Below are 57671 nucleotides of genomic sequence, written 5' to 3' on the forward strand. Positions count from 1 at the left end.
CTCGACGCGGTGTGGAGTGTCCCGATTCGGTCGAAGTGGATGGTCCCAGCGTCCACGAGGAGGTCATAGAAGGACCAGGCCCGGCGGCGACGGGCCGCTTCCTCTTTGTCGGGGTTGTCCTGATGTTCGATGAACTGGGCGATGGAGGCAGCCGTCGTTCCAGATCCGAGCGCCAACTTTTCGAGGAGGTTACCTCTACCGCATTCCTGAGGTGGTAGGCGACGCTCGCGTCGACGATTCCTCCACCAACGATCACGACCGGTTCCCGGACGTTCCCAGGTGGTCCTCCGTGTGAGGACCCCACGTTTTCACTGGGTGAGTCACCAGTCATCTTAGCGCGTCACTCGGGAGGACCCACTCCATCCGGTCGCTGCTCCGACTGGACGGTGGTCGCGTCGTGCTGGCGCAGTGCCTGGCGTTCGGTCTCAGTGCTGTACTCGTCGACGGCCGTACGCTTGTCGCCGGGATAGAGGAGACACCGGACGGTGTGGCCCTCGTTTGTCTCCACGATATCTGGGTGGACCTTGTCGCAGGCATCGAAGCGTCGGTGACACCGTGGGTGGAACGGACACCCCTCGGGCGGGTTCGCAGGGTCCGGCGGTTCGCCGTGGAGATCGACTCGCGCCGGTTTCAGTTGCTCCTCCTCTCGTTCGACGACGGGAATCGCAGAGAGCAGCTGCTCCGTGTAGGGGTTGAGGGGGTTCTCGAACAGTTGCTCGCTCGATGCGACCTCCATGAACTGGCCGAGATACATCACGCCGATACGGTTGGCGATGTTCTTGACGAGGCTGAGGTCGTGGCTGATGAACAGGTAGGTGAGGTTCAGTTCGGCCTGCAGTTCCCGCAGCAGCGCGATGACCTTTGCCTGGACGCTCACGTCAAGCGCACTCGTCGGTTCGTCGAGGACGATGAACTTCGGGTTCAGTATCAGTGCTCGGGCGATGGAGACGCGCTGTTTCTGCCCGCCCGAGAGCGCGTTCGGGTAGCGGTTCCGGAACTCATGGGGGAGGTCGACACGGTCCATTACCTCCCGAACGCGTTTGTCGCGCTCGCGTTCGGTCCCAATACCATGTATCTTTAACGGGTCAGCGATGATGGCACCGACCCGACGGCGAGGGTTCAGCGACGACGAGGGGTCTTGGTGGACGACCTGAATGTCCCGGCGCAGTGGCTTGAGCGAGCGCCCACTCAAGTTGGCGATGTCTCGACCATCGAACCGTATCTTGCCGCCCGTTGGTTCAAGTAATCGCGCCACGGTCTTACCAAGCGTCGTTTTCCCGCAGCCACTCTCGCCGACAATGGCGAGGGTTTCTCCGGCCTCGACGTCGAAGGAAACACCGTCGACGGCGCGAACAGCACCTGTCTGGCGCCGCAATACCCCACCGTAGAGCGGGTAGTGCTTCTCCAGGTCGCGGACTTCGAGGAGAGAGCCGTCGGCGGTGTCGTGGCCGTTCGCCGCTTTAAGGAAGCCCGAGTCAGTCGCCACGGCCATCACCTCCGCCGTCAGGGCCCAGTTCCAGGTGTTTGGGCCGCTCGTAGGAGATTTTGGCCTCGGCTATCACTTTGGCATTGCTCGTGTTCGGCTCGTTCTCGTAGAGGTAGCAGGCTGTCTCGTGGCCCTCTCCGACGGAATACTGTTCGGGGTTCGCTTGCTCGCAAACACCCTCTATGTAGGCAGGACATCGCGGGTGGAACCGACAACCAGACGGCGGATCCGTGTAGTTCGGGATGCTGCCGTCGATGCCCTCGCTGTCGAATCCTGTGAGCTTCGGGATGCTGTCGAGCAGTCCTCGCGTGTAGGGGTGCAATGGAGCGTCGAACAGCGTCTCCGTTGGCCCGCTCTCGGCAATGCTGCCCGCATACATGACGTAAATCTTGTCTGCAATCTGGCGTGCAACGCCGAGGTTGTGGGTGATGTACAGCATGGTGAGGTTCTGGTTATCGATGCGCTCTTTAAGCAACTTGAGAATCTGATCCTGTACGGTGACGTCCAGCGCCGTCGTCGGTTCGTCGGCGATCAGGAACTCTGGCTGGTTGATGAGCGCCATGGCGATGAGTACGCGCTGGCGCATCCCGCCGGAGAGTTCGACCGGGTACCGATCGAGGATGCCCTCGGGGTCGGGGATCTGCAAGCGGCGCAGCAGTTCGACGCTCTGCTCGCGTATCTCCTCGTTCTCTTTGCCGTCGCGCCCAAGGAATCCCCCGATCAGTTCTCGCCAGGAGACGCGCTCCCTGTCGTGGTACTTTACGACGTCGCGCATCATCGACTCGATGGTGAACACCGGGCTCAGGTAGGTCATCGGGTCCTGGAAGATCATGCTCATCTGCTCGCGCTGGACGCGGTCGTGAACCGACTGATCGGCGAGCAGGTCGGTGCCGCGGTACCGCACCTCACCGGAAACGACCTCGCCTGGCGGACGCGGGAGCGTCCCCATGATAGTCTTTCCGGTGACACTCTTGCCGCACCCAGTCTCACCAACGAGGGCGACCGTCTCGCCCTCCTCGACGGTCAGGTCGACGCCATTGAGCACCTCGTGGCGACCCTCATAGGTGTTGAAGTGGACGTGGAGGTCGCGAACCTCAAGCAGTGGGTCGCTCATCTTACTCGACCTCCACGTCAAACATGTCTCGAAGGCCGTCGCCCAGGAAGTTGAATCCCAGTACGGCAAGGAATATTGCTAGGCCCGGGAAGGTCGAGTACCACCACTGGTCGGGGAGGTATACTCGGCCCTGGCTCACCATCGTTCCCCACTCCGGTGTGGGTGGCTGTGCGCCGAGGCCTAAAAAGCCCAAACTCGCGCCGACGATAATGGCGTAACCCATGTCCAAACTGAACTTCACTGTGATGGGCGCGAGCACGTTCGGAAGTATTTCCTTACGGAGGATACGCGGCGTACTCGATCCAAGTCCTCTGCTCGCCTCGACAAACTCCTCTTCTTTAACCGAGAGTACCTCGCCGTACACCAGTCGAGCGTACCAGGGCCACCAAACAACCGCGATAGCTATCATCGCGTTCCGGAGACTCGGTTCGAGCGCGACGCTCACTGTCAGCGCCAACACGAGGGCCGGGATGGAAAGGAAGACGTCGGTCACCCGCATCAGGACCGTGCTCGTGATGCCCTCAAGGTACCCAGCGACGAGTCCGACGGGGACGCCGATACCGATGGCGATAGTGAGTACGACGATGCCGATACCGAGCGAGAGGCGAGTCCCGAAGATGACCCGTGAGAGCAGGTCCCGACCCGCCTGGTCGGTCCCGAAGGGATGTTCGAGCGACGGCGACTCGAAGCGCTGGTCGAAGTGGACCTGAGGCTTGCCGCCGTATCCGGCGTCTTCTGGATAGGGCGCGAGCCATGGCGCGGCGAGCGCCACAAAGACGAGTGCTAGGATGAGGCCGAGTCCGAGTATCGATGTCGGGTTCTGGCGGAATCGGTAGGCAGTGTGGTCGAAGTCCTCACGGAATCGCTCAATCCGACCGGCGGTCTCGTCCGCGTACTCAATGTCTGAACTCACGACTCATCACCGAACCTGACACGTGGATCGAACACGCCGTAGAGAACATCCACTACGAAGTTGGCGAACAGGAACCCCACGCCGATGACCATCGTCACGCCAACGATGGCGTTGATGTCGGTCTGCAGTATCGCTTTTACCCCATAGGACGCCATTCCAGGCCACGAGAAGACAATTTCGACAAGGAACGCCGACCCTAACAGGAAACCGTAGTCCAGCCCGATGATGGTCAGTGTCGCTGCGAACGACTTTCGCAGGACGTACTTGTATGCGACGAGTTTCCCGGGGAGACCGTGGGTCCGAAGCCCCTCGACGTAGTCGTGATTGTACTCCTCAATGAAGCTCGACCGAGTCATTCGGGCGATGTCGGCGATGGGCGCCAGCGCCAGCGTCACTGCCGGGAGAACGAGGTGCTCCGCGGCGCTCGTGAACGCCACGAAGTTCAGCGCGAGGAGACTGTCGACCAACAACAGGCCGGTCACCTCCTGTGGGACGTAGGTAATGTCGCCCAGGCGGCCGGTTGCGGGAAGCAGGTCTAGCTGGAATGCGAATACAAGCTGGAGCAGGATCCCGGCCCAGAACGCCGGGAGTGATACCGCGAAAAAGGAGAACGCACGGCTGATGTTGTCCTCGGTCGCGTCCTTGTTCAGCCCCGCAATGACCCCGAGCGGGACGCCGACGAGGATGGCAATGAGCATGGCGACGGAGGTCAACTCCAGCGTCGCGGGAAAGAACTCCGCGATATCTGAGGCGACGTTATGGTTCGTCACCAGCGACTGTCCCATGTCCCCCCGAAGTATCCCACTCATGTAATCAACGTACTGTACCCAAATGGGGTCGTTGAGTCCCATCTGCTCTCTGAGCTGCTGGACGGCTTCCTCGCTCGCCCGGGGCCCGAGTGCCTGGCGCGCGGGAGCGCCGGGAATCACCCGTGCCATAATGAAGATGAGCACGGAAAGCCCGAACAGCATTGGGATAGTCGATAGGAGCCGTCTTGTGAGATAGTCGGAGTAGCTCATTGATCACGAAGGTCGGTGGAATCGGGTCAGGCGCTCTCGTGGAACCGGTGGTAAGTGTGAATGTAACCGGTTACGCCGTTGTCGACGAACCCCTGCACGCGCTTGTTGTGCGCCCAGCGAACCGCTTGATTCATTGCGAAGATGGCGGGGGCGTCGTCGTTGATGAGCTTCTGGGCCTCCTCGTATAGCGGCGTCCGCGCCTCCCGTCCCTGCTTCGTCCGTGCCTCGTCGAGCAGTTGGTCAACGCGATCGTTCTGGTACCAGGATCCGCTCTGCCAGGATCCGTGCTGGCTGCTGTGCCAGGCTGGATAGAGGAATACATCTGGGTCGACGTACGAGAAACTAAGCGACGTTGCGATCATCTGTGGCGACTGGTCCTTGTTGGTGTGCCGGGAGACGATCTTCGACCATGGCTGCTTCTGTATCTTCATGTTGATGCCCAGTTCATTGAGATTCGACTGGAGCATCAGCCCGATGTTCTCGCGGATAGTCAGGCCAGTAACATACGTGTAGGTGAAGTTGAGGTTACTTCCGCTGTACTTGGACTCGTCGAGGAATTCCTTCGCCTTGTCGAGGTCCGTCGTAGGGGTCGAGATGCTGTCGTTGTAGCCCCACATCGCCGACGGCAGCGGCCCGTTCAGATTCTCGGAATCGCCCGCCATGATGTCGTTTAGCAACTGCTCGTAGTCGAACGCATGAACCATCGCCTTCCGGACGTTGATGTCGTCGAACGGTGCGCGCTGGTTATGCATGAAGACGTACATCGGGCTGAACGTCGCCTTCGTGCTAACGTTGATGTCTTGGTTCCCGGCCAGGCGGGTATAGGATTCCAGCGGGAGCCACTGCTCCGCCATGTCGGCCTCGCCCTCCTCCATCATGCCGACCATTGTCGACGCCTCCTGAATCATGCGGAGGTCGACCTGCTCATAGGTGTTCCCGTCCGCGAAGTCGCCCCACCAGTTCTCGTTCTTCGCGAGCCTGATGTTCGTCTTACGCTCTCGGTTCTCAAGTTTATACGGCCCCGACCCGGCGGCGTTGTTTTCCAACCACGCGGTGCCGTAGTCACCGTGTTCGCCGTAGTCTCCGCTGGACTGTGTATTGGCCTCGACTTCCTTCTTGTCGACGACGAACATGTACGGCAGGGTCGCCTGGAACGGCGAGAAAGCGTTGTTCAGCGTCACCCCGACTGTGGAGTCATCTGGCGCGGTGACGTTTTGGGGACTGACGAGGTCCGCCCACATGTACGAGAACCCCTGTTGCATATTCATCATCCGCTGAAAAGAGTAGACGACGTCCTCGGCGGTCAATTCGTTACCGCTGTGGAAAGTGATGCTATCCCGGATGTTCAGGGTGTAGGTCTTGTTGTCGTCACTGACCGACCAGTCCTTAGCGACCCACGGGATGAGCTCTGGGGGCGACGACTGGTCGTAGTACGCGAGTGGGTCGTACACATTGTGGGTCAGGATGGCCTCAAACTCGTCGGAGGCCTTCATCGGGTCGATGGAACTCGGCGTCTGGGCGGTGACGTAGACGAAGTCGGTCCCGCCGTCTCCACCGTCCGTTGGGGACCCTTGCCGCTTACTCTCAGTGCAGCCTGCTAGGAATAGCCCTGATGTGGCCGCCCCGCCGTACTTAAGTATGGTCCGTCTGTTAATGCGCTTTCCACCTTCTTGGTCCATGATATCTATTGGCAAAGTGCTGATACGGTTTATACTTTTTCCTCCCAGAACAGCATTTGTATTCCTTTAGGATTCAAATCGGACAAGAATTAGGTAATGAGTATCCATACCGTTTACGTGAGTTGACGAACTGGCTACCCCAACCAGTAAGTTTTTATCCAGGTCGGCTGACCTACTTGAGGAGGGATACCACATGACACAGAGGTTGGCCGTCGACATCGGCGGGACATTCGTCGACGCCATTACGTTCGACCAGGCTGAGGGAACGATCGAACTTGAGAAAGCACCTACCACACAGGAGGACCCAACAAAAGGGGTACTCAACGGAATCGAGAAACTGGACCTGCAGCTAGACGAGATTGACACGTTCGTCCACGGAACCACGCTTGGAATCAACGCGTTCCTCGAACGTGAGGGGGCGAAGACCGGTATCATCACGAACGAAGGCTTTCGCGACATCTACGAAATCGGTCGCACCAATCTCGAGCGGGACGCAATGTACGACATAACCTACGAGAAGCCAGCGACGCTGGTCCGGCGTCGCAACCGCATTGGTGTCCCCAGCCGCCTGAAGGCGGACGGCTCCGAAAAGATTCCGCTGAAAGAGGACGCTGTCGCCGATGCAGCGTCAATACTGCTTAAAGACCAAGGCGTCGAATCGCTCGCGGTCTGTTTCCTCCACTCCTACGCGAACCCGGACCACGAGCGAGCAGCGGGGCAGGTCATCCAAGAGGAGTTCCCAGAAGCAACAGTATCGCTGTCCAGCGACATAACCAGCGAGTACCGCGAGTACGAACGCACAAGTACGACTGTCCTCGACGCCTACATCAAACCTATCTTCGAGTCCTACGTCGACCGCCTCGATGGGAAGCTAGACGAGGACGACTTCGACGGGGAGTTCTTCATCACGCGCTCGGGCGGCGGGGCGCTCGACGCCGAGAACGCGAAGACTGCGCCCGTCCACACCATCCTCTCGGGGCCGGCCGGCGGCCTCATCGGCGCCTCTGCGGTCGGTGATGCGACAGGGAGGGACAACCTCATCGCCGTCGACATGGGCGGAACGAGCCTCGACGCCTGCGTCGTTGAGGACGGGTCCCCCGCCGTCGAGTATGAGTCGAAACTTGGCCACCTCCCCGTGATGATTCCGGTCTACGATATCCGGACGATCGGGGCTGGAGGAGGCAGTATAGCGTGGCTGGACTCGGGCCTTCTCAAGGTCGGCCCAAAGAGCGCGGGCGCCGACCCCGGCCCCATCTGCTACGGCAACGGGGGCACCGAACCGACGCTCACCGACGCAGCGCTCGTCCTCGGCTACATCGACCCCGAGGCGTTCCTCGGCGGCGAGATGGAACTCGACGGGGCGGCTGCCCGCAAGGGCATCGAGGACGCGCTCGCCGCACCGCTCGACACTACCCCACAGGACATTTCTCGTGGCGTCTTCGACGTGACGCTCGCCAACACCGTCGGGGCCATCCGTGAGATAACCGTCGAGAAGGGCCTCGACCCGCGCGACTTCACGATGGTCGCCTACGGCGGGGCTGGACCGATGTTCGTCCCGCTGCTCGCCCGCGAGATGAACGTTGGGGAGGTCCTGGTCCCGCAGGCGCCTTCGGTGTTCTCCGCCTGGGGCATGCTCATGGCCGACGTCGTCTACGACTATTCTCAGACTCACATCGAGGTGCTGGACGAGGTGAGCTTCGAGGAAGACATCGAAGCCGAATTCGAGGCCCTCGAGGCGGAGGGTCGAGAGACGCTGGCCGAGGAAGGGTTCTTCGAGGACCGCCAGTCTTTCGAGCGCAGCGTCGAAATGCGGTACTTTGGTCAGGAGCACACCGTAGAGGTGCCGGCCGACGGACTTGACGGCATCCAAGAACTCAGCGAACGCTTCGACGAGGTCCACCAGTCGCGCTACGGACACACGATGGACGACCCGCCGCAAGTCGTCCACCTCCGGGTCCGTGCCGTCGGTGAGAACGACAAACCCGAACTGGCTCGGCAGGGCGAAAGCGATGGCGGCGATCCACACATGGAGATCCGCGACGCCTACTGTTTCGCCAAAGGCCAGGAAACTGAGTTCAACGTCTACCGACGCAGCGGCCTGACGGAAGGCGATGTCGTCGACGGCCCGTGCATCGTCGAGGAACCAACTACGACAATCACTATGCAGTCCGACCAGACCGCGACTGTCGACGAATTCGGCCACCTCGTCATCACCGGAGGTGACGGCGAATGAGCCAGCAGATGTCGGTCGACATCGACCCCGCCACCGTCGAGGTTGTGCGCAACTACTTGACCTCCGCCGCCACCGAGATGCAGCGGACGCTTATTCGGACGGCGTACAACACCATCGTTTACGAGATACTCGACTTTGGTATCTCCGTGTACGACGCCGACCTCAACCTCATCGCCGACTCCCCTGGGTTGGCGCTATTCCTTGGCGCGAACGACTACGGCCTGAAGAAGGGCGTCGAGCACGTCGGCGAGGAAAACTTAGACCCCGGCGACGTTGTCCTGCTCAACTACCCTTACTGGAGTGGCACCCACACACTGGACGTGCTGGTGTTCGCACCAGTGTTCGACGAGGCCGGCGAGGAACTGCTGGGGTATACAACCTGTCGGGCGCACTGGCTGGACCTCGGTGCCAAAGACTCGGGGTACGTCCTCGACTCGACTGACGTCCACCAGGAGGGCCTCATCTTCCCCGGCACCAAAGTCTACAAACAGGGTGAACCCGACGAAGAAATCCTCGAACTCATCCGCTACAACTCCCGCATCCCTGACAAGGTCATGGGTGACCTCAACGCCCAGATTGCCGCCATCAACACCGGAAAACAGCGCATCCGCGAACTCCACGAACGGTACGGCACGGAGACGGTCGACACGGCCGTCAAGGAGATACTGGACCACGGCGAGCGGACGGCCACTGAGGCCGTCTCGGAACTACCAGACGGTACGTGGTCCGCGGTCGACTACGCGGACGGAACACCGTCTAACGACCGTGACTCAGACGACCTCATTCGACTGGAGGCGGAGGTCACCATCGACGGTGAAGAGTTCTCCGTCGATTTCTCCGGATCGGCCGACGAGGTGAACGAGCCCCTCAACATCCCCTTTGGGATGACCGAAACCATCGCGAAGCTCTGTTTCAAGTCCATCACGACCCCGGACGAAGACTCCAACGAGGGACAGTACGAACCGCTCTCGGTCGTCGCCCCGGAGGGGAACATCTTCCACGCCACCTACCCGGCACCGACGTTCACCATCTGGACCGGCATCGTCGGCATCGACGTCGTCTACAAGGCGCTGGCGAAGGCCGTCCCGGACATGATTCCGGCAGCCTCTGGCGGCGACCTCTGTGACATCATGGTCTTTGGCGAGAATCCCGAGACGGGTCAGCAGTTCGTTGAGGCGCTCAATGAAGGAGTCGGCTGGGGGGCCGCTCCCAACCACGACGGTGCGAACGCGCTCATGCACATCAGCGAGACGATGGTCCAGAACGTCCCGATTGAGGTCTACGAGAACAAGGCACCGTTGGAGATATCTGAGCTGAAGCTCCGCCAGGACTCAGGCGGCGCGGGTAAGTACCGCGGCGGCCTCGGCATCCAGCGCGACTACGAGTTCACCCACTCCGTCGGTGCGCTCTCCATCGTCCAGAAGACGAAGACGGACAATTGGGGCCTGGACTGCGGGGAACCCGGGGCGCGCAACGCCGTCGTTCTCTACCCCGGAACCGAGAAGGAGGAGTGGACCGGGATGATGCGTGAGACGTTCGCTGCCGGCGAGGGGTTGTCGAACCGCTCAGGCGGCGGCGCGGGCCGGGGGAACCCATTCGAGCGCGACCCCGAGGCGGTTCGTGAGGACGTCATCGACGAATACGTCTCCCGTGAAGCCGCTCGTGAGGAGTACGGCGTCGCCATCACCGAGGACGGTGAGATTGACGAGTCGGAGACGGAGTCGTTGCGCTCATGAGCGACCAGTTGACGGGGCAGGCGTCGACCGACAGCGGGTCCGCGGAGGACGGCGCATTCGAGCGGCGCACCCGGGCGTGCCAGCGGTCGCTTGCAGATGCCGACGCGGACGCGGTGGTCCTGTTCCCGAGTTCGAATCTATACTACCTCTCGGGCTTCTCGGACGAACCGATGGAGCGTCACCTCCTGCTGTTCGTCGCCGAGGACAACGTCGCCTTCGTCGTCCCGGACCTCTACGCAGAGGAGGTGCGCGACGACTCGTGGGTCACCGACATCCGATCGTGGGCCGACGGCGAGGACCCCCTTGAACACGTCGCCGCTATCGCCAACGAATTCGAACTCCAAGACGGCCATCTGCTGGTCGATGATTCGATGTGGGCGCGGTTCACTCAGGACCTCCGGGCGGCCATCCCAGAGGCCACCTGGGGGCTCGGAAGCGAGGTGCTCGGGGCACTCCGGATGCGCAAGGACGAGGTAGAGGTGGCCGCTCTGAGGGAAGCTGGACGGCGCTCCGACGCGGTCTGTGAGACCATACGCGAACTCGGCGAGGACGCCATCGGACTGACCGAGCGTGAGCTCGCCCGCGATATTGAAGAGCGACTGATAGTCGAGGGCTGTTCCGGCACCTCTTTCGATGTCATCGTCGGGTCCGGACCGTATGGATCGAAGCCACACCACCGACACGGTGACCGTACCATCGAGCGTGGCGACCCCGTCGTGCTCGACTTCGGCGGCGTCTACGACCACTATCCGGGCGACCAGACGCGGACCGTCGTGTTCGCCGGCGACCCGCCTGCGGGCTTCGAGGAACGCTACCGGGCCGTCCGCGAAGCCAACGAAGCCAGTGTCCAGGCCGTTACCCCCGGGACCGAGGCCCAGGCAATCGACCGCGCCGCCCGGGCGGTCATCGAGGAGGCCGGCTATGGCGACGAGTTCGTCCACCGCACTGGCCACGGCGTCGGCCTCGATGTACACGAACCACCATACATCGTAGAGGGCAATGATCTAGAACTCGAACCCGGGATGGTGTTCAGCATCGAACCCGGCGTCTACCCCGAGGGTGAGTATGGGGTCCGCATCGAGGACCTGGTCGTCGTCACCGAAGACAGCTGCGAGCGCCTAAACGACTCTGCGCGGACGTGGAAGCCGCTTTGAGCGTGGACGCGACGGTCAGCCACGCACGACCGCGGGTTTCCCGCTCCAACACCTGCGAACGACACCGACGACAACAGACACGAAACCACACCCCAACCTACCCAGACTGATGTACACGACGCCCCGTACCAACCCGAAACGAATCGAAGGCGCAGACGTCACCGCGACGCAACCAGCGACCAAACGTGAACGACGGACGATACTTGAAGGCTGTGGATGACCGGCACGATCCGAATCGGCATTGACGTCGGGGGACGTTTACTGACAGCGTCGCGGTCCGCAACGAGACGGTCGTGGCAAAAGAGAAGTCGCCGACAACAGAGGACGTGACCAGCGGCATCGTCGGCGCGCTCGATGAACTGCTGGCGGCGGGTGTCGATCCCGAGTCCGTGGAGATGGTCTCGCTCACGACGACCCACACGACGAACGCAATCATCGAACGCCAGGGCCTCGACAGGGTCGGCGTCCTCCGTCTCGCGCGACCCACGGGCACTACCATCCCACCGATGACCGGGTGGCCATCCGACCTCAAGGAGACGCTGGGCGGCACCGACAACGTTGCCATGCTCCATGGCGGTTACGAGTTTGATGGGTCGACTATTTCCCCGCTCAACGAGACGCAGGTGCGCGAGGCACTCCGGTCGATGGCTGATAGTGTTGATGCCATCGCGGTCACAGGCGCTTTCTCGCCGGCCCGGGCCGACCAAGAGGAACGCGTTGCCGAAATTGTCACAGACGAACTTAGCGAGGAGGTGCCGGTGACACTATCCGCCGAAATCGCGTCCATCTCGCTGCTCGAACGAGAGAACTCGGCTATCCTCAACGCTGCCGTCTGTTCGGTGGTGCGCCGGGCCATCGGCGCGGTCCAGGAGGCACTCGCCGACCGTAAGATAGAGGCCCGCCTGTTCATCGTCCAGAACGACGGCAGCGTCATGGACGCCGATTACGCCGAGCGCTACCCCATCTTTACAGTGGCGAGCGGTCCGGCCGCTAGCATCCGGGGCGCGGTGTTCCTCTCCGGCATCGAGAATGGCGTCGTTCGTCGCCGTCGAGCGGGGTATTCAGTTCTATCTCCTCCACCGCGGTCATGCATCTGGAGAGGACCTACGGTATGAGCATACGGCAGTGTACCAACACGGTGCGGAAGTAAACCTCTTCAGCAAACCGTTTGCTGACCGCCTCACCCAGTTGTGGAAGCAGAACCGAGCCGAGGTGTACTATCGGGAGACGGTCGCGAGTGCCGAACAAGCCAACGCGATGCTATCGCTTGCCGAAACAGTCCACCACTACATTCTGCATTTCGCCTCACTGCGGCACGAATGCGTCTGTTCTCAATGATTGATCTTTTCTCGGCCGGCTGGCCGAGAAGGTTCGGCGGAGTCCGGTCGATGACACGACTCGTGTCGGTTCCGTCGAAAGGACGGGGCCGAACGCATACGTTCGGACGGTCGCCCCTGTTGCGGTCGGGCGACCGGACGTATACGGAGCCACAAGCGGGAGAGTCTGCACTAAGACGGACTGGCGTCGTCATGCGCCCACTGCCCGACGTGGTGCTCACGAACCCGGTACGCCCGTCGGGGAGGAAGTTGCCTTCGGGGGACTAGGGACCGGTTCGGCGTGGTTCGGAAGACCGAAGGTCTTCCGTCATCACGAAACGGCATCGCCGTTTCGAACGACCCCATGGGGGAATCCTCACGCTTTAGCGCGGGGAGGATATCAAGAGGGTACTAACCGCTAAGCGTGATTCGGAGGGTTGAGCGACCATGCTGGGACGAGCCGATGCGTCCAGCAACCCGTCTAGATCATCCACTTGGCCTTCACCCGTTTTCGAGTGAGGCAGCGAGGCTGCCTCCGTATGAGGCTAGTGAGGGGATACCGTCCTTCTTTAATTGCTTGCCATGACAGTCACAGCGATTAAAGTGTTGGGTACAAGAAAACGACTTGTCGGAGAGACTGCTCACGCAGATTCTTCACAGGGTGTGTCAGAGAATGCATCAGCGCGATCTCAACCAGAACGAAATCGTGGCCTACTGCGATCACTGTCGCTGCGACACCGTTCACGAGGTATCGCTCAGACTCGAGTCAACGACGGAGGAGACTGAGGTCACCTCTCAGAACCTCAAATTTGCCAAATCACCGGCTCGACAGACTATGTGTACCAACTGTGGTACAGACAATCACCACCCTCGGTGTGCATACCACTAAAACTAAGGATTAATGATAGGAGTATCAATACCCTGGTATGGCCATACTCCCCGATTTCCTCTTCACCTCCATATTTTCCGTCATGCATCTCATATTCTAGCTCCTGCTCGGGTACTGGGTTTTCACTGATGCGACCGTGCGAGGAAACGAGTCCGCAGGACTCTGGACTCTCGGCTGCCTTCTCTTTTCTCCGCTTGTGTTTGGCTACCTCCTCTACCGAAGCGAGATCGGGGGTCGCCCACAAAAAGCCAGTCTAAGTGAACGGAGAGCAGGCGTGTTTGTCAGTGCACACCTTGTCGCAGCTCAGCTCTGGTTCTGGTTGCGACGGAGTGGAACACTTCCAGACATTCAGTTGATCCACATACCCTCATCCAAGCGTTAGAATACGAATTTGCAGCAGGCATTTTTAGACAGCTTATGGACCTAAGACTCCAGCAGAAACAGGAGGAAAACTGAGCAATTCTTCAATAAATGGGCTGTTGGAATGACCGCTGCTCACCCTCGAAAGTGCCCGGCATATCGGAATAAGCCCTCTATGTACATTCTCTCCACACTGCTCGCTAACCCACGCCATCAAGACGAACTAGCCCGTGGGTTAGTTCAATGCCCACACCACCAGACACACTCCCGAAGTACCTCGCCGAGGGCCTCGGCAACCAATCACCAGACACCCTCAAAGACATTATCGAGTACGCACAGAAACTCCGCGACGACAAACAGCACCAAAAAGCCGTCAAAGACCAGCGCCGCCGAAACAAGAGCGACCAGTACACAGACCAACTCCAAGAACAAGATGTCTCGGCAAATCCTAGTGATTACGACGCAGTCCCCGCCAACGCGTACGTGACGATCAAACGAATTGACGATTGGCAGTACTACTATTGGCAGTGGCGCGAAGACGGTAGTACGTGGGCCTCGAAGTACATCGCTCCTGTGAACACCAGAGACTAACCCTAGGACAAGACACGAGGAGTTGTCCACAAGAACCCTAGGACAAGACACGAGGAGTTGTCCACAAGACAATCCCCGAGTGGGGATGAACAGCTGTCCTTTTCCCCACTCCCAAGCCACTGAGTGGAGCCCCAGTTATGACCGCAGGTCACTAGTCTGCCGTATGGCGACCGGGCGGTATCCACGAGTCGAGGTCCGCGACCGTGAGAACGATGCCGATCTCGCCCGGACGCTGATCCACGAGTACGCGCACGCCCTGCTCCACTTCGACATCGACGATGATACCGAGCGCTCGAAACGCGAAGTCGAGGCGGAAGCTGTAGCGTACGTGGTCGGACGGTACTGCGGGCTCGACACCAGCGGATCAGCATTCTACCTCGCGGCTTGGGAATCAGACGATCCCAAGATCGTTCGCGAGCGTCTCAGCCGAATTAGTCGAACGGCACAAGAGATCATCGAGGTTCTCGAAGACTGAGTTCTCGGTTGTTTACTAAATTGAGGCGCTAAGTCCCCTTCCTCAGCGACCGAGCGAAGCGAGGTCGCAGGGAGGGGATACAGCGCCGCACGGTTCACGTTCACTGTCTGCGGCATCTTTACTACCCGCGCGGTCGAAGCAGGTAGTAAGACGCTCGCCACGGTTCCACTGGTGTTCAAACGCGACAACAAGCGTGCATCGGTTGGTGTGGTCGGAGTGTCGAATCGGGAGGAGTGGGTCACTCCGACCCGCCCAGCGAGGGAAACGCCTGCGGAGTCTGGAACCGCTGTGGGGACGTTCCTTGCAAGTTCCGATGCAGAAACAGGAAGCTCCGACCGCAACGGAGGCGCGAAGCGCCGAAGTAGGTCGGGGTAGTTCACCCAACACTCGCTGGTCTTTTCAGGTTACAACGAGACAGCGACGTCGGGTACGTCCGACACTCACCACTATCGAACTCGTCGAGAGAGGCCCAGTTACATTTCTCCTGAAAAGGCCAACGATAGGCGATTCCGCTACTCGTTGGTTAAGTTTTTAGCGCCCGTGAATGGGTGGAGGCGCATTCCACCCTCCACTGAACCATGACTGATCAGTATCTAACGGCTGTTTTGGCAGAGGCGGAGCGTGTCGCTGAACATCACGACCAGGTCGCTCGATCCACGGATTCCCCTGCACACGGGTATCTCCGGTATGCTGTTCTCCGGCTATCGAAGGCGATTCGGAGGCAATACCCGAGCGATTCCCGCAGGTCGACGACGTGACGGTCGGGTATGGGCGGAACAAATTGATGTTCAACAGCTGGGGTTCAGACGTCGAGTGGTGGGAGACGGTGCCACCAAGAGAGGAGTGCACGCGGTTTCGGCTGTTCTACCCCGACGGAGCACTCAATGGTTCCCCGAGCCATCGTCGACGTGATGGGCGCTCTTGGTTTGTGGCGCGTCTAGGAGGGGGATGCTGCGGCCTGTGGGTCCTACGATCATCACCAGCGGCGTGAAGTCCATTATCTCTGGCCGGAGGGCATTCCAGTCGAAGAGCTTTTGCAGGAGCGTCTTCAGCACCGTGACGGCGCTGTCGCGCCAGACGGTGGACGGACTGGCGATATCCGCGACCGGATGGTCGTTGCCGAGCGGTCGACGCAGCAGGACGCTCTCGAGCCACGAACCAGACGCACCGTCGACGAATCGATGAACGTCTCGCTACTCGCGAAAGGCGGCCGGTACGAGGTAGCGTTCGCGTCCGGGAACCGCTACGACGTCGATATCATCGGCAAGTCGTGTACCTGCCCAGACTGGCAACAACGTACTCCAGAGGGAGGCTACAAACATATGCGGCGGGTCGACTACGAGATCAAACAGGGACGAGTTCCACGACCAGACGGCCGGCTCCCTGCCGGGCAGGACGTTCGTTTGTAACCAACGATTCCGTCGAGCCTCGCTGCTGTTGGATAGCTCGGTCGAGAATGTCGATTCCGCCCGTCGTCACGGGAGTTCCTCGGTCACTTCGACGAGATCCTCCTCTGTCCACCAACGGTACAACCGTCCCTCCTGGTCGAACAACTCAAAAACGCCGTCCTGCATCCAACCGAACGGGCGCTCCTCGTTCTCATATTCCCGCTTGAGGACGTGACTCTTCGAGAAGTATTCAGTCGTACCGACGAGCAATCCCTGTTCAACGAGGAAATCACTCGGGTCCTTCTCGGCGACTCCGACGAGGTACGTCACGATATCGGCGATCAGGCAGAACTTCTGGATGCTGTTGTCCCACTCACCTCGGATATCGACCATTCGGAAGGCGTATGCGTCGGTACGCCGGTTGAGGCGATCCACTACGAGGTTCAGCCGCCGGATCGGTTCCCGGTCGTAGTTTCCGAGAGCGAAGTACGACCGCTCGTTCTCGTAAACCGGCGTCATCTCACTTAGTGCGTGGAGGATTTCTTCGTTGTCTGCCAACGAAATCTCCTCCGTATCGAGTTGCTCCTTCGCACTTGTGAGGACCTCTTCAGGAACAGGCGACTCCTCGTCGGGCATACACAGTTCCTCTCTCGGGCAAAAGATAGGGTTTATGGAGTAATCTACCTGTTCAAGTATTCGCTTTTTACCTCAGAGTAATTTACTCGAGGGTAAACTACTTGCCGCTAGGGCGTGTATCGTGACACATGAGCACCGATCTGGGGACTGTTGAAGGGAGGGAAACACGTGAACTCATCCATTTCGTGACCCAGCAGACGCGGTTTGCGCTCGTCAACAACATCCTCCAGCATCCCGAGCAGCTCCCCTCGATGTACGAACTCGAAGAACTCAACCCCAGCGTGAGCGATGCCACCGTCTACAAGCACATTCAGAAGCTGATCGACGCCGGCATCGTCAAGGAGGTTGCCCTGGACGACGCCCAGCGCCGACAAGGCTATCCCTGGAAGTTCTACGGCCTCACGGAAGAGGGGCGAGACTTCCTCGAGGAGCACAATCTGCTCGCCGCGGAGGAGACCCTCCAACAGATCTACGAGACCATCTCCGACAAGCCCGAGAAGATGGTCAAATACGAGAACGCCCCCCGTCCTGACGACCACTAGTCTTCGAATGACTGCGAGTAGGAGATCGCGTTGTGTGGCTACCCAATTGACATCCTCCACACGACTACAGTCGTGGGCTTCCGCTCATTACGTGTCACTGTCCGGGCAATTCCGCCGGCAAGCGATTCACGGTTGTAGATCGCCAACAGTGGGGTAATGAGCCACTCAGTGCGGCAGCGCCAATTAGCAGGCCAGAACCGAAGGCAATTCCCATCACAATTACCCCTCTCGCGACGGTCGACCAGTACTCACGCCAGTTGATTATCGCACCTTCCATCTTCGGTGTCGTGAGGAACTCGGCTTTTTCAATTCCTGGCCAAAAATTTTCTAACGCCACCGTCGGTAGCCTCCGTTTGCCTATGTCTGATCAACCCCGCACCAGTCGACGTACCACACTCAAACTGGCCGGTAGTGCCCTCACAGCAACCGCCCTGGCTGGCTGTACTGGCAGTGTACCAGGCATTGGTGGGAGCAACCAAGAGAGCGGGTCAAAGGACAAACAGAAAGGCAAAGAAATCCGCTTGGGTGCGAGCCAAAGCGGTTGGCAGGGCCGCGCTCCTACGTCCATCGAGGGAACGAAAAACCCCACACTTACACTCCAACCTGGACAGAAGTACACGCTCATCTGGGAGAACCTCGACGGCAAAGAACACGAACTGTATATCGTAAATAAGGATGATAAACCGGTGGTGAAAAGCGAGGATGCCGAAGAGAAAGGCAAAACCGTGAGTACGACCTTCACCGCCTCGAAGAAAATGACCCAATATTACTGTGAATATCATCCGCAATCGATGCGAGGCGAGATTAAACTTCAGCAAAATTGACCTCCTCGTGCGCCTGAAGACGCGGGAATCCGACCATCGGATTCGGGCAGTCGATGCCCTTCGGTTCCAACCCGCACTCGGAGGGAACCGGCGACACACCGGGTCCGCCCGGCCGACGAAGGCTTCCAAACCGTTTCCTCAAAGGCGTCGCCGAGGCCGTCGAAAGACAGCAGACAAAACGCGAACCCATCCCGAGTGTGCCTGTCCACCGTGGTCGTTCGAAAGACGCGTACGCGTCTTTCGAGGCCTCGGCGGAGTGCCGCTCCGCCGGTGGCCCTCCCCTCAACGAGCGAACCCCGTATGGTGAGCGAAGTAGGGTAGGGTAGTTCACCGATGGTCTTTCCGCTTGGGATGTATACCGAAAGTAGCCTTCGGCTGGGGACCGTCACCGATCTCACTGTTCTCACCGCTATTCCGGAACTGTTCGTCTATGTCGCGCTCGTCGCGTGGGTCGGCGTTAGCGTCGGTCTCGTCCGTCGACTGGTTGACGCCATGTGACAACAGATCGCCACAATTATTATGTTTTGTGGTACCGATACACACATAAGGATGAGACATGTCATTTGGATCCGTTTTCAAACCCAGCTCTCCACCCGACGAGACGACACCGTCCACTGAGTCGAACAGCATCTTCGAAACAGGAATACAAAAAGCACGTACTGTCTCAAATCGGATCAAATACAGGGCAACAGACGGAATCACGGCTGTCGAGAACGGAACTGACCAGTTCAAACAGACAGTCGCCGACGAAACAGAAAGGAAAGCCCTCGAATGCATCGAGCGACAGCTCGAACAAGCGGTCGCTGACTACCCGAGCATCGACGAACGGGCAGACCGTCGGCTGGATGCATTCCTGTTACAGTACGCCCTCGATAGAGAACAGCTAGCCGACAAGACGATCGACCGACTCCGCCATCAGTTCCGGCAGGAGGAGCCCACACTGGCTGAGAAGCTTCTGAAATCCCTCCCCACGGATGGATCGACTGAGACGGTCGACGCAAACGAGGTCGGCGAACAGATCACCGAGACCTTCGAGCAGTTCTGCAAGGACGCAGCGGTTGATTCCGACCAATCAATCTGTGAGATCGTCGACGAACTCGTCCAACGGGACGTGATCACACTAGGGACGGCCATCGAGTCGCTCGTCGACTCGCTGGATACCGAGACTTTCGGGACGCATCCCAGTACGGCCAAACCGGACAGAGAGACAGAGCGCGTTTCCCCTGACGGTCAGGTACGACCACCCAGAGCCGATACCGCAACCCCAGACGGTCTCAGTCCGGTAGCGATCATCGCCGTACTGTCGACCATTTCCCTCGCCAGCGATAGTGCCGGAGATGGAGGCGGTTCGGTACTCTCAGATCTCGGTACAGCAGTTCCGGGTCTCGATACGGAGATCACGACTGTACTATCGGTCCTAGAGCGATTGAGTAGCTTCGATAATGGGGGTATGGATCTCCGACCGAGCGGTTCGAAGGCACTGGTCGGACTCTTCGTCGCCAATCTGGTTGCGATGTCGGTCGGTGCCTGGCTCTCTCGGTCCCACGCACCACCGATTCCCGAGGAGATTCAGGGGCCTGATGGCGACCTACTGGTCACCGCCACCGAGATCAAACAGGGCAAGAAAACGTTCCAGGCCAACGGGCTGATGAACCACGGCTCGGTGCTGGGGAACGGCTCGTATTTCGGCTCCGATCTGACCGCGGACGCACTCAGCGCGAAGGTCGACCATATGCGTGAGTACTACGCCGACGAGCGAGGGGCAAATTCCTTCAACGACCTCGACACGGACGAGCAGGCGATCGTTGCCCAGCGCGTCGAGGACGAACTCAACTCGGAGATCGAGTCCGAAGCGGTCGTCACATACTCTGCTGTCGAAGCGTACGCCCACCGACAGCTACGGGCGGAATACGTCGACCGATACTACCACGGTCGACCGGAGCACGGTATTCCGGACGGGACCGTCGAGAGCCCCGAGCAGGCCGAACGCCTCGCGGATTTCGCAGCCTGGACGGCCTGGTTCGCACACACGAACCGCCCCGGTTCGGAGCACTCCTTTACAAATGACTGGCCCTACACTCCCGGAAGCGGGAACCGACCAACTGGGCAAGTACTCGGCTGGAGTACAATCAGCCTCATGTTGCTGATTGCCGGTGGCGGACTCGGTGTCTGGGCTTATCACTCCCTGGATTTCGCCGAGTCAGTAACCGAAGCCGTCGACGTTCCACATCCGGACTCAGTTGCGACGACGCCGACACAGCACGTCGCCGCGTGGTACGTGCCGGTCGCCGGGATGCTGTTTCTCGCACAGGTGTTCGCCGGTGCGATGCTTGCCCACTACTACGTCGAGCGGGACGACATCTATGGCATCGGCGAGCGCTTCGACATCGACGTGCTCTCGGTGCTCCCGTTCTCTGTCGTGCGCACGTATCACGTGAATCTCGGTGTCCTCTGGATCACGCTACTGTGGCTCGCGGGCGGACTCTTTCTTCCGGGGCTGTTCAGCGACAGTGATCCAGCAGGTCAATCGACCGGTGCGGCCGTGTTGCTCGTCGCGCTCGTCGTCACGACAGTGGGTGCGTTCACCGGAGCCTGGCTCGGCATCCAGGGCAAACTCGGCTCACCCGAAGACGGAGACCGCTGGTGGCTACTCGGTGCGGAAGGCCTCGAATATCTCGAAACCGGTCGCATCTGGAAGATGCTGTTGCTCGCTGGATTGATCGGTTGGAGTGGGTTAGTGTTACGCGGGGCCAGACGGGTCGACGAAAGCCCCGTCGGCCTTGGTCACTTCATGACATACGCCGGTGGTTCTATCGCGCTGCTGTTCGGCGCGAGCATGCTCTACACCCCGGAGACGAACCTCGCCGTTACGGAGTTCTGGCGCTGGTGGGTCGTCCACATGTGGGTCGAAGGCGTCTTCGAGTTCTTCGTCACCGCCGTCACGGCTATCGCGCTCGTCTCGATGGATCTCCTGGACAAAACCTCTGCAGAACAGGCTATCATGTTTGAGGTGTTTGCGATCATGGGTGCCGGTATCGTTGGCGTTTCACACCACTATTGGTGGGTTGGCCTGCCGGACTTCTGGGTGCCGCTGGGGACGACGTTTTCAACTCTAGAATTCGTGCCGCTGATGTTCATCCTCCACCAGAGCCTCGAAGAGTACCAGACCCTACAGGCACAGACAGAGGCGTTCCCGTACACGCTGCCGCTGCTGTTCATTCTCGGCAGCAGTCTCTGGAACTTCGTTGGTGGTGGGGTGCTCGGCTTCTTCATCAACATCCCCGTCATCAACTACTTCGAGCACGGCACGTACCTAACAGTGGCCCACGCACACACGGCGACGTTCGGTGCGTTCGGACTCCTCGCATTGGGACTCGGCACGTACATCCTCCGTGTCGTCACCCCGGAAGCCGCCTGGGAGCCCGGTTGGTTCCGGGCCACGTTCTGGCTGACGAATATCGGTCTCATCGTCATGACAGTTGCATCACTGCTGCCGCTGGGGTTCAGCCAACTCCGCGCGGTGTATGCTGAGGGGTACGACGCAGCCCGGAGTCCAGAGTTCTACGAGCGGCCACGGAACAAACGGTTGCTCTGGGCCCGGAGTCTCGGTGATACACCGATGATCCTCGGGGCGACGGCGTTCACCCTCGGTGCTGTCAAACACCTCCTTGCGGCACGAAATGAAGTCGAAAAGCATCCAGAAAACGCGCTACCAATTCACATGATTGCAGGGCGAGGAAGCCCACGACTGTAGTCGTGGGAGGAATCGCCCGTCTTTGGTCGCAAACGCCGGAATCGGAAGGCTTAGGCCCCCTACCGGTGTATCTCTGGCACTCCTCGGTGGCCAAAACGGACTCCGAGGAGGGGCCTCCGTAGGCAGGCCCTGAACTCGGGGACTGTGACCGCGAACGGGTTCGACTCCCGTCCCCATCTTGGGGTAGAGCGTGAGAACACCGGGAATTAAAGCCGGGTGTGTCGGCTTCGGACGTAGACCACGGGACGGAAACCCATGCAGGAATCGCCTCCATGTGCCCGTCCTGCCGCCGTGAACCGCGCCCATGAGTGACCGAGTCGTGCGCCGAAACCGTCGGGGGAAAGCCCACGACTTGAGTCGTGGGTAGCTTACCCTCCTCTATGCAGAGAGGGCGTCTCGCTCGCTCGCCCAATCGTATTCGTTGAGTGCTGCTCGCACGACTGGAAGCCGTGCTTCGAGGTGTTCCCACTCGCTGGCAATCTCATGACGGCGTTCTATCTCATCTTGGTCAGTGAGGGCAGCAATACTCGCGCGGAGCCCACCGGGACGCTCAACGTCGTATGTTTCTTGCCAATCCATAATCTTGGTACGCATCGATGTGAGTGCTGTCGTGAGCTCTTCACGCGTATGTTCCCGCTGGAGGGACGCGATCTCTCGGTATGTCGCCATCAACTGGTCGATACAGTAGAGTGTCTGGTCACCCTGCTCAATTTTTCGAAGGACATTATCTTCGACGAGTTGGTCGAGATACTTCTGCGCGGTTTTCACAGACGCCTCTGTTTCGGTGGCAACCCATGATGCGGTCCGTGGGGTTCGAAGAGTTCGTGCAGCTGCTCGGATGCGCTCACCACGCGTCTGTGACGGGCGTGTGAAAGCCTCCGGGGGATTCGTATCGGAAGTGGAATCGTCGGTCATGGTCGCTTCTACGGACGAGTGGAATATATATCCACCGGGCTGTAGAATAATTCGCACCGTTTACTTCTATCGAACACTCAGTGAGCTGTGGGATAATCAAGCTGAAGCGCGAAACCCGAAGCTCTGCTCCTCAATTCAGCTAAATCCGGAGTAGGATAAATTCAGTTTCTCATGGCGGGTTTGGTTGCTGGAGCCGGTCGAGCTCGCCGGATTCGACGGCATCCCGCCAGAGCTGGAGGACCGCCAGCGTGACCAGGGGAACCATCTCGACCTCGATACACGACGGGACGGCGTCGTGATCCGCATCCGGTGGTTCATGAAAGTGCTTTTCGGGGACGTCTGCCCGGGGGTGGCGGTCGTAGCGATAATTGAACCTCTTGCCTTCGGTGTAGTGGTACTTGTAGTACCCTTTCCCCGTCCAGGTCACGTCAAACCGACCGGTTTCGGCCCGGATGCCAGCGTCCATGGAAAGCTGGAGCGTCTGAGGGTCGACTGAAGAATCGAACGTCGTTTCGCTGATAAGCGGTTCGTACTCTTCGGCAACGGTCCGTGCCGTCTGGAGTCGTTTCAGGTCGGGCGATCCAGTCTCAACCCGCTCCCAGTCGTCGACCATCGGCTATGCCTCGGCGAGCCGATGGGCTTCGTCGACCTGGAGGGCGGCCTGGGCGATAGCGAGGTTCTGCCGCGTGGCACGCCAGCGCCCGACGTCTGCCCAGCCGTCGGCGCCAGCGTCGAGTTCGATGGCGAGTTCTTCTGGTCCTTCTACCTCGTAGATGTTGCGGTATTCCTGTAGCTGTGATTTCATTTCTCGAATGCCGTCGATGAGCTCTTCCCGCGAGATCGTTGCCCGGAGTTCGTCGATGCGCTCGTCAATCTGCCGGCCGTCGTTGCGCTTATAGCGCGTAGTCCGGCCGTCCTGGGTCGTGACCCCGACGCCGTCCGCCACGAGTTCCTTGAGGTACTTCCGCGTCGTTGGCTCGCTAGTGAGCGCCCGGTCGGCGATCTCCGCGGCTGTCGCGTATTCGGTGGTCTCTTCCAGCACCGTCCGGATTCGCTCACGGCTCGTCGTCTTCTCGATCCACACCTCCTTCGCCCGCTCGTTGATATCGACCATACAGCGGATTTGTCCCCTAAGGCAAAATAGGTTTCCCAGGGTCGTATTTATTATCTATGCCTGAGCGCATCGTGTCAGTTCTCGTCGTCACAGAGCGTACGCAGTTCGTCTTAAAACCGTGCAGCGGTGACGAGACGGAAAGCCTTTGCGTCTCGTTCGCGCACAAGAGCGAAGCTCTTGTGCACGCTATATCCCCCTCCCTGCTCGCGCCTCCGGCACCCTATACAATACGAAGTCCGCCGTGAACCAGACTTTGACGAGTCCTTTCTAGAACCCCTTACCGGAAAGTGGTAGCGCCCACGTAAGTATCAGAAGAATCCACGTGACGCGATGACGTGGTATTCTTCGATCTCACGCACATTGTACGAGTACACAAGCGCGTTCACTTCGAATGAATCGGACTCTCCGGCGGGAAGTGAGTCCACGTAATCCGTACTGGAGGCAATAACCACCCCGTCTGCATCGTAGAACCAGGCGATAATCGTCATACTCTCGGATGGGCTGTCACCCGTGTTTTTGACGGTCCCGTACACTTTCGCGTCCCAGTCATCAACGGTCAGCTCGGACTCAACGATCTCTAACGCGGCCGAATCGAATGCAGGCGCAGATCGCTCAGCATCAACACGGGCATCGACGCTATCGATCTCAGCGGCGTCGGCGTCTCCCCAGTACATAGTCACAGCTCGCCACGATTCGCCTGGCTGGAGGCTGTGGAGATACGACTCCTCTTCGGACAGGAGCTCCCCAGCAGCGTCGTAAAAACGCGTCTTTAGGGACACTCTGCCCGACACTCCATCGCCTCCGTTCTCTACCGTGACGATGCCGTATGCGTCGATGCCAAAGTTATCCTCCAATGCAAGCTCAGCCGACGTGACCGACACGCTAGCTCTCCCTTGCGTTTGTGAATCCTCCTCGTCTTCTTCGACGGGAGTGTCCGCAGGAGTTTCCGTCTCTTCATCGCTAGTCCCCTTACGATGCTTCTCACCATCTTGGGAGGCATTCGGGGTGGGATCTTCCGCTTCTACCGTTGAGTCCGTGCAACCTGCAAGTCCAATAAGAAGGGCTGATCCTGCGAGACCAAGGTATCCTCGGCGAAAAAAGCCAGTCTTTGAGGTGGAGTCGTCGTCGGTCGAATCGGCCAGATGGATAGTCGTGTTGACCATATCATCATATACACCTATTTTGAGTTAAATGTTTCTATTAGAAAGTTCGATTAGCGAGTGAGATTAGAACTTTCTATGAGAACTGTTATACTCTCACACCGCGAAAGATGAGCATGACCCTTCAAGAAGACCAGTTGAACGACCTAGACCGTGCGATCCTTGATTACTTGCGGGCGAATGAGCGTGCGACCCCAACGCTCCTCATGCTTGAGCTGCAAGACAACGGCGTTGAGACGGGCGTCAGGCAGTACGTTAATTCACGCCTTTCCCGACTTGCCGAGCACGGACACATCCGAAACGTGCGCGATACGGGGGTCTATGAATTTGCATCCGATCCACGGCAATCAGACTAAATTCCTGGTTTTCACTCAAAGAGATGTCGATTAGTCATCTCAAAAACGATAATTTTCCATTTTTTCGTCGAACTAGCATCTTTTCGCTTATATAAAAACTACTATATTTTATTTTTACCTATTTCTACCCATATTTCGAATGCTACCATTCCGTTTAGTACGTCTGACTGGTACAGTCAAATTAAATAAGTATAGTGGGAATGTATTTAAATCAGCGATATAAACCACGCACCGCCAGTAGAGAAAATGGCATGCTATGTCATACACAGACTACGCCGAAACCGGAACCAAGTGCGTACTGTGCGGGAAGAAAATGTTTCAGGACGGAATTAGCGTGGACGGGGGAACCGTCTGCTCGGAGTGGTGCAAGGAGGAGTATGAACGCCGCAACTGAGCTAGCGACGACAGGGGGTACCAGCTGATGTACCGCGTTGGCATAGACACCGGCGGGACGTTCACCGACTTCGTGTCCATCGACGAGGACAGCGGAGAGATCAGCATCACCAAGACGTCATCAACACCGGAGAATCCGATTGACGGCGTCGTAAACAGCATCCAGGAGTCGGGTATCGGCGACGAGTTGACGGACATCGACCAGTCGATTCACGGGACGACGGTCACGACCAACGCGCTCATCGAACGCACGGGCGCGGAGGTCGGGTACATCACGACGAAGGGGTTCACGGACGTGCCCTTCATCCAGCGCATTAACCGCAAGGGCCACTACGACCTCCAGTGGGATAAGCCGAAACCGCTCGTCGAACGGAAGCACTGTCGGGGCGTCACCGAACGAACGAACTACCGGGGTGAGGAGGTCACGCCCCTCAACGAGGAGGAATTGCGCGAGACGGTTCGCGCGTTCGCCGACGAGGGCATCGACACGTTCGCCGTCATGTTCCTCTTCTCGTACGTCGATCCGACGCATGAGGAGCAGGCCGAAGAGATCATCCTCGACGAACTCCCCGACGCGCACGTATCGCTCTCCCACCAGGTCTACTCGAAGTGGCGCGAGTATGAACGCGCGAGCACGACGCTCGCCGACGCGTACCTCAAGCCTGACATGCGCTCGTACGTAGACGAGTTCGACCGCCGGATGAACGACTTAGACATCACCAACACGGCCATCATGAAGTCCAACGGCGGCATCATGCTTCCAGAGGCCGCCAGCGATAACCCGGTCCACACTATTACGTCCGGACCGGCTGGCGGCGCGATCAGCGCCCGCTACTTCGGGTCGCAGTTTGGCTTCGACGACATTGTCAGCCTCGATATGGGCGGAACCAGCTGCGACATCTCCGTACTGACCGAGGGAACACAGAACTACACGACGAACTTCGAACTCGAGTTCGGCTTGCCCATCAACGTCCCGATGATCGACATCGCGACCATCGGCGCCGGCGGTGGCTCCATCGCGTGGGTGGACGAGGGCGGCCTGCTCAATGTCGGTCCGCGGAGTTCAGGCGCGACGCCCGGCCCGGCCTGCTACGGTCGAGGCGGCACGTCGCCGACGGTGACCGACGCACACCTCGTGCTCGGTCGGCTCAACCCCGACTTCTTCCTCGGCGGCAAGCTTGACCTCGACAAGAAAGCCGCCTACGAGGTCATGAGCGATCTCGGTGACGAGATCGGCATGTCCGCCGAAGAGGCCGCCGCGAGTGTCCTGCAGATCACGAACAACAACATGCAGAGCGCGCTCTCGGCGGAACTCGTCGAGCGCGGCCACGACCCCCAGCAGTTCGCGATGGTTAGCTTCGGCGGCGCGGGGCCGCTCCACGCGGCCGAACTCGCCGACAAGGCGGGGATCTCGAACGTCGTCGTCCCCATCCACCCCGGCGTTGCCAGCGCGACGGGTCTCGTGATGGCCGACGGGCGCGTCGACTACGAACAGACAATGGCCATGCGCTCGGACGGCTACGACCGCGATCAGATCGAGTCGATGTTCGACTCGCTGATCGAGCGGGCCGTCACCGACCTCGAGACAGAGGGCTTCGAGGGCGAGATCGACGTCTCGATGGCGATGGGGATGCGCTACCTCGGCGAGAACTACGAGATCGAAGTCCCCGTCGGCTTCACCGGCGTGACGGACGAGAACATGGCGACGCTGTTCGAACGCTTCCACGACCGCCACGAGGAACTGTACGGCTTCGCCAACACGGACGAGGTCATCGAGGTCATCTCGTTCAAGGTCACGGCACTCCAGACGAGCGCCTCGCCGTCACTGGCTGAGCTCCCGGAAATCGAAGCCGAAGCAAAGGAGTCCCGCGACGTATACTTCGAGGAAACGGGCGTCATTGAGACGGGAATCTACCACCGCGACAATCTCGGGGGCAACGCGATCGCGAACGGTCCCGCCATCGTCGAGGACACCGACGCGACGACGGTCGTCCCGCCGAGCGCGACGCTAGAGACCGACACCTACGGAAACATCCTCATCAGGCTGGAGTAGACTATGACGACAGACAACCCAGACACGACCAGCACCAACGACATCACCACCGACCAGGTGACGCTCAACACGGTATCGAAGAACCTCGTGTCCATCTGTCGTGAGATGGGCATCAACCTGAAGAATACGGCATACTCACCCATCTTCAACGAGGGGCTCGACTTCTCGTGTGCGGTGTTCGACGCGAACGCCGAGATGATCGGGCAAGCGGAGTTCTGTCCCGCCCAAATCGGCGCGATGCCGTTCATCGTCGAGTGGTGCGTCGAGGAGATGGGAAAGGACGCCTTCGAACCCGGCGACGTGGTCCTCCACAACGACCCGTACCGGGGCGGCTGTCACATCCCAGAACATTTCGTGATGAAGCCGGCATTCCACGACGGCGAACTCGTCGGGTTCGCGGCCAGCATCGGTCATATGGCCGAGATCGGGGGCAAAATTCCCGGCGGCTTCGCGGCCGACGCGACAGAGGTGTTCCAGGAGGGCTACCGCCTCCCGCCCGTCAAGATTGTCGAGGGTGGCGAGGACGTCGAGAGCATCTGGAAGATCATCCTGAACAACGTCCGGACGCCGCGTGTGACGTACGGCGACCTCCGGGCACTGGTCAGCAGTGTCGACCTCGGGCAGGAACGCCTCGAAGACCTCGTCAGCCGCTACGGAATCGAGGAGTTCGGCGGCGTCCTCGACGACGTCCAGACGTACTCCGAGCGCCGGATGCGCTCGTTCATCGAGTCCATCCCGAACGGCACCTACGAGGGGTCGGACTACATGGACGACGACGGCATCAATGACGGCCCGTTCAAGCTCCACGTGAGTATGGAGGTCCGCGACGACGAAATCGTCGCCGACTGGAGCGGCACCGACGATCAGACCGACGGTCCCATCAACGCGACATTCGGCGTGACGAGCTCCGCAACGTGGAACTCACTCCTGCAACTCTACACGGGAGAGGGCGACATGCCCGTCAACGCCGGGTCGTACCGACCGGTTCACGTCATCGCGCCGCCGGGAACCATCGCCAACGTCGACTATCCCAAGCCGGAGGTAGGTGGCAACACCGAGACGCACCCGCGCATGGTGAACACGGTGTACCGCGCGATGGCGGACGCGCTCCCGGACAACGTCACCGCCGCCGACGGCTCGACGTGCATGAACTTCCTCTTCGGCGGAGTCCACCCGGACACGGAGGAACCGTATGTCAACTACCACCTTGAGGGCATGGGGTGGGGCGGCCGGCCGTTCGGCGACGGCAACGACTCCGTCATCGTCGTCAACGGCAACTGCCGGAACACGCCCGTCGAGGTATTTGAGACGCGCTACCCGTGGCTCACGGACAGTTACTCCCTGCGGCAGGACTCCGGCGGTCCCGGCGAATACCGCGGCGGTCTCGGCATCGAGCGCGTCATCGAATCGTGGGCGCCGCAGATCACCGTCTCCGCACTCTTCGACCGGATGAAGAACGCGCCGTGGGGCCTGCAGGGCGGCGAGGAGGGCGCCAAGAGCTCGATGGAGGTCATGAAGGCTGACAGCGACGAGTGGAAGACGTTCGTCGAGGCGTTCGGTACCGACTCGCCAAGCAAGTTCGCTGACGTGAAGATCTCGAAGGGCGACAAGGTCCGCATCCGGAGCCCCGGCGGCGGCGGGTACGGCGACCCCGCCGACCGCGACGGGGACCTCGTCCGCGAGGACGTCGAAGAGGGATTCGTGTCCGTCGAAGCGGCCGAACAGGACTACGGTATGACCATCGAAAAGAGCGACGCACCCTCCGTCGCCGTCGGGGAGAGCAATGACTGACTCCCCGGCGATAGAGGACATTCAGTTCGCCACCGAACCGGACGTCGGGGAGATCCCGGGTCCGAAGAGCCGGAAGCTCCTCGAAGAGCAGCGCACCTACGACAGTTCGGCCGTCGCGTATCCAACGACATCCCGCTCGCGATGGACGAGGGGTTCGGGGCGACGCTGAAGGACGTTGACGGGAATGTCTTCCTTGACTTCTTCGCCGGTATCGGCGTACTCAACGTCGGGCACTCGAACCCGTATGTCCTCGAAGCCGTCCACGAACAGACGGCCAAACTCGTCCACAGCATCGACTTCCCTACCGAGGCACGACTCGATTTGATAAAGAAACTCGATGACATCGCGCCCGGCGACCTCTCGGGATACAACCGGGTTGTCTTCGGTTGGCCGAGCGGCAGTGACGCCATCGAGGGGTTCATTAAACTCGCAAAGTACGTCACCGGCGGCGACGGGCTCATCGCGTTCCGCGGCGGCTACCACGGGTCTACGTCCGGCGCAATGTCTCTTACCTCGAAGGTGGCGTTCAAGGACGACTACACGCCCCTACTCGCCGACACTGTCCACCTCCGCTGACCCTCGGCGCTCCACCAGAACGCGAGCGACAAGGAGGCTCCTGAACGAGGAGCTCTATGGCTCACTTGACCGCTTCGACTGAAGCGTGCGCCGAGAAGAAGCCGGCTAATCCCTTTTAAGCGTCTAATCGCACATGCTATCAATAGGCAACGATTACGGGGTTCTGGTGTCCGTGAACTGATCGAGGAAGGTCTTCTCGAGTTTGACCCCGACCGTCGCGAACCCCGGGTGAACGAACTGATAGAGCCGAACCGTGATCGCAGGGTTGAGACTCATCTGCACGTATGCCTCGCGATTACCCAACCCGTAGTCGGTTACCAGTTCAGTCATCATGGCCTCGAAACAGCCGTTGACCGCATCCTCGAGGCTGCCCGCGTTGACGGCCGAGTCGACGTGGATGATCGAGTCGTCGTCCTCGATTCGAAAGACCCCCGGTACCGGCGTGTCGACGATATCGACGCTGAGGACGATTTCAGCGATGGACTCGACGGCAATCCCGGTGTACTCGGAGTCGCTCTGTGAGGCGTGAACGTCGCCGACGAAGAGGAGCCCTCCCTCGTTGAACGAGTTCAGATATACCGTGCTGCCCTGATCGAGGTCTCGCACGTCCATGTTCCCGCCCCACGGCCCCTGTGAGGTGACCGAATCCTGAACCGTTCGACCGGGCGCTGTGGCGATCGTTCCGATGTGGGGGTTGAGATCCCACGTCCACTCGTGCTCGCCAAGCTCCATTCGCGCAACCCCATCGGCTGTCGTCCCGCTCGGTCCCGGTTCGAGTTCGACCTCGTGTGCGAGGTTGACCTGACACTCTTCCCAGCCGCTTCGACCGACGAGACAGCCGAATTCCTCGAGAGTCGTCGTCATCCCGCGCTCTGGGAGGATTTCTTCGACGGTTACCGCGAGGGTGTCACCTCGCTCTGCTCCTTCGACGTAAACTGGTCCGGCAAGCGGATTTCCATCGAACGCCGGCGGCGGGGCCTGCAGTCCCGGGACGTCGTCCGCCGTGAACTCGCCGAGTCCGTGATCGAACAGCGTCCCCTCGAACGCATCCCACGTCTCTACCCGGAACGATTCGCCGGGCTTGACCGCCAACAGCGGCTCCATGTCCCGCCCGAACTCGTACTTCGTTGCCGCTTCCCTGTCGATCGTCTGCATACAACGTAGCACTCGGAGTAACCGGGGATAAACCCGCTAGGTGCGTATCGTTGTGAACTACCCCGCCCTACGCGCTTCGCGCGTTGAGGACGGGGCTTCCTGCTTCCACGACGCACTTTGCAGGAACCGCAACGGTTCCCGTAGGGAGCGCAGTCTCCACAGGCGTTGATTCGGAGCGTCCCGCTCCTAACAGCTTGATACCACGCCGAAGAATGTTCCATGCCGCGTTCCAATCTCGGTTAGCGGTGAACCCGCACGCCGGACAGGAGTGTTCGCGGACCCACAACGGCTTGTCCGTTTTCACGCCGCACGCGGCGCACTCTTTCGTGGTGTTCCGTGGATCGACCCGGACGAAATGCGTTCCTTCTCGCTTACACTTGTATTCGAGCATCCGCAGAAAAGTGCTCCACGCGGCAGATGCTCGGTTGCGTGAATTCGAGTACCGACGTTCCCCGGTTTCGAATCTCGGTCTTCAACCGCTTGACGGCTTCGCCGTCTCACTCGACCGGGTAAGAAAGTCGAATCCCACTCCACCACGTCCGGGCCTACGGGTCGTCTGACGCTGATGGTGGTACCCAAGAGGCTGAATACCCTCTCGCGGAGGGACGGACCGGTATTCCGTCCCGGTGAAACGCCCGGCGCGTCCGGGTGGGGAGGCCCCTTTGGCAGGGCTACACGCGCACTGTAAAGCACGTCCTTGGTAACAATTGGACGCGACCGTCGAGGGGGGACGCGAAAGCGTACTTCGCCCCCGAGGACACGTGCAACCGTGAACTCTCCTTCGGGGAATCCCACGACTGTAGTCGTGTGGAGGATGTCAACTCAATCGTTCTGGAACGAGGCTTCGAGGGAGTTGTCAGTGGTGATATGACATTACGACTACCAGTTGGCATCAACTGAGTCGACAGCACTAGTTAGAGCCGACGTTGTGCCACGTAGTAAGCTCTTATTGGACGGCCCAGACTCGATCAACTGATATTGTACCGTGGGTCGCTAGCTGCTCCTCTGTCATCGGTCAGAATCGGAGAAGGAGTTGTACCTGGAGTCACTCGCACTGTAGACGACTACAGACAAATCTGTAGTTTGTAGTATCATACTTCATTCTACATAGTCGAGGCGGTCTGTCCTTGTACCGGGCGAGTTAGCAGGAATGCTGCTCCACCGAGAGTAGCGGCTCCTGCACCCGCACCGAGCGCTCGAATGTAGTTGCGACGGTTCATAAGGGCTTCAACGTATTTTTCGATAATCTCGTGGGCACTGTCTCCAATGATGGCAAGGTAGCTGGAGCGTCCTGGAACACTGACTATCGGTTCCAACAAAATTATTGACAGAGTGATTGATTATAACTGTCAGCTAATAACAACCGCTAGTTGAGAATAGAGTACGGAATTATCCCCAACGAATGCCTGGCTACAGTACCGTACCTCCTTTTCTTCGGGTGTGCCCGTCGCTCCTGTGTGTAGTAGCCTGCTTTACGGGCCACCCAATTGTTCCCACAACGCGGACAGTACATGAGACCCTGGCCTGCCTCCTCAAGAAATCCAGACGCCAGAATACTCGCTGGCAGCGCAAACAACCCAATTCCCACAAAGACAATCACCGCACTCAACACCTTCCCGAGCACCGTTACCGGATAGACATCCCCGTACCCAACCGTCGTAAGCGTCACGACCCCCCTCCACAACGTTGCTGGAATGCTCGAACACACTTTTGGCTGTGCGGCGTTCTCGACGAAGTACATTAGACTCAACGCCTCCACCACCAGGATCGCCGTCACCGAGACAGCCACCACGAGGTCGGCGTTTTTCGTTCGCAAAATTTTCTCGATTGTTCGCTGCGACGTTGAGTACCGAGCGAGCTTTAGCAATCGGAAAAATCGGAGGGGATCGAAACATTCAGTAGTTGATACAAACAGCCTGCTGAATACAGAGGGCGTATGCAGCACGCACCACCGCTCAATCCGAACGGAGAAAATCGGTTTGTAGAGGTGACCAAGGTACTATGATGGTCAGAAAAGTGTTTATCAGAAATCCGCAATGAATACGGTGCACACGAAGCTATAATTTAAAAATATGACAAGTTTGCCGAAGAATAGTATATCCCCTCACGGAGCGCCATTATAAACGGTGAAGAATATGGCTACAGAACAACCAACAATACCTTCCCGCGAAGCACAGATCGAAACCGATTCCCGATTACGAACGGGCTCACTCCTGATGGCCCTTGCCGGGGTGGCGTTCATCGGCTACGGCCTTGTCTTCTTGGCCCTCGCGCTCATTGGTAGCGGATTCGAACTTGGAGTCAGTATGCTTGACGGACTCACCCGAAGCGAATTAGCCGGAACGAACCCGGAAGTGGTGTACTATATCACTCACATTCACGTCGCTCTCGCTGGATTCATCATTGCCACCGGCATTGCAGTCGCGGCGTTAGCGTGGTACGGCGTCCGCACGGGACAGTTGTGGGCATGGGCAACTGCCACCACAGTTGCAGTAGTTGCGCTGGCGATTGCCCTGCCGATGCACTACACCGGCAGATTCACACACGACTGGATGGCACACCTCGCCCCCATCTACCTCGCGACGATCGTGTTTGTAGTTGGTGCTGCACTGGCCTTCCTCAGCATACGTGCGCTGTCACCTGAAGCAGCGTGAAGCGACTCCCTTTTTGATTGTCCTTGTGTGGAAAACTCAGCCTCTCCGATCTACACCAGCACAAATTAATATATAGAATTATGATGACTGTGATGCTCAGCTCGCACTCCTACTGAGCGGCTGGTTTAATGTAGACCGGGAAAAATAACCGAAGTTGGCGTGTTGGACTTATCCTCTGTATCTCGCAGTGCCACAACGAACTATCGGAGATCTGTCAGTAGGGACGGGCAAGATAGAGGATGTAATCTGCAGAGATGGTTCCGTGTTTTCACTTATTTTGGGAACAGTCGGGGGGATTTCATACTCCAACAACCGGCTGACCTGGTTGACACAGGTACGATACACAGTAGTGGGTTCAGTGCCACGACAGGACGAAACTTCTATTCTCGATCGCCCGGGGAGAGAAGATTTTCAGTGAGGAACCGAGATTGAGTGGCTGACGCCTGGTCGAACGTATCGCTGGGGTAATACAGCAGTCCGAAATGACCACCTGGAATATCGACCAACTCTTTTGGTCCGGCGAGTCTCTCGAAGGCGTCGCGTGCCACGACAGGGTTGGCCCGAGCCATCTCGTCCTTGGGCGACACCATGAACAACGCTGGACAGGAAACGTCCGGCGCGCACAGTCCGGGCGACCATTCGGGGTCCTTGGGACGAACAATCGTAACCTCATTCTGCCAGTTCGTTCCCGGACGCGTCCCGTACCCAGTGAACCACCGAAATGCCGTCTCGGGTTTGAGTGCCGACGGCCGTCGATCTTGGTCGTCCCACACGACCGGCATCGGACCCGCGATCTCGCTCGCCGCGGGGTCGATAGTCCCCGAGCGTACCATCCGTTTCATCGATTCACGAAGGGAGCCATCGGAATCGTTCGGCGGCACATCCCTTCCGAGCGCTGGGCACTGAACGACCAGCGCCGCAACTCGTTCGTCGAGAGCGGCAACGACCAGCGCAGCACCGCTACTGTAACTATCGCCCCAGACAGCGATACGAGTCGGATCGATGTCGTCGAACGTGGTCCCAAAGGTGATCGCATCACGATACTCTCGTGACTGGATCCAGGGGTTGATCTGCTGACGTGGCTTCCCACCGCTCGCACCAAAGCCTCGGTGATCGTACAGTAACACTGCAAGGCCTGCCGCCTCAAAGACCTCCGCATACCTATCGAGCACCATCTGTTTGGTTGCGGAGGTTCCATGAGTCAGGATAACCAGCGGCCACGGCGGCGGCGTGTCCGGCGAATAGAACCATCCGCTCAGTTCCGCGCCTTCCGATTCGAACGCCACGTCTTGCCTCATACGGTTTAATACGCTGCGTGTGGAGAAATACTCGGTTGGCCTCTATCTGTCAGAACCGACCTGCGAGATTCAGAGGATGGAGGTAGCGTTGCCCTCTAAATCAAAATTCAATCCACAGTATACTGATGATGATACCGCTGTCAGCGAGTGCACGTGGGTGACTTATGGGTCCTTCTGTTCTTCTGCTCTGTAGGATAGGCGGCCTCCGGTGAGAACAATGAGGAGTACTGCGATCGTGGAGAACACGATGACGTTCAACGCACCACCATCGATGATGGTAGCAGCCCATCCACCGTAGGGTAAGTCCGCGAAAACACCTGTGAGAAGACCACTTGCTGCGTTCCCAGCAGCGTGGAGGAGAATAACGATAAGAAGGTTACCACCACTTCCGTTGAAGACCCATGTGTAGATGAACGTAGCCGCGATAGCAGTCAGCTGGAACATGACGAATTCTGAAATCGTGATCGGCCCAAGAAACGGTGTGAAAAACGCAGGCGTATGATACAGACCGACGAGCGTTCCAAGAATGAGCGATCCCCAGACTGGGCCGTATCGCTCTTGTAACCGTGGGAGTGCGAAGCCGCGCCAGCCAGGTTCTTCACCGATCGACGGTATGAAAATCCCCAGCACTACGAGAGGGAGGAAGACAGTGAAGAAGAGGGGCCAATTGTCAAAAAGTGCTGTGAGCGGATCAGCCCCAAGAACAGCGACATAGCCTGCGATATACGCAAACAGAAATCCAAACAGAGCGATCACGTACCAGCGAAGGCCCACTCGCCACCGTTTGATCCGCCCAAGTAATCGACGAACGCCCGAGCGGCCCTCTATGACTGCAGTCACGGTGATCGCTGCAAGTGCGGGTCCCAGCGGCGCTAACACAAACATTACGATACCATAGACATCCGGAAGCGTGTACGGTAACCACCCCAAGCCAGCGGAACTCTCGCTTAGTGACCATGGGAGAATAAGCATCCACGAAAGAACGTACGTTAATACAAAGAAGACCCCAACTGGCGAGCGGTGAATAAGGGAGCCTCTCATAAGTTTATCTTCACATTTTGGGTAGATGTGTATAGTCCCTCTACGTAGTAGCTACAGAGACATTATAACTCCGATCTATTCTGATCCTGGGTTCCGACGGTGCTGCATACGCGCCTTCTATTCAGCACGACCGTCAGAAGCTATCATTGATAACGGATTACACCTCATCCTAAAACTAACAGAGCAGGTGATGTAGGTTTACGAAGCTCTCCTGCCTAAGATGCATCCATCACTTAACTAACCCACACCCCTCTCCTCCAACTCAATGTGGGTTAGGAGAGAGACTCCCCTTTTCATCCCCTCACTCGGTGCGACAACAGTTTCCCGACATTTCAGCCAACCAACAGAGACTCAAGCTTGATAATCAGATTCAGATGGAACTTGGGCAATCAACATTTGAACAGGGCCTACGCGACGACGTCGTCTCTGCACTGGCGTTTTATCTTCGCGTTAGTGAGGTCCTGGATACCTCAACAGAAGAGCTGGTCGAGGATGTCCTCGTTCGGACGTACGAGCAAGAGTACCCAGACAGGGTAGTTGGACAATCAACAATAGATGTCGCTACCGACGACCGGACGAAGGCTGTCAAACAAGGTTCGAAGAAACTCACTGAGGGTGACACTCGACTGTCCAGCACGGAACTCAGAGCGATCTCCGAGACCAAACCAAGCCTGTTGAGCAACATGCAACGACAGTGTGAGCTCACAGCGAGGGAATTTCGAGAAGCGGTTCTTGAGGACCCGGGTCAGTTAGAAGAAGGCTTGGAGATTGTGGACGCAGAACCGGATGCGCCGGGAGAGACAGTCGTTCCGGATCCTGTGGCAAAAGATACGGACGGGAATCTCGACTTGATCGAACTCGAGCGTTTGGCGAGCATCGAGCCGCGTCCCGAACCGACGATAAATCACGTCCGAGAACTCATCGGACAGTACGGAGGCGAGGATCGAATTCGGGCCTTTATTGTGATTCCCGATTTCGAACTCGAAGAGAGGGACGAGGAGACGTCACTGCACAGCGTCCTGATCCGTCTGAAGGTGAATCTGTGCCTGCGGACTCGTCACGCCGACCCCATACTACTCCGTGGCCACCTCCCGCCGCTCGTGAATCGGACCCGCTCGTCGACTGAGATGCTGGGGCGTCCGGTCATTCGAAACGGCGAGTAACTCCGCGACGATGCTGAACGCGATCTGGTAGGGCGTGTCCCCGCCGAGACTCAATCCGATGGGCGTGAAGATGCGATCGCGGTCGTCCTCAGAAATAGTGATCCCTTCTTCGTCGAAATCCTCCAGCATCTCGTCGAACCGCTTGCCCGGCCCCATCAACCCGATGTATGGAACGGCGGTTTCGAGTAGTTCAAGCAGCGTGAGTTGGTCGTCGACGAAGTTGTGGGTCATCACAACGGCATAGTTGTCATTGCTCCACTTTCGGATGGCACCGACGTCCCGGGGTGATGCGGAGACGACGTCGTCGGCCCGCGGAAACCGGTCGCTGTTAGCCTGTCCACCACGGAACGCGACCACGGTCACCCGGAAGTCGACGAGCTTCGCCAATTCGACGACCGATTGAACGTCGTGACCGGAGCCGAACACAACGAGTTCCGGGGACGCGCGGACACCGTCGATGAACACCTCGACAGTCTCGTCCGCGTGCTTGACGTGAAGGGTATCGCTCGTCCCATGTTCTACGAACCGCTCGACGGTCTCGGTAAGTTCACTACGGAACCACGCTGGGAACGCATCGTCGTCAAACCCCGAACCGGGGCGGTACACCGCGCGGGTCCCGACGGGGAGATCACCGTCGAGGGTAGTGACGACGCCTATGTTCTCACCGCGTTCACGGGCAGCCGCGACCGGGCGGAAGCTCTCGTCGAGCGGTTCAAGAAGGACGGTGATGACGCCGTTACAGCCGACGCCCATCCCCCAGACATCATTGTCGCCGGTAAGGTCCCACGTCTCGATACGCGGTTCGCCCGCTTCAAGCACATCATTCGCGAGCTTTCGAACCTCATCTTCGAGACAGCCGGCGGTGATGCTGCCCGCCCCACCACCGTCGGGCTCAAGGAGCATCTTCGCTCCCGGCCGTCGGTAGGCACTCCCCTCGACGTCAACGACGGTCGCGAGAACCGCCTCGGACGCCGCGTCGAGGGTCTCTCGTATCTGTGTGAACAGTTCAGTCTCCGGAACGCTCCACTCGTTAGATCTCGTACTCATTGGTAGCTAGTCCCCCGTCTGGGATCGTACTCGAAGCCGATGCGTCCGTTCGGGCTGTATCGTCGCAGCTGGCGGCCCAGTTCTTCGAGGTCGGCCGGACCGCTGAACGCGAACAAGCCGTCGACGAACGGGATTGCCGCGGCCATCCCCGCGGCCGTCGGCTCGAAGGCGGGTGACGACGCCAGCGGATTGAGCCACAGGACGCTCGCCGCGTGTCGGGACAGCCACGCCATCTCGCGTTCGAGTTGGTTGACGTCACCCATCTCAAGCCCGTCGCTAACGAGGAACACGACCGTCCGACCGTCGACCGCGTCGGGATCGCGCTCCCGAAGGTTGGCGAGCGACGCGCCGATTCGTGTCCCGCCACCCCACTCTATCTCGGCAGCGGCGAGTGAGTCGAGCGCCGCGGCCGCCGTCAATTCGTCGAACGTTGTCGATACCTCGCAGCAGTCTTCGTCGAAGAAGACCACCCTGCTATCGCGCCACTCGACGCGGGCGTATCGCAGGACGCCGAGCAGGAAAGACCGGTCGACGGTGTCGAGCACTGACCGACTCACGTCGATCAGCCACAGCGCACGATACTCAGTCGTGGGGCGTGTTCGCCACGGCATCGAGACGACGGTACCGCCGGTTCCGAAGCTCGACCGAAGTGCTCTGCGGGCGTCCGCCCGCTCACTGCCCCCGGACTGCCAGCGCCAGCCTTTCAGAGTTGCGAGGGCGTCGCCAAAGGTGTCGAACGTCTCCGAGAGCGACGGCTCACCAGCCGACGCAGATTCCACGGTCATCGCACTACCTGTCGGGCTGTACCACGCCGCCTCGGTTACCCCCCGCTCCTCGCCGTCGTCCGTCGGCATAACGGCCCCCTCGAGTGTCATCGTCGTTACATAGGGGTGCTCTTCGCTTCTAGTTTCACCTTCGTCTTCCGGCTCCGGTGAGAGGTCCTCGGCTGACTCATCGGCCTGCGGAGCAAGCATTCCCTCCGGTGTGTCGTCGCGCTGTGGAGCCGGCTCGCCGTTGAGCCCGGCTCTGAGACGTCGCCAGAACTCCGGGAACTGGCGGTCGAAGGTGGCGATGTCGTCGGCGTCGGTCACTACGGCTGCGCGGAGGGCAGCGCGCGCGGTCGTCTCGTTGTCGAAGCCGACCTCGATGAGCGCTCGTGCTGCGGTCGTGCCGGCGTTCGCCGGTACCGAGACTCTCGCTCGTCGCAGCGTACGCAGGAATCGGACTAGCTCCTCCCGGACGTGGTCGCAAGCCGCGACAAAGTCGGGAACGTCGGTCACGGCTCCACCCCCTCGCGGGCGTTCTCGGCGGCGTCAAGCAGCACCTGGAGGAGCTCCTCGTCGACCCGCTCGACGTCCTCGACCTCCTTCAACAGACAGCCGAGTGTCGTCCGGAGTTCCGTCGTTGACAGCGGTTCGTCGTCGTTCCCGTCGTCGTTACGGAGGGCCGCGACGGCCCGTGCCCAGTCGATAGTCTCGGCTGCGCCGGAGGGCTTGCGAAGTGGTTCCTCACGCAGCCGCTGGGTGATGTAGCAGAGTTCGGCGGCGACCGCACCGTCGAGTTCCGGCACCCGCCGTTCGAGGATCGCCTGCTCCTTCTCGAAGGAGGGTGGGCTAACGTGGAGGTAGAGACAGCGCCGTTTCAGCGCGTCGCTGAGCGCCCGCGTCCGGTTCGATGTAATGACCACCACGGGCGGCGTCTCGGCGCGAACGCTGCCGAGTTCCGGAATCGTTACCTGGAACTCGCTGAGGATTTCCAACAGGAGTGCGTCGAACTCCTCGTCAGCACGGTCGACCTCATCAACGAGGAGTACCTTCGACGGGCCGTCACCACGGAGTGCCCGCAACAGCGGGCGTTCGAGGAGGTACGGCTCGGAGAACACCGATTCGTCGTTGTCACCGGACTGCACCGCCAGCAGTTGTTTCGTGTAGTTCCACTCGTACAATGCGTTCTCAGCAGTCAGTCCCTCGTAACACTGGAGCCGGACGAGTTCCGTGTCGAACCCTGCCGCCAGCACCTTCGCCAGTTCAGTCTTTCCGGCACCGGGTTCGCCCTCGACGAGCAGCGGCTTGCCGAGCCGGAAGGCCAGTAGCACGGTCGTCACGATGTCGTTGTCCGCGACGTAGTCCTGTGCGTTGAACACATCGCGCAGTTGCTCGGCGGACACGTCGGCGAACGTCGTCGTCTGTCTCTCTGTCATTGGATGTCGTCTGATCGATTACGTGAGGACGGCCCCTGATCCGTGGTTGATGTCCAGCTGGTGCGGTCCGATGTCTGCCCCCTCAGTCGACTGCGGCGGGCGTCCCGACACGCTCGCTCGTCTCGTGTAGCGCACATTTCGTGTACATCTCTAGCAGCCGCTCGCGGAATTCGGCAGACGCCTGGAGGTTAGGCATTACCAACTCGGTGTCCATGCCCTTTCTCGTTCGTGCCGCGGCCGCCTCGATGGTGTCGGATGTCCCGCTGAATTCCATGAGCTCGTATCCCTCTTGCTTGTGTATTTCGCACTCTGTGCTACCAACTGCCTATGTCACCAAAAATGTTTGTAAAATATGAATAATTAGCGATAATATGACCACTATCAGTTACTCAAACTGGCGAAAATAATGAATCTCGAATCGTAGCGGGCGAAGACATTTAACCTTCCTTCGGCGTGTAAGCGTATGAACCCCGCCGATACCGTAACTTCCGGTGGCACGAGCGTCGGCGCGGGCGATCATATGGGGCGAGTGCTGGCTGACCACAAGCTGTTGTTCTCGGGCGTCGCACCCCACCCTGGGTGGCCCCTGACCACCGCAATGGTCGACGAAACGCTCGTCTGTGCGTCCTCCGAGCAACCGCTCGCCGCGCAGACCGCCGCGACGCTGGTGGTCCGTCCGGCGTTCACTAGCGACGTGAACGCGTCGCTCCCGACGGTCCGGGTCGACCCGACCCACTGGGTCGAGCTCCCCGACCCGCCGTTCGAGTACGCGATTCCAGCGTCGATCGAGGACAGGCAAGCGTCACGACTTGGACACGTCGACTCCAGTGTTCCCGTCTACGAGGAACGGTTCGCTTCCGAGCGTGTCGCATCGAGCACGCGGTTGACGCTAGCTGACGGTGTCGTCGTGACTACCGAGCCGTTCGTTCGCGGCGATCCCGTCGAAATCGTCCCGCATGAGGTGGTCGAATGACCGAACGGTCGCTCCCGGTGGTCGAGCCGTTGCTCCCAGTAGACGACGTGGACCTCTCGGGAGTCGTCGGCGTGGTGCTCGCTGCTGGAACGAGTTCTCGGTTCGGGGAGACGAACAAACTCCTCACGACAGTCGACGGAACGACGCTCGTTCGCCGTGCCACGAAGACCCTGCTCGATGCAGGCCTGGAGGTACTCGTCATCGTCGGACACGAAGCGCCCACCGTTAGCGACGCCATTGACGACCTAGACGTGACTATCGTCGAGAATCCGACCTACGAGCAGGGCCAATCGACGTCCGTTCGATGGAGTCTGGGTGCAGCGACTGCTCGCGGGGCGACAGCGGTTGTCTTTCTCCCGGGGGATATGCCGTTCGTCGAACCCAGTTCGGTCGAGCGGCTTATCGCTGCCTATCTCGATGGCGAGGGAGAGGCGCTGGCTGTCGCCTACGAGGGGAATCGTGGCAATCCAGTCTTGTTCGGCAGTGCGTGTTTCGATGCTCTACGGGCAGTCGAGGGCGATATCGGGGGGCGGTCGGTGCTCCTCGATCGCGACGACTCGGCGCTCGTTGCGGTCGATGACCCCGGAGTCAGGACGGACATCGACACTCAGGACGCCCTCGACGCCCACCGTTGATACGGGCGGCCGAGGAACCGAATTCGAGAGGTGTCACGCGGGAATCCCCATCCGCACACTCGGGACCGGGCCGGCCATCGCACCTCGCAACATGGTGCGTGGGACTCCGGTCCGTCCGACGGGGCAACTTCCCGGCCGAAGCCGGTCTCGGTTCGTGCGCAGTACGTGAGCCGCTTGCGCGGTGTGGCGTATTCAGCGTCCGACCGGACGCAGTATCTCCTTGCACCGTGCGTGCGTCATGTGGCTACCCACGAAGGGAATCCAGAGACGCACACCCCCGACCGACGCATTTCTCGTCGGTCGGGCACGGGCCGTGCCATTGGCCTGCCTGCCCTTCATGTGGTTCGAGAGACCTTCGGTCTCTCGTCATCCCGGAAACGCTTCGCGTCTTTCGAATGACCACGGTGGACAGGCACAATCGGGATGGGTTCGCGTTTTGTCTGCTGTCTTTCAACAGCCTCGGCGACGCCTTTGGGGGAACGGTCTGGGAGCCTTCGTCGGCCGGGCGGGCCCCGAACCAACCGCCAACTTTTTCCCGTTGTGCGTATCGTCTAAAACAACCCCAGAGAGCCTAATTCTTGCGGTCAGAAGGTTTTCGTGTCCGCTCGACCCCCGCCTGAAGATGAGGACATGCGCTCGATTATGTGTCACCTACCCAGGCGTAAACGCCGGGGCTTGCGTGGCAGGCGGAGGAGGCTTGCGTGTCCGGTCCGCCCTTTTGTATCGCTGAGGTCGGACGATAGAGCAATTTAAGTATGGGTGTTCTCTGGCCGGTGACTGTCGGATCGAGATTACGATTTCTACCGGATCATCCGATAACGCATCTGTCCCATCAGAACTGATACGAATCTTTTTACTGGCAACTGTCCTTGTCAAGGAGGAGCATTAGCCATGATAATACAGAACATAGCTGTGTTCGATGATCCGCCTGTCACGGGAGGGTCGATCAATGATGAAAAGTGAGATTTCACTAACCGTGAACGGGACCGAGCACGAATTGGCCGTCGAACCTCGGATGTTGCTCGTCACAGCACTTCGAGAGGAGCTGGGGTACACTGGCACGAATATCGGGTGTGACACCGCCAGATGTGGAGCATGCACCGTTCGAGTTGACGGAAAAGCGATTAAATCCTGTATGCGCTTTGCGGTCCAAGCCGACGGTTCGGAGATCGAAACCGTCGAAGGCCTTTCCGAAGACGGCGGTCTCTCGCCCCTTCAGGAGAACTTTAAGGAGCACCACGGTCTTCAGTGCGGCTACTGCACGCCAGGGATGCTAATGACCGCGGATACGTTCCTCGAAGACGCCAACGACCCATCGCGTGAGGAGATCCGCGAGGCGATCGAGGGGAATCTCTGTCGATGTACTGGATATCACAACATCATCGATGCGATCGAGGATACAGCTAACCAAGTGGGGGATGGTCGATGAGTAACCCGGAGTCGGAACACGAGAACGGAGATACTGACGAGGTGTTCGGTAGCGCCGTCAAACGAGACGAGGATCGTCCGCTGCTAAAAGGAGAGGGAACCTATACGGACGACGTCTCGCTTCCTGGGATGACGTATCTCGCGATCAAACGCTCTGATCACGTTCACGCTAGAATCGTCGACGTGGACACGAGCGAGGCCGAATCGATGGAAGACGTGGTGGCGGTTTACACCGGAAAGGATGTCGAAGCAAGCGGCGTTCCGAACACGATTCCGACGGCCTGGGATCTCCCAGGTCTCGTACAGCCGCAATACCGCATGCTCGCCGTCGACAAGGTTCGTCACGAGGGAGACGGCGTCGCGGCCGTTATCGCCGAAACCCCGCAGGCAGCCCGAGACGCTCTCGCGGGAGTCCACGTCGAGTACGAGGAACTCGAAGCCGTTACCGATCCAGTCGCGGCCGTTGAGCGTGATGTCCCGCCGGTTCATGACGAGGCGGAAGACAACGTCGCCTTCGATTTTGAACTCGGAGATGCAGATGTCGTCGATGATGCGTTCTCCAACGCCGATCGCGTTGCGACGGTGGATCTTCGACAACCACGTTTGATACCGAACGCGATGGAACCTCGAGCGGCTGTCGCTGACTGGAACGACACGACCGAGAAACTGCGTCTCTGGATGACGAGCCAGAACCCACACCTTCACCGGATGCTGCTATCGGCGGGAACCCTCGGTATCCCTGAGAACAAGATTCAGGTAATCGCACCTGAAGTCGGCGGGGGATTCGGCAGTAAGATCTATCACTACCCGGATGAGGCCATCACCTCCTGGTGTTCGATGCAACTCGAACGACCGGTGAAGTGGCGAGCCAGTCGATCCGAGGGATATCTAACCGACTGTCACGGTCGCGACCATATGACGAACGCTGAAATCGCTCTCGACGACGACGGGACGATACGGGGCGTCCGTGTCGAGACTCACGCCGGTCTCGGCGCACAACTTTCACAGTTCGGCACCGCGACGCCGTCGTATCTGTACGCGACCGTCCTCTCGGGACAATACACGATTCCAGCGATATACTGTCACGTCGTCGGTGCGTTTACCACCACGACGCCCGTCGATGCCTATCGCGGAGCCGGCCGTGCAGAAGGTATCTACGTCATCGAGCGCCTCATGGATGTGGCAGCGCGTGAACTCGATATGGACCCCGTCGAGTTGCGACGGAAGAATCTCGTCCCACCCGATGAGTTCCCTTATGAAAGTGCTGCTGCCCTCGTCTACGACAGTGGCGAGTACGAACGGGCGATGGAAAAGGCGCTCTCACGCGTCGGCTACGAGGACCTCCGCGAGCGCCAGCAGAACCTTCGTAACGAAGGACGGTATCTTGGTATCGGTGTTGCCAACTTCATCGAATCCGCGGGGTTGTCCCCGTCGGGGCTCGCTGGTGATCTCGGTGCACAGGCCGGTGGCTGGGAGAGTTCCATCGTCCGTTTCGATTCGACAGGGAGCGTAACCGCACTCGTCGGGACAGCCGATCAGGGCCAGGGACACCGGACAACATACGCCCAGATTGTCGCCCAGGAACTCGGACTCTCCGTGGACGATATCAATGTAGTCGAGGGTGACACCGACCGAATTCCTCAGGGCATGGGGACCTACGGGAGTCGAAGCGCATCGGTTGGCGGCGGTTCCCTCGCCCGTGGCGCCCGCGACGTGCGCGAGAAAGCCCGCCGAATTGCCGCCCATCAGCTTGAGGCGAACGTCGACGACGTCGAGTTCGACAACGGCGAGTTTCACGTGGCTGGCGCACCTGATCGGGCCCTCCACATACAGGGGATCGCCCACGAGGCGTATCTCGGTCACGACCTGCCGGATGGAATGGATCCCGGACTCGAAGCCGCTAATTTCTACGATCCGGAGAATTTCACCTATCCGTTCGGCACTCATATCGCCGTCGTTGAGATCGAACCCGAGACGGGCGAAATCGAGATCGAACGATATGTCGCCGTCGACGACTGTGGTGAGATCATCAATCCGATGATCGTCGAAGGACAGGTCCACGGCGGCATTGCGCAGGGAATCGGAGCAGCACTGTACGAGGGTGCCGTTTACGACGAGGATGGCCACCTTCTGACTCGACGGATGGATGAGTACGCCGTCCCGCATTCGACGTACCTGCCGGATTTCGAAACGGATAGTACGGTTACTCCGAGTCCGCACAACCCAATCGGAGTCAAAGGCGTCGGCGAGTCGGCGACCATCGCGGCAGCTCCGACTGTCGTTGCAGCCGTCGTTGACGCACTTGAGCCGTTCGACGTCGATCACCTCGATATGCCTGTGACCCCAGAGAAGATTTGGCAGGCGATGCGAGGTGACGAGTGATGTACACGAACGACTTCGAATATTATCGCGCTGAAAGCGTCGACGCGGCGATCGAATTGCTCATCGACCACGACGGAGCCGAACTCGTCGCGGGTTCGCACGGCTTATTACCTCGAATGCGAACCGGAGAGGAGACGCCCCCCGTTCTCGTGGATATAAGCGCAGTTGACGAAATTTCTGGCATCGAAAATTCTAGTGACGAGCTTTCGGTCGGTGCGCTCGCCACTCACGCGGAGATCGCTTCCTCGGAGACGGTCCGGAAGCACGCGTCCGCACTTTCGGTCGCCGCCAGCAACGTCGGTGACCGTCAAGTGCGAAATGGAGGGACGATCGGTGGAAACCTCGCTCACGGCGACGCACGGACCGACCTTCCTGCTTCCGTGCTCGCACTCGGTGGTTCACTCTCAGCTCGGGGGCCGGACGGTGAACGATTGATCGCTGCCGATGATCTCTTTTGCGGGCACTTCGAGACCAGCGTCGACAATCACGAGGTCCTCACGGAACTTCTGATCCCGATCGACGATAACGTCTCGAGTGCGTATATCAAACATCGGAACCCTCGCTCGGGCTACCCACTGGTAGGGGTCGCGGTGGGGGTTCGAACCGCTGACGACTCGATTGAAGAAGCCCGGGTCGCCGCAACCGGTTCGATGTCCCGCCCGATGCGATTGCAGAGTGTCGAGGACGAACTCGAGGGTGCGGTACCGGAAGAGGAAACGGTGGTCACTGCGGCAAACCAAGCGGGGGAAACCATCGACGAGACCGATCTCCGTCCGGACGTGCAAACATCTCCGGCGTACTGCAACCACTTGCTCTCGGTCTATACCGAGCGAGCGCTACGAAGAGCGTTGGATGTGAGTGAAAGCTAATCCCTCGACGGCAATGTCTAGTCCTCGGCTCATCACTTCTTCGGCGGGATCGCGGTGTATGTACACCCCCACCCTCCTTCGCCGCTAGCACGCGACGCAGCGAACTCGAATCGATCATAAGCTATCTGACTCATCCCACCGTATTGGTGAGTACAGTTGCGAGGTGGGTTACAGACCTTACTCCGAAGCAACTGCGCGCTGTTGCGAGGAATGCGAAACCTCTCAAAACCCGCGTCCTTGACGTGGTGGGACGGGTGTTGTCGGGTCGTGGTGGAGCGACCGACCCTCACGGACACAGCGAGTGTTCGGGTGGTAATTCCAGCCGACCCATTTCGGGAAGGTCGAGGGGAATTGAATTCACCTGCGTCTGTCCGTCCGTTTCTGGACGGCACAAACAAAACGGTGACGCCTCGGGGATTGTCCTCGAAGTACTTCACGCGAACGACGTGCATTCCATACACATCGGCCCTGTATTCCAAGAGCCGAAGGAACCGCGACCATGCGGTATCCTGCTTGTTCTTGGCCGACTGAGACGTTTCCAGCATCGGCTTCACGTCCAAGTCCTTGACCGCCACCAAGTCGTGCCTCTTCACATCTTTCGTTTGGTTAATTATCTGACTTCGATTGTCAAAAGCAGACACTTGAAAATTAGCTACCGAACGGAACACCGCCGAACCCAAAAATCGCGATGAGCCAATAAGCAACGTAGAGGCTGCCGAGCAGATAGCCGTGCCACCGCTTCAGATACCCCTCGGAGAGGAAGTACGCAGCGAACGCTGTTACAACAATCACCGCCGGGAGGTGGAACGTCAGCACAGATGGTGCAATGGTCACCTCGCTGAGGAACATAATCACGCCAACGTTCCCGGTCACCGAAAAGAGAACACTCCCAATAACATTCCCCACACCGATCTCAGGAAATCCTCGTCGGACTGGCTCGATGGTCAGCATAATATCCTCAAACGTGAGGATCAGCGTGAGGAACGTCGCCCCAAAGACCGTCTGGTCGATGCCGAACCCTTCGATCACGACTTCCGATCCGCCTTCGAGCAACATCGCCGCGAAAACAATACCGGCGAGTGCGATGATGGAGAGGATGAACCACACGATCCCGGAGTTGGCTAGATTCCCGAGAAGTCGATCTTCAGGAATTTCTTTGAGTGAGTTGGGTCTGGCCAATCCCCCGTCCGTCCGAATTTCTTGAAGTTCTTGTCCGAATTCAGTATTTCGAAACACCGGTACGTTGCGCTGACGTTCCCGAAGAAGAAAATAGGCAAAGGCGAGGATGAAGAAGGCGGTCAGGATAATTCCATGGATGAACGTCAGCGTCCCGAGAAGGGCGAAAGGAACGAGGATGAGCGGAGCCAATGCGAAGATGATGAGATAGTCTATGGGCAGATCAACCGGGAATGGGCGAACTATGGCCGCTCCTGCGAGCGTGATGCCCGTGATTGCCAGCCCCGTCCCGAGCGCCGTTCCGAGGGCGGCACCTTCCAGTTCACCCGCCGATAACACGAGCGCCAAGATCGTGTCGTCGAACTCGAATCCGGTGAAGACGATTGCAAGTGCGAAAAGCGAAATTTGCATGTTGAACGACGCGCGGGCGAGATAATCAATCAGTTTCTCGGTACACGCTGTGAGGAGGGCGATACCACCGAGGAGGATGATTACTGCACCGATTGTTCCTTGTGCCTCGATGAACCCTTCAATCAATCCCTCAATACCCCCTTCACTTTCTCCTTCTTCGCTTTTCTCTTGTGCGAGTACAGGAGTAACGGTCAGTGAGACGGCAACCAATACGACGAGCAAGACGGTGAGCCAACGGGTTCTACCCATGAGAATGGCAAACAGTGTCCCTGAGCATGAAACTTTGCAATCATCTATACAATTACCTTGAAAAAATATACACGCAACCTACACAATCCAACAAGTGATCGTGGATGTGGGTGCCGCAACTCAAAAACGATGGAGGTGTTCTTCACGGTCGGTCTCACCGGACTGTTCGTCCCTCTCGCTTCGATCATGGTCTGTTACAAGTCCCTCGCCGGCGAACGCGAACTCGGGAGTATCAAGCTGTTACTCTCGTTGCCAACCAACCGTCTGAACGTCTTCACCGGAAAGGTTGCCGGGCGGGCAGCGGTTCTCGTATTCGGTCTCGGCGTCGGTCTTCTCGTTGGCCTGGGGTTCGGTTCCGTACTGCTCGGGACGCTCAACCTGGGTGGAACGCTCGTATTCGTTCTCGTGACACTCGGCTTTGCGGCGATTTACGCGGGGATCATGGTCGGACTCTCGGCGACGACGGGTTCTACTTCACGTGCAACCACACTCGCACTCGGATTCTTCGTCGTATTCGAACTGTTGTGGGACGTCGTACCCATGGCCGCCGTCTACGTCGTCAACGGGTTCAACCTCCCGTCTGCGATGCCCGAGTGGGTCTTCCTCATCGGTCAGGTGTCGCCGTCTTCGGCGTATCTCTCGACGGTCGTCGCTCTTCTGCCCGGGTTCGCAGAGGTGGCCGGTGCAGCGCCCGCCCAAACGGGTGTCGGAGTCGAAGTAGCTGCAGTTGAGCCAGACCCGTTCTACCTGAGCCCGGAAGTGGGAATCGTCGTTCTCGCACTCTGGCTCGTCGTCCCGTTCCTCATCGGGTATTACCGGTTCAACGTCGCAGACCTGTAGCCCCACCTGTCCAATCACCACACACGCCAAATCACGATAATGACAAACGAGAATACGGAAATCGTCCGCCTCCCGACGGAATCGGTTTCTCTCGACGGAGGCGTCTAAGGACCCATGGCATCGCTACTCAAGCAACGAGTCGGTCAATACCGGATCACATCGTTCTTCGTGCTAGCGTACGCGTTTTCGTGGACACTCGATGCGATCCCGAAGCTCCTCGGAATGGAACCGTCATGGAGTCGGTGGTTCATCGAAGGCTTCCTGAGCCCGCTTTCACCGGGAGTTGCTGCTGCAATCGTCCTGTGGGCGAGCGGCGAGAGTGTCAGGAAGTGGCTCGGCGACATCTTCACTTGGCGCGTCCATCCGAAGTGGTACGCCGCCGCGATCCTGATTCCGTTCGCCATCACGTACGCGGCAGGAGTTGCCTCGTGGGCGCTTGGCGGTCCGATCGACTGGACTGCGTTCGATTTCGACCCGATCATGATAGTCATCGGAATCATTCTCGGGACGTTCATCGGCGGTGGCCAGGAGGAGTTCGGCTGGCGAGGATTCGCCCAGCCCGAATTGCAAGAACGCTATGGCGGATTGTCCGCGGCCCTCATCATCGGCGTATTCTGGGGGCTATGGCATCTGCCCCAGTTCGTTCCCGGAGGATTCCGAGCCGACTGGCCGCTCGAACTCGTCGTCGCTTACTTCGTCGGGATTATCGCGTTCTCCGTGCTTCTGGGGTGGGTGTTCAACGGATCAAACGGGAGTGTGCTGTTGGCTATGCTGATGCACGGAACGGACAACGCGACGACGGGGCAGGTCCCGCTCGACCTTGATGTCGTCCTCGTCGGTGATGCCATCGACTGGAGCACACTCGTCACGTTGAACGGGTCGCACGCGGTAATCACGTGGGTAGTTGTACTACTCGTCGTCGTAGCGACCGGCGTCCACCTCTACGATTACCGAGTCAGTCCGGATCGGAACACCGAGGCGTAAACCGACCACTGATTCGGAGAACATCAATAGACGAAGACACTACTCGCCTCCTCGGAGATGGATTGCTCATCGTGGACTCCCCTGTTTCGTCAGAGGGGCCGTGATGCTCGCACTAGGATCGCCAGTCGATATCCCGATATATGCACTGGGCGCGCTCGGCTTGATCTTCGTCGGCGCTGGCGCATCGGTGAAGAACCGGTCTTCAGTGAGGCGGAGTCTGTAGTACATGACGCTGACTGGTGAGTCGGGGAGGTCGATCCATCGGTTATCGCGGTATAGAGTCACCATCGCGCTAATCTGGGCGAGACTCGCGCTCGTTGCGTTGGTGATAACTCCGCTGATACTACGGACGACGACTCCGATCTTTCACCTCTTCTGGTTGGTCGTTCCTTTCGTCAGTCTCATTCGACACCGGGACACCGATCGTATTGGTTTCCGAACACCTGACCTTGGGACAGGACTTCGAGCCACGATTGCCGTAGGTGTCGTATATGCGATTCTACTCATCTTGGTTGAACCGTGGAGTGTGTCTTTGACCGCTTGCTCGTGCTTGCATTAGAAGGCCCAGATTCAACCTTTGCGTGGTTAGTTCGGTTTGATGGTTTGGGGCAATGGGCGGGGCTAACTCTGTTCAGCAGCTTTGTCACTCTGTACAGTGAAGAGCTGTTCTTTCGTGATTGGTTGCTACAGACGTTAAACCGTCGGACGCAACCGAAAGTGGCAGTCGTCGGTCAAGCAATCGTGTTCACTATCTTTCAGTCCATTCTCGTCTTCTTCTTTGAACCAATTCAGGCTGTGCTGTATCTCCTCGTCTATGTCTTCGGACTCGGCGTGATTCTCGGTGTCGCCTCTCAACGAACTCAAAGTATCTGGCCGGGATTAGCCGTCGCAACTGTCGCAAACCTCGTTCTCACGGCCATCCTCATCTGAATAGTACATTGAGGTCTCTTGCTGATCAAACCCTGTTCTGGAGTCAACACATAATGTCTATCAGTCGTGAGGTTTCCCAACAACGCCCGAAAAATTGCACTCACCGGCTGGCCTCGTGATGGTTCGTTCTGGAGTATTGGGTTGGTGCTATTGGCACAGCGAACACGCTGATTATCCCGTTCGGTACGTGATTTCCTCGATCGTCGCACGCCAGTACGGCAGGTCTCCTTCAGGGAGGTTCCACTCGACTTCTGCTTCGGTCGGAATTAGGATACCGTGCTGTTCCTCGTATTCGCGGAAATAGCCGGTCCAAGGCGCATAGGTATCGTCCTCCTGTCGGTAGCGTTCAGTAGTAACGCGTGTGATTCTGTGCTCGTCGTCGAAATGGAAGACGAGCGATGCAGTCACATCCCCGTGTTCGAGTGTTGCCCTGGCCGAACGGTCGTCGATCGGTTTCCACTCGACTCCCTGCGAGGGGAGGAGTGCCGTCGGGAACCAGACGGCTTCGGCGAGATACCGGACGAGTTCCCCCTCGTTCATCTCCGTGTTTGACCTGCGCTCGCAACGGGAACGACGCCGAACAGCCGTGCGCGTAACATTCCTTCGCCTTGCTCGTAGAGATCAACGACGCGCGCCGGGAGGTACGGGAAGACGTCGATCGTTGCGTCCCAGACGAACCCCGGCGGTCGAGTCGTGAAGTGTTGAGTTGCAGTAAGCGGTCGCCACGGAGCGTCCACTCCACCGAGCCGGAGTTCTCCGCGTTGGCGGAGCCTGACGTTCCGGACGAGGTGTTGTCCGTCCGTGAGTACCTCCTCAAAGTACGCTCTGACAGGAGCGGGAAGTCCTACGACCTCCTCTCGTGTATACTGCTGTGCCGTTTCTCGTTCGTCATCGGATTGGAGTGTGTTGATGTGCCTCTGAACAATGTTTGCGAAACGACGTTTACTGATCACTGCTACGCCAATGAGACCGAGGGTGACGACGAGACCACCATAGAAGATCCTTCTTATCGAATTTTGCTTGCCTTTCTTCGATTGGTGATTGATCATCGGTGATTTAAGAGCCGCTGGTTCTCTGTTCGACGAACCAATCCGGTCGTTTATCGTCTGTCCATCTGACTTCCTTAGTTGTCGATAAAAGGATTCTCCCATGTGGAATGATTGATCTACAATAGGACCTGGGCCGCCAGTAGCGTTGCGACGATGATTACCCCGTTTACCACGTTATGAGCGATGACCGGGGCGACGAGACTCCCCGTTTCGTGATACGCGATTGCGTAGTAAATGCCGAGGACGAATGCCAAGAGGAGCTGCGGAAGCTGAAAGTGGGACAGTGCTACTGGCGAGACGGTGAACCCCACGTGGGCGACGGTGAAGATCAGTGCGGCGATGAATCCGGCGAGTGGTAATTCGTGCTCGAAGACCGTGTAGACCGTGTCGAAGTACTGTGAGAGGTAGGTTTGAATGAACCCGCGGAAGAGAATCCACTCGACGTAACAACAGTTTCCCAACCTCCCAGATAACCAACAGAGACTCAAGATTTTTCCGTCCATCGATCACTCACTCACACCACAAAATACTGATAATTATATCCGTTGTTGGTGTCCCTTCTCAGTGATGACTCTCTTCGACCTCAGTGGCTTCCAGCGCGACCTCCTCACCGTCATCGCCGGCCACGATCAGCCCTCGGGCCAACAGATCAAAACAGCGCTCGAAGAAAACCTCGACGAAGAAATCAACCACGGCCGATTGTACCCCAACCTCGACACCCTCGTCAACACCGACTACGTCGAGAAAGGCCAAATCGACCGCCGGACCAACTTCTACCAGATCACCGACGAAGGCCGCACCGCCCTCCGAGAGCGTCGCGAGTGGGAAGCACAGTACCTGCGAGAGACCGCACTCGCCTAACCTCAAGCGTCACGCTGGAAACCCCCTCGGTCAGAGTGAATCCTGAGTCCAACCGAGACACCGAGCCTACGTAATCCGGATTTGCTCGCCAACATAGTAGATGTAGCCACGGTTGTGCAGGATATTCAACAGCCCCTCCGCAGATTCCTCGTCGAACTCAGACGCAATCACTGCGCGAGCTTGCTCACGAGGAAGGTCACCACCCGCATTCTCGACTGGCGACCGAAGCGCCTCAAGCGCCTCTTTCGCCTGCGGTGGGAGCGGTGTTCGAGAATTCATCTACCGGAAGTTGCAGGACGAGCCGTAATAAGTCTCAGTCAGACACGACTCTCAGACCGTGTTTCTGAAGCTTCTAGAAGCGTCGACCGCAAGACGATCCCATTCTCGTCGAGAGAAAGCGGTGTATCCACAATGCGACTACTGAGCGTATGCCGGTCCCGTGCACGGATTGGACGCACGTGACGGAGATCGATTCCGACGGCTTTGTTGAAACCCTCCGCGGTTGATACGACCGACGTGGTGAATAGACCGCCTGTGTCTATCAGCTACTCAACGAACTGGTTCGAATATGTTATAAGTAGCACGCTGAACAGGGGGCTCAACGGTTGCAACTGAGTTATCGTCAGCACATCGACGTTACACGTGTCAATGACCGAGCCTGCTTTTATGACTCCCCCTCTCGAGTATCCAATCGTGGATTCGACCCAGCACCGCGATCTCGCGCTGTTCGTCGGCCTTTCGTTGATGGGGGGTGGAGCGTTTCCTGCCGTCGAGACAGCCCTCTCTTACATGCCTCCGCTGCTAATTGCGGCTTTCCGATTTGACCTTGCCGGGTTGTTTATATTAGGGTATGCCATCATGACCACCGATACCTGGCGGCCATCTACTCGCGGTGATCTTCTCGCTATCGTGGGTGGTGGGGCTCTGTTTTTCCCGTTCGGACAAGGCATCTGGTACATCGGTCAGGCGCTCACTACGAGTGCCCTCTCCGGATTGATGGCCAGCCTCATCCCACTGTTGACCGCTGCTTGGTCGTGGGTTCTCATCCCCGAAGATCGAGTATCGAGGGAGAGCCTCGTGGGACTCGGTATCGGGTTCGTGGGTGTACTCCTCACCTTAGTGCCTGGGGATACCCCGCTCTTCAGCCAAGGCGCCGTCGGTAAATTGGTGATATTCGTCTCGGCAATCGGAACCGCATTCGGGAGTGTCCTGATCCGACGGGCAGAGAATGTTATCTCCATCCCTGCAGCGACCGCATGGTCGATGCTTCTCGGCGCCGGACTGATGCACGTGCTCAGTCCAGTCATCGGCGAGTCGCTGGCGGACGTGACAGTAAATGTCACGGTAGTGCTCGCCCTTGGGTACCTGACGGTGGTCTCGACTGCGCTCGCATACGTCATCTACTTCATCCTAATCGATCGACGATCTGCCGTAGAGACCAATTTGATCCACTATCTCTTCCCAGTCGTGGCGATCGTAGCGGGGTACGTGCTGTTCGGCGAGGCGCTCCCGCCGTTAGCACTCGTGGGCTTCGTATTGATTGCAGCGGGGTTCGGTGTTCTGAAACGACGAACGATCGTCGCCGAACTCATCAACTGATCGTCCCTCTGGGCGAAGTGTGAGCAGCTTGCTTGTTGAGCTACGAGGATGACAGCGTCACCCGCAAGCAGGAGTCCTGCGACTCTCATTGTAGTGATTTCGTCTCCAAGCGCGGCCGTCTCAGTGAACGCTGCGACGACGAAATACATGGCACCGAGAGTCGAAACGACCGTCGTTGAGCCACGTGAGAGACCGACGTGAACTATCTCGACCACAAGGGTCGAGGCTTCCTGCTTCGGCATCAGAACCTCCATCCTTCCGAGGAAGTACAGAGCGGTTCCAGACTCCACAGCCGTTCTCCTCGCTGGAACGATTCGGCCCATCCCCCACCTATCGTGGTTGATGGGCGCTCCCGAGCACGTCGAACGTACTTCAAGCGTCAGGTTTAGAAGACAAGTTGGAAAGGATACTCCAAGAAGTTGTATAGTAGGTAATGTTTGAATGCAAGCGTTGAACATCCGCTGAATTCCATATGAGACAGATTCCATATCGGGATCGTCTCGTAGTTGGGCTAGAGCTAGCCGTCTCAGAGGCGGAGACACGCCACGATCTCGTCGCGGCCGTCCTCGACATCGTCGGCGACGAGCACGGGGATTTCGTTCGATCGCGTCACCGAATCAACCGCGCAGGCGTACTTGAGTCCGCAAGTCGCGGGTGTCACGGGACACGTGGTATTCCTGCTCGACCTCGAGCAAATGCAGGAGAAGATGCGGACGATCGCCCCCGAGATCGGCGCGGTCGAAGCCGACCCCGAGGCGAGGACGCTCACGGTCGAGCGGGCGGGTCTTGTCCCCCAGAGTTCGTCGTCGCCCGTGGCCCGAGTGGGCAGATGATCGCGACGGATCTCCTCGATCGTGGCGAGCACGCTGACGTGACGCTGGCGCTCCCGTGGAAGCACGTCTACGACGGTGTCTCTCGCACCCCCGCGCGTAGTGCTCGACTACCCGCCCGGAACCGCGGCACTCGCGATTCGCGTCGTTAACCTCGCACCGACGTTGGTTGGCCTCTTCATTGGTCTGCCGACGCTCATCTTGTACTTCCTGAGCGGTAACGCGTCAATACTCGGGTTTGCGTATTACGCCGGGTCGTGGGCTTTCTACACCTCTCCGAGCCTTGCTGGCCGGCATCCATTCGCATACACCGTGTCGTGTTCGATTCCCTTTTACCACAAAACATTTATCAAATCACGTGAGATTAGTGCCACGAGATAGGTCCCCACACACATGCCTGACAGTCCAACCAGACGCCAAGTGCTGGCGTTAATGGGCGTAGCCACTACCGCAGGGTGTAGCTACCTCAACAGAGACGAACAGCCAGACCCGACCACTACCGACACGCCGACAACATCCCCCATGCCGAACGTCTCAGAAATTTATGATTCGATTATACGAGAACCGACGAAAAACGACCTACCGACCCCGCCGGAAGAAACCCCCGCGTTCGCCGTCACAAACGCGGGCGCGTACGAGTGGACCGATGACGCCAACGAGTGGCAACAACTCCCGTTAGGATCGGCTGAGAGCCCGCTTGCCGCAATCTACCTCGAACGCGAGCGGATCAAGAAGCGAACCGTCTACGGCCACGCGCTCGACGACCACGCCGCCGGACGCGCCCCCACCGCGCGGTGGGCGAGCTGGCCGATGCAGCTCCCGACGGCGATCGCGTCATACCCGGTGAATAAGACGAAACCCGTGCTGATGTTCCACTCCGAAGGGACTTACCCCCAAGAGTACGACGAGACGTTCCCGCGGATGAAAGAGCGCGGCATCCCGTGGATGATGGCCGCGACGCCAAACCGGATCGGCTCCGGCCTGGAACGCGAGCAGGTCATGGAAATGTTGATTCACGGATGCGAGATCGGTCTCTACACTGCTAACGGTGGCCACCTCGACGAGCGCGTCGAGAGCATCGACGATCTCGAAGAGATCTTACTCGATCAAAAGCGCGAACTCGAAGAAATGGGGTTCCCGGTCATGCACATGATGCCGCGGAAAGGCTCCGGGGTGAATACCGACGACATCGACGCCGCGAAAACCTACATGACTCGCACGGCCTTCGTCGCGAGCGGGCACGGGTACGCTGCCCCGAGCCTCGATCGGCCTGGCGCTGTCGGAAACATCGCACAGCACGGCGTCGCGTCGATCAAGATCGAGGACGGCGATCAAACCGCCGACGAAGCGAAAGCGATCATCGATCGGCTTGTTCAAACGAGCGACCGGCTTCGCTTCTTCTTCCATACGCACTACATCGACGACTGGGA

Annotated in this window: 49 protein-coding genes and 7 pseudogenes (2 of these 56 only partly in view); 30 read left to right on the forward strand and 26 right to left on the reverse strand. The window is 58.9% G+C overall.

The window, feature by feature from the left end; translation table 11 throughout:
- From C3L37_RS19645 to C3L37_RS19670, 6 genes are all read right to left on the reverse strand, one after another.
- Positions 1 to 176: the start of an NAD(P)/FAD-dependent oxidoreductase gene (locus C3L37_RS19645; RefSeq protein WP_129116246.1), read on the reverse strand. Its footprint begins 838 nt before the window's first position; only the first 176 of its 1014 coding nucleotides appear in the window; it begins with the start codon at positions 174 to 176; its stop codon lies beyond the left edge, outside the window.
- 164 nt (positions 177 to 340) lie between these two features.
- Entirely contained in the window at positions 341 to 1492 is a 1152-nt protein-coding gene (locus C3L37_RS19650) for an ABC transporter ATP-binding protein (protein ID WP_129116247.1), read from the reverse strand.
- Complete coding sequence (locus C3L37_RS19655) at positions 1476 to 2600, reverse strand: ABC transporter ATP-binding protein (protein WP_129116248.1); 1125 nt, start codon at positions 2598 to 2600, stop codon at positions 1476 to 1478. The genes C3L37_RS19650 and C3L37_RS19655 overlap by 17 nt, the downstream gene beginning before the upstream one ends.
- Position 2601: 1 nt before the next feature.
- Positions 2602 to 3513: an ABC transporter permease gene (locus C3L37_RS19660; RefSeq protein WP_228546380.1), complete on the reverse strand. Its 912-nt coding sequence runs from the start codon at positions 3511 to 3513 to the stop codon at positions 2602 to 2604.
- Positions 3510 to 4532 carry an ABC transporter permease gene (locus C3L37_RS19665; protein WP_129116249.1) on the reverse strand — a complete coding sequence of 341 codons (1023 nt, stop codon included), beginning with the start codon at positions 4530 to 4532 and terminating at the stop codon, positions 3510 to 3512. Before C3L37_RS19665 ends, C3L37_RS19660 begins: the two co-directional genes overlap by 4 nt.
- A 26-nt stretch (positions 4533 to 4558) precedes the next feature.
- Complete coding sequence (locus C3L37_RS19670) at positions 4559 to 6211, reverse strand: ABC transporter substrate-binding protein (RefSeq protein WP_129116250.1); 1653 nt, start codon at positions 6209 to 6211, stop codon at positions 4559 to 4561.
- A 193-nt stretch (positions 6212 to 6404) separates the two neighbouring features.
- On the opposite strand from C3L37_RS19670, the gene C3L37_RS19675 reads away from it, so the two are divergent.
- The 9 genes and pseudogenes from C3L37_RS19675 (at position 6405) to C3L37_RS19715 (ending at position 16374) form a co-directional block, all read left to right on the forward strand.
- Positions 6405 to 8444, forward strand: coding sequence for a hydantoinase/oxoprolinase family protein (locus C3L37_RS19675; protein WP_129116251.1), 2040 nt, complete (start codon positions 6405 to 6407; stop codon positions 8442 to 8444).
- Complete coding sequence (locus tag C3L37_RS19680; RefSeq protein WP_228546381.1) at positions 8441 to 10180, forward strand: hydantoinase B/oxoprolinase family protein; 1740 nt, start codon at positions 8441 to 8443, stop codon at positions 10178 to 10180. The genes C3L37_RS19675 and C3L37_RS19680 overlap by 4 nt, the downstream gene beginning before the upstream one ends.
- Positions 10177 to 11334: a M24 family metallopeptidase gene (locus C3L37_RS19685; protein ID WP_129116252.1), complete on the forward strand. Its 1158-nt coding sequence runs from the start codon at positions 10177 to 10179 to the stop codon at positions 11332 to 11334. Before C3L37_RS19680 ends, C3L37_RS19685 begins: the two co-directional genes overlap by 4 nt.
- A 263-nt stretch (positions 11335 to 11597) precedes the next feature.
- A pseudogene (locus C3L37_RS25425) lies at positions 11598 to 12062 on the forward strand (hydantoinase/oxoprolinase N-terminal domain-containing protein); the annotation flags it as partial.
- 30 nt (positions 12063 to 12092) lie between these two features.
- Complete coding sequence (locus C3L37_RS25430; RefSeq protein ID WP_267195348.1) at positions 12093 to 12449, forward strand: hydantoinase/oxoprolinase family protein; 357 nt, start codon at positions 12093 to 12095, stop codon at positions 12447 to 12449.
- Positions 12450 to 13323: 874 nt separating this feature from the next.
- Entirely contained in the window at positions 13324 to 13539 is a 216-nt protein-coding gene (locus C3L37_RS26045) for a DUF7835 family putative zinc beta-ribbon protein (RefSeq protein WP_129116367.1), read from the forward strand.
- Between the two features lie 603 nt (positions 13540 to 14142).
- Positions 14143 to 14490, forward strand: coding sequence for a hypothetical protein (locus tag C3L37_RS19705; protein WP_129116255.1), 348 nt, complete (start codon positions 14143 to 14145; stop codon positions 14488 to 14490).
- Positions 14491 to 14671: 181 nt separating this feature from the next.
- Positions 14672 to 14965: pseudogene (locus C3L37_RS19710) on the forward strand (DUF955 domain-containing protein); the annotation flags it as partial.
- Between the two features lie 578 nt (positions 14966 to 15543).
- Positions 15544 to 16374, forward strand: a pseudogene (locus tag C3L37_RS19715) (hypothetical protein).
- A gap of 66 nt (positions 16375 to 16440) precedes the next feature.
- Here the strand turns inward: C3L37_RS19715 and C3L37_RS19720 are convergent.
- Positions 16441 to 16989 carry a hypothetical protein gene (locus C3L37_RS19720; RefSeq protein WP_129116256.1) on the reverse strand — a complete coding sequence of 183 codons (549 nt, stop codon included), beginning with the start codon at positions 16987 to 16989 and terminating at the stop codon, positions 16441 to 16443.
- A gap of 128 nt (positions 16990 to 17117) precedes the next feature.
- Between C3L37_RS19720 and C3L37_RS19725 the strand changes: the two genes are divergently transcribed.
- From C3L37_RS19725 to C3L37_RS19735, 3 genes are all read left to right on the forward strand, one after another.
- A complete protein-coding gene (locus tag C3L37_RS19725) occupies positions 17118 to 17531 on the forward strand; it encodes a helix-turn-helix transcriptional regulator (protein WP_129116257.1) in 414 nt (137 codons plus the stop codon).
- 359 nt (positions 17532 to 17890) lie between these two features.
- The gene (locus tag C3L37_RS19730) at positions 17891 to 18355 is read left to right on the forward strand and encodes a plastocyanin/azurin family copper-binding protein (protein WP_129116258.1); all 465 of its coding nucleotides are present in this window, start codon (positions 17891 to 17893) and stop codon (positions 18353 to 18355) included.
- Positions 18356 to 19805: 1450 nt separating this feature from the next.
- On the forward strand, positions 19806 to 22109 hold the full coding sequence (locus C3L37_RS19735) for a nitric-oxide reductase large subunit (RefSeq protein ID WP_394345817.1): 2304 nt from the start codon (positions 19806 to 19808) through the stop codon (positions 22107 to 22109).
- A gap of 378 nt (positions 22110 to 22487) precedes the next feature.
- Here the strand turns inward: C3L37_RS19735 and C3L37_RS19740 are convergent, their stop codons facing one another.
- The 4 genes from C3L37_RS19740 to C3L37_RS19755 form a co-directional block, all read right to left on the reverse strand.
- Complete coding sequence (locus C3L37_RS19740; RefSeq protein WP_228546382.1) at positions 22488 to 23024, reverse strand: DUF7342 family protein; 537 nt, start codon at positions 23022 to 23024, stop codon at positions 22488 to 22490.
- Between the two features lie 169 nt (positions 23025 to 23193).
- Positions 23194 to 23637: a hypothetical protein gene (locus C3L37_RS19745; protein ID WP_129116260.1), complete on the reverse strand. Its 444-nt coding sequence runs from the start codon at positions 23635 to 23637 to the stop codon at positions 23194 to 23196.
- Positions 23638 to 23640: 3 nt separating this feature from the next.
- Positions 23641 to 24138, reverse strand: coding sequence for a winged helix-turn-helix domain-containing protein (locus C3L37_RS19750; RefSeq protein WP_129116261.1), 498 nt, complete (start codon positions 24136 to 24138; stop codon positions 23641 to 23643).
- 308 nt (positions 24139 to 24446) lie between these two features.
- Entirely contained in the window at positions 24447 to 25301 is an 855-nt protein-coding gene (locus C3L37_RS19755; protein WP_129116262.1) for an FxLYD domain-containing protein, read from the reverse strand.
- A gap of 113 nt (positions 25302 to 25414) precedes the next feature.
- Between C3L37_RS19755 and C3L37_RS19760 the strand changes: the two genes are divergently transcribed.
- The 4 genes and pseudogenes from C3L37_RS19760 to C3L37_RS19775 form a co-directional block, all read left to right on the forward strand.
- Positions 25415 to 25654 (forward strand): hypothetical protein, encoded by a 240-nt coding sequence (locus C3L37_RS19760; protein ID WP_129116263.1) that lies wholly within the window; start codon positions 25415 to 25417, stop codon positions 25652 to 25654.
- Positions 25655 to 26075: 421 nt separating this feature from the next.
- On the forward strand, positions 26076 to 28100 hold the full coding sequence (locus C3L37_RS19765; protein ID WP_129116264.1) for a hydantoinase/oxoprolinase family protein: 2025 nt from the start codon (positions 26076 to 26078) through the stop codon (positions 28098 to 28100).
- Between the two features lie 3 nt (positions 28101 to 28103).
- Positions 28104 to 29891 carry a hydantoinase B/oxoprolinase family protein gene (locus tag C3L37_RS19770; RefSeq protein ID WP_129116265.1) on the forward strand — a complete coding sequence of 596 codons (1788 nt, stop codon included), beginning with the start codon at positions 28104 to 28106 and terminating at the stop codon, positions 29889 to 29891.
- Positions 29884 to 30458 (forward strand): annotated as a pseudogene (locus C3L37_RS19775) (aminotransferase class III-fold pyridoxal phosphate-dependent enzyme); the annotation flags it as partial. The gene C3L37_RS19770 and the pseudogene C3L37_RS19775, both read left to right, overlap by 8 nt.
- 162 nt (positions 30459 to 30620) lie before the next feature.
- Here the strand turns inward: C3L37_RS19775 and C3L37_RS19780 are convergent.
- The 3 genes and pseudogenes from C3L37_RS19780 to C3L37_RS19790 all read right to left on the reverse strand — a co-directional run bounded on the left by C3L37_RS19780 (position 30621) and on the right by C3L37_RS19790 (position 33567).
- Positions 30621 to 31622, reverse strand: coding sequence for an acetamidase/formamidase family protein (locus tag C3L37_RS19780; RefSeq protein ID WP_129116266.1), 1002 nt, complete (start codon positions 31620 to 31622; stop codon positions 30621 to 30623).
- 67 nt (positions 31623 to 31689) lie between these two features.
- Positions 31690 to 32058, reverse strand: a pseudogene (locus tag C3L37_RS19785) (RNA-guided endonuclease InsQ/TnpB family protein); the annotation flags it as partial.
- Positions 32059 to 32988: 930 nt separating this feature from the next.
- Entirely contained in the window at positions 32989 to 33567 is a 579-nt protein-coding gene (locus tag C3L37_RS19790) for a potassium channel family protein (protein ID WP_228546383.1), read from the reverse strand.
- Positions 33568 to 33838: 271 nt separating this feature from the next.
- On the opposite strand from C3L37_RS19790, the gene C3L37_RS19795 reads away from it, so the two are divergent.
- Complete coding sequence (locus C3L37_RS19795) at positions 33839 to 34276, forward strand: hypothetical protein (protein ID WP_228546384.1); 438 nt, start codon at positions 33839 to 33841, stop codon at positions 34274 to 34276.
- A gap of 380 nt (positions 34277 to 34656) precedes the next feature.
- On the opposite strand, the gene C3L37_RS19800 is transcribed toward C3L37_RS19795, so the two are convergent.
- Together C3L37_RS19800 and C3L37_RS19805 are read right to left on the reverse strand one after the other, a co-directional pair.
- Entirely contained in the window at positions 34657 to 35574 is a 918-nt protein-coding gene (locus tag C3L37_RS19800) for an alpha/beta hydrolase (RefSeq protein WP_129116269.1), read from the reverse strand.
- Positions 35575 to 35736: 162 nt separating this feature from the next.
- A complete protein-coding gene (locus C3L37_RS19805; RefSeq protein WP_164974823.1) occupies positions 35737 to 36459 on the reverse strand; it encodes a CPBP family intramembrane glutamic endopeptidase in 723 nt (240 codons plus the stop codon).
- Between the two features lie 530 nt (positions 36460 to 36989).
- Between C3L37_RS19805 and C3L37_RS19810 the strand changes: the two genes are divergently transcribed.
- Positions 36990 to 37778 (forward strand): hypothetical protein, encoded by a 789-nt coding sequence (locus C3L37_RS19810; protein WP_129116271.1) that lies wholly within the window; start codon positions 36990 to 36992, stop codon positions 37776 to 37778.
- Here C3L37_RS19810 and C3L37_RS19815 read toward each other — a convergent pair.
- The 4 genes from C3L37_RS19815 to C3L37_RS19830 form a co-directional block, all read right to left on the reverse strand.
- A complete protein-coding gene (locus C3L37_RS19815; protein ID WP_129116272.1) occupies positions 37689 to 38825 on the reverse strand; it encodes an XdhC family protein in 1137 nt (378 codons plus the stop codon). The genes C3L37_RS19810 and C3L37_RS19815 overlap by 90 nt on opposite strands.
- Positions 38822 to 40105: a VWA domain-containing protein gene (locus tag C3L37_RS19820; protein WP_129116273.1), complete on the reverse strand. Its 1284-nt coding sequence runs from the start codon at positions 40103 to 40105 to the stop codon at positions 38822 to 38824. The genes C3L37_RS19815 and C3L37_RS19820 overlap by 4 nt, the downstream gene beginning before the upstream one ends.
- Positions 40102 to 41025 carry an AAA family ATPase gene (locus C3L37_RS19825; RefSeq protein WP_129116274.1) on the reverse strand — a complete coding sequence of 308 codons (924 nt, stop codon included), beginning with the start codon at positions 41023 to 41025 and terminating at the stop codon, positions 40102 to 40104. Before C3L37_RS19825 ends, C3L37_RS19820 begins: the two co-directional genes overlap by 4 nt.
- Before the next feature lie 82 nt (positions 41026 to 41107).
- On the reverse strand, positions 41108 to 41299 hold the full coding sequence (locus C3L37_RS19830; RefSeq protein ID WP_129116275.1) for a hypothetical protein: 192 nt from the start codon (positions 41297 to 41299) through the stop codon (positions 41108 to 41110).
- Positions 41300 to 41488: 189 nt separating this feature from the next.
- On the opposite strand from C3L37_RS19830, the gene C3L37_RS19835 reads away from it, so the two are divergent.
- From C3L37_RS19835 to C3L37_RS19855, 5 genes are all read left to right on the forward strand, one after another.
- Positions 41489 to 41998, forward strand: coding sequence for a hypothetical protein (locus C3L37_RS19835; RefSeq protein ID WP_129116276.1), 510 nt, complete (start codon positions 41489 to 41491; stop codon positions 41996 to 41998).
- A complete protein-coding gene (locus C3L37_RS19840) occupies positions 41995 to 42633 on the forward strand; it encodes a nucleotidyltransferase family protein (RefSeq protein ID WP_129116277.1) in 639 nt (212 codons plus the stop codon). Before C3L37_RS19835 ends, C3L37_RS19840 begins: the two co-directional genes overlap by 4 nt.
- A 949-nt stretch (positions 42634 to 43582) precedes the next feature.
- Positions 43583 to 44062: a (2Fe-2S)-binding protein gene (locus C3L37_RS19845; protein WP_129116278.1), complete on the forward strand. Its 480-nt coding sequence runs from the start codon at positions 43583 to 43585 to the stop codon at positions 44060 to 44062.
- Positions 44059 to 46443, forward strand: coding sequence for a xanthine dehydrogenase family protein molybdopterin-binding subunit (locus tag C3L37_RS19850; protein WP_129116279.1), 2385 nt, complete (start codon positions 44059 to 44061; stop codon positions 46441 to 46443). Before C3L37_RS19845 ends, C3L37_RS19850 begins: the two co-directional genes overlap by 4 nt.
- Entirely contained in the window at positions 46443 to 47312 is an 870-nt protein-coding gene (locus tag C3L37_RS19855) for an FAD binding domain-containing protein (protein ID WP_129116280.1), read from the forward strand. The genes C3L37_RS19850 and C3L37_RS19855 overlap by 1 nt, the downstream gene beginning before the upstream one ends.
- 648 nt (positions 47313 to 47960) lie before the next feature.
- On the opposite strand, the gene C3L37_RS19865 is transcribed toward C3L37_RS19855, so the two are convergent.
- Positions 47961 to 49148 (reverse strand): sodium:calcium antiporter, encoded by a 1188-nt coding sequence (locus C3L37_RS19865; protein ID WP_129116281.1) that lies wholly within the window; start codon positions 49146 to 49148, stop codon positions 47961 to 47963.
- 129 nt (positions 49149 to 49277) lie between these two features.
- Here C3L37_RS19865 and C3L37_RS19870 point away from each other — a divergent pair, with 129 nt between their 5' ends.
- The 3 genes from C3L37_RS19870 (at position 49278) to C3L37_RS19880 (ending at position 51902) form a co-directional block, all read left to right on the forward strand.
- Complete coding sequence (locus C3L37_RS19870; RefSeq protein WP_228546385.1) at positions 49278 to 49988, forward strand: ABC transporter permease subunit; 711 nt, start codon at positions 49278 to 49280, stop codon at positions 49986 to 49988.
- A 114-nt stretch (positions 49989 to 50102) separates the two neighbouring features.
- Positions 50103 to 50972 (forward strand): CPBP family intramembrane glutamic endopeptidase, encoded by an 870-nt coding sequence (locus C3L37_RS19875; RefSeq protein ID WP_129116282.1) that lies wholly within the window; start codon positions 50103 to 50105, stop codon positions 50970 to 50972.
- Positions 50973 to 51491: 519 nt separating this feature from the next.
- Positions 51492 to 51902, forward strand: coding sequence for a CPBP family intramembrane glutamic endopeptidase (locus C3L37_RS19880; RefSeq protein WP_129116283.1), 411 nt, complete (start codon positions 51492 to 51494; stop codon positions 51900 to 51902).
- 171 nt (positions 51903 to 52073) lie between these two features.
- Here C3L37_RS19880 and C3L37_RS25905 read toward each other — a convergent pair.
- Both C3L37_RS25905 and C3L37_RS19890 read right to left on the reverse strand, forming a co-directional pair.
- Positions 52074 to 53053 (reverse strand): annotated as a pseudogene (locus C3L37_RS25905) (DUF6920 family protein).
- A gap of 14 nt (positions 53054 to 53067) precedes the next feature.
- Positions 53068 to 53454: a CPBP family intramembrane glutamic endopeptidase gene (locus C3L37_RS19890; protein WP_129116284.1), complete on the reverse strand. Its 387-nt coding sequence runs from the start codon at positions 53452 to 53454 to the stop codon at positions 53068 to 53070.
- A gap of 64 nt (positions 53455 to 53518) precedes the next feature.
- Between C3L37_RS19890 and C3L37_RS19895 the strand changes: the two genes are divergently transcribed.
- Entirely contained in the window at positions 53519 to 53812 is a 294-nt protein-coding gene (locus tag C3L37_RS19895; RefSeq protein ID WP_129116285.1) for a PadR family transcriptional regulator, read from the forward strand.
- A gap of 66 nt (positions 53813 to 53878) precedes the next feature.
- On the opposite strand, the gene C3L37_RS19900 is transcribed toward C3L37_RS19895, so the two are convergent.
- Positions 53879 to 54091 carry a hypothetical protein gene (locus C3L37_RS19900; RefSeq protein WP_129116286.1) on the reverse strand — a complete coding sequence of 71 codons (213 nt, stop codon included), beginning with the start codon at positions 54089 to 54091 and terminating at the stop codon, positions 53879 to 53881.
- A gap of 414 nt (positions 54092 to 54505) precedes the next feature.
- On the opposite strand from C3L37_RS19900, the gene C3L37_RS19905 reads away from it, so the two are divergent.
- Complete coding sequence (locus C3L37_RS19905) at positions 54506 to 55411, forward strand: DMT family transporter (protein ID WP_164974824.1); 906 nt, start codon at positions 54506 to 54508, stop codon at positions 55409 to 55411.
- Between the two features lie 35 nt (positions 55412 to 55446).
- On the opposite strand, the pseudogene C3L37_RS25910 reads toward C3L37_RS19905, so the two are convergent.
- Together C3L37_RS25910 and C3L37_RS25435 are read right to left on the reverse strand one after the other, a co-directional pair.
- Positions 55447 to 55614 (reverse strand): annotated as a pseudogene (locus tag C3L37_RS25910) (EamA family transporter); the annotation flags it as partial.
- A 323-nt stretch (positions 55615 to 55937) separates the two neighbouring features.
- On the reverse strand, positions 55938 to 56072 hold the full coding sequence (locus tag C3L37_RS25435) for a hypothetical protein (protein WP_267195344.1): 135 nt from the start codon (positions 56070 to 56072) through the stop codon (positions 55938 to 55940).
- A gap of 7 nt (positions 56073 to 56079) precedes the next feature.
- Between C3L37_RS25435 and C3L37_RS24545 the strand changes: the two genes are divergently transcribed.
- On the forward strand, positions 56080 to 56244 hold the full coding sequence (locus C3L37_RS24545; RefSeq protein ID WP_164974825.1) for a hypothetical protein: 165 nt from the start codon (positions 56080 to 56082) through the stop codon (positions 56242 to 56244).
- A 519-nt stretch (positions 56245 to 56763) separates the two neighbouring features.
- Positions 56764 to 57671 carry the 5' portion of a hypothetical protein gene (locus C3L37_RS19915; RefSeq protein WP_129116288.1) on the forward strand. The gene runs 571 nt beyond the window's last position, so the window shows 908 of its 1479 coding nt (coding positions 1–908); the start codon lies at positions 56764 to 56766; the stop codon falls past the right edge of the window.

The sequence above is a fragment of the Halegenticoccus tardaugens genome, from assembly GCF_004116405.1.
GTDB classification, from domain to species: Archaea; Halobacteriota; Halobacteria; order Halobacteriales; family Haloferacaceae; genus Halegenticoccus; species Halegenticoccus tardaugens.

Excerpts from the sequence above, each read along its gene's own strand:
- C3L37_RS19795 (WP_228546384.1), top strand. The coding sequence starts at position 33,839 with ATGGCCCTTGCCGGGGTGGCGTTCATCGGCTACGGCCTTGTCTTCTTG.
- C3L37_RS19850 (WP_129116279.1), top strand. The coding sequence starts at position 44,059 with ATGAGTAACCCGGAGTCGGAACACGAGAACGGAGATACTGACGAGGTG.
- C3L37_RS19870 (WP_228546385.1), top strand. The coding sequence starts at position 49,278 with ATGGAGGTGTTCTTCACGGTCGGTCTCACCGGACTGTTCGTCCCTCTC.
- C3L37_RS19745 (WP_129116260.1), bottom strand. The coding sequence starts at position 23,637 with ATGGTCGACGACTGGGAGCGGGTTGAGACTGGATCGCCCGACCTGAAA.
- C3L37_RS19730 (WP_129116258.1), top strand. The coding sequence starts at position 17,891 with ATGTCTGATCAACCCCGCACCAGTCGACGTACCACACTCAAACTGGCC.
- C3L37_RS19680 (WP_228546381.1), top strand. The coding sequence starts at position 8,441 with ATGAGCCAGCAGATGTCGGTCGACATCGACCCCGCCACCGTCGAGGTT.
- C3L37_RS19650 (WP_129116247.1), bottom strand. The coding sequence starts at position 1,492 with ATGGCCGTGGCGACTGACTCGGGCTTCCTTAAAGCGGCGAACGGCCAC.
- C3L37_RS19780 (WP_129116266.1), bottom strand. The coding sequence starts at position 31,622 with ATGCAGACGATCGACAGGGAAGCGGCAACGAAGTACGAGTTCGGGCGG.
- C3L37_RS19855 (WP_129116280.1), top strand. The coding sequence starts at position 46,443 with ATGTACACGAACGACTTCGAATATTATCGCGCTGAAAGCGTCGACGCG.
- C3L37_RS19825 (WP_129116274.1), bottom strand. The coding sequence starts at position 41,025 with ATGACAGAGAGACAGACGACGACGTTCGCCGACGTGTCCGCCGAGCAA.
- C3L37_RS19865 (WP_129116281.1), bottom strand. The coding sequence starts at position 49,148 with ATGGGTAGAACCCGTTGGCTCACCGTCTTGCTCGTCGTATTGGTTGCC.
- C3L37_RS19875 (WP_129116282.1), top strand. The coding sequence starts at position 50,103 with ATGGCATCGCTACTCAAGCAACGAGTCGGTCAATACCGGATCACATCG.
- C3L37_RS19845 (WP_129116278.1), top strand. The coding sequence starts at position 43,583 with ATGATGAAAAGTGAGATTTCACTAACCGTGAACGGGACCGAGCACGAA.
- C3L37_RS19810 (WP_129116271.1), top strand. The coding sequence starts at position 36,990 with ATGGAACTTGGGCAATCAACATTTGAACAGGGCCTACGCGACGACGTC.
- C3L37_RS19750 (WP_129116261.1), bottom strand. The coding sequence starts at position 24,138 with ATGGTCGATATCAACGAGCGGGCGAAGGAGGTGTGGATCGAGAAGACG.
- C3L37_RS19835 (WP_129116276.1), top strand. The coding sequence starts at position 41,489 with ATGAACCCCGCCGATACCGTAACTTCCGGTGGCACGAGCGTCGGCGCG.
- C3L37_RS19765 (WP_129116264.1), top strand. The coding sequence starts at position 26,076 with ATGTACCGCGTTGGCATAGACACCGGCGGGACGTTCACCGACTTCGTG.
- C3L37_RS19805 (WP_164974823.1), bottom strand. The coding sequence starts at position 36,459 with ATGTTTGTGTTAGCGCCGCTGGGACCCGCACTTGCAGCGATCACCGTG.
- C3L37_RS19815 (WP_129116272.1), bottom strand. The coding sequence starts at position 38,825 with ATGAGTACGAGATCTAACGAGTGGAGCGTTCCGGAGACTGAACTGTTC.
- C3L37_RS19675 (WP_129116251.1), top strand. The coding sequence starts at position 6,405 with ATGACACAGAGGTTGGCCGTCGACATCGGCGGGACATTCGTCGACGCC.
- C3L37_RS19705 (WP_129116255.1), top strand. The coding sequence starts at position 14,143 with ATGCCCACACCACCAGACACACTCCCGAAGTACCTCGCCGAGGGCCTC.
- C3L37_RS19665 (WP_129116249.1), bottom strand. The coding sequence starts at position 4,532 with ATGAGCTACTCCGACTATCTCACAAGACGGCTCCTATCGACTATCCCA.
- C3L37_RS19735 (WP_394345817.1), top strand. The coding sequence starts at position 19,806 with ATGGATCTCCGACCGAGCGGTTCGAAGGCACTGGTCGGACTCTTCGTC.
- C3L37_RS19760 (WP_129116263.1), top strand. The coding sequence starts at position 25,415 with ATGACCCTTCAAGAAGACCAGTTGAACGACCTAGACCGTGCGATCCTT.
- C3L37_RS19890 (WP_129116284.1), bottom strand. The coding sequence starts at position 53,454 with ATGGACGGAAAAATCTTGAGTCTCTGTTGGTTATCTGGGAGGTTGGGA.
- C3L37_RS19720 (WP_129116256.1), bottom strand. The coding sequence starts at position 16,989 with ATGCCCGACGAGGAGTCGCCTGTTCCTGAAGAGGTCCTCACAAGTGCG.
- C3L37_RS19670 (WP_129116250.1), bottom strand. The coding sequence starts at position 6,211 with ATGGACCAAGAAGGTGGAAAGCGCATTAACAGACGGACCATACTTAAG.
- C3L37_RS19725 (WP_129116257.1), top strand. The coding sequence starts at position 17,118 with ATGAGCACCGATCTGGGGACTGTTGAAGGGAGGGAAACACGTGAACTC.
- C3L37_RS19895 (WP_129116285.1), top strand. The coding sequence starts at position 53,519 with ATGACTCTCTTCGACCTCAGTGGCTTCCAGCGCGACCTCCTCACCGTC.
- C3L37_RS19830 (WP_129116275.1), bottom strand. The coding sequence starts at position 41,299 with ATGGAATTCAGCGGGACATCCGACACCATCGAGGCGGCCGCGGCACGA.
- C3L37_RS19770 (WP_129116265.1), top strand. The coding sequence starts at position 28,104 with ATGACGACAGACAACCCAGACACGACCAGCACCAACGACATCACCACC.
- C3L37_RS26045 (WP_129116367.1), top strand. The coding sequence starts at position 13,324 with ATGCATCAGCGCGATCTCAACCAGAACGAAATCGTGGCCTACTGCGAT.
- C3L37_RS19840 (WP_129116277.1), top strand. The coding sequence starts at position 41,995 with ATGACCGAACGGTCGCTCCCGGTGGTCGAGCCGTTGCTCCCAGTAGAC.
- C3L37_RS19685 (WP_129116252.1), top strand. The coding sequence starts at position 10,177 with ATGAGCGACCAGTTGACGGGGCAGGCGTCGACCGACAGCGGGTCCGCG.
- C3L37_RS19755 (WP_129116262.1), bottom strand. The coding sequence starts at position 25,301 with ATGGTCAACACGACTATCCATCTGGCCGATTCGACCGACGACGACTCC.
- C3L37_RS19740 (WP_228546382.1), bottom strand. The coding sequence starts at position 23,024 with ATGACCGACGATTCCACTTCCGATACGAATCCCCCGGAGGCTTTCACA.
- C3L37_RS19800 (WP_129116269.1), bottom strand. The coding sequence starts at position 35,574 with ATGAGGCAAGACGTGGCGTTCGAATCGGAAGGCGCGGAACTGAGCGGA.
- C3L37_RS19655 (WP_129116248.1), bottom strand. The coding sequence starts at position 2,600 with ATGAGCGACCCACTGCTTGAGGTTCGCGACCTCCACGTCCACTTCAAC.
- C3L37_RS19900 (WP_129116286.1), bottom strand. The coding sequence starts at position 54,091 with ATGAATTCTCGAACACCGCTCCCACCGCAGGCGAAAGAGGCGCTTGAG.